At 65.7% G+C, this 57,671-nt stretch carries 45 protein-coding genes and 1 pseudogene (1 of these 46 running past the window's edge); 33 read left to right on the forward strand and 13 right to left on the reverse strand.

The genetic code is table 11. From position 1 onward, the window contains the following. Positions 1 to 83: 83 nt before the first annotated feature. The 12 genes from AC1RWI_RS21630 to AC1RWI_RS21685 all read left to right on the forward strand — a co-directional run bounded on the left by AC1RWI_RS21630 (position 84) and on the right by AC1RWI_RS21685 (position 19,835). The gene (locus tag AC1RWI_RS21630) at positions 84 to 5,813 is read left to right on the forward strand and encodes a hypothetical protein (protein ID WP_492868644.1); all 5,730 of its coding nucleotides are present in this window, start codon (positions 84 to 86) and stop codon (positions 5,811 to 5,813) included. Between the two features lie 64 nt (positions 5,814 to 5,877). Next, complete coding sequence (locus tag AC1RWI_RS21635; protein WP_052495148.1) at positions 5,878 to 7,398, forward strand: TolC family protein; 1,521 nt, start codon at positions 5,878 to 5,880, stop codon at positions 7,396 to 7,398. Between the two features lie 21 nt (positions 7,399 to 7,419). After that, positions 7,420 to 8,253: an efflux RND transporter periplasmic adaptor subunit gene (locus tag AC1RWI_RS21640; RefSeq protein WP_492868646.1), complete on the forward strand. Its 834-nt coding sequence runs from the start codon at positions 7,420 to 7,422 to the stop codon at positions 8,251 to 8,253. Continuing rightward, on the forward strand, positions 8,250 to 9,593 hold the full coding sequence (locus AC1RWI_RS21645; RefSeq protein ID WP_052495147.1) for an efflux RND transporter periplasmic adaptor subunit: 1,344 nt from the start codon (positions 8,250 to 8,252) through the stop codon (positions 9,591 to 9,593). Before AC1RWI_RS21640 ends, AC1RWI_RS21645 begins: the two co-directional genes overlap by 4 nt. A gap of 1 nt (position 9,594) precedes the next feature. Next, entirely contained in the window at positions 9,595 to 11,694 is a 2,100-nt protein-coding gene (locus AC1RWI_RS21650; protein WP_492868648.1) for a peptidase M50, read from the forward strand. A 38-nt stretch (positions 11,695 to 11,732) separates the two neighbouring features. Then, entirely contained in the window at positions 11,733 to 12,326 is a 594-nt protein-coding gene (gene cysC / locus AC1RWI_RS21655) for an adenylyl-sulfate kinase (protein WP_492868650.1), read from the forward strand. A 526-nt stretch (positions 12,327 to 12,852) separates the two neighbouring features. After that, positions 12,853 to 13,509, forward strand: a complete 657-nt coding sequence (locus AC1RWI_RS21660) for a hypothetical protein (RefSeq protein WP_052495146.1) — start codon at positions 12,853 to 12,855, stop codon at positions 13,507 to 13,509. A gap of 91 nt (positions 13,510 to 13,600) precedes the next feature. Next, a complete protein-coding gene (locus AC1RWI_RS21665) occupies positions 13,601 to 14,104 on the forward strand; it encodes a hypothetical protein (protein WP_492868652.1) in 504 nt (167 codons plus the stop codon). A gap of 542 nt (positions 14,105 to 14,646) precedes the next feature. Beyond that, on the forward strand, positions 14,647 to 15,069 hold the full coding sequence (locus tag AC1RWI_RS21670; RefSeq protein ID WP_043356320.1) for a hypothetical protein: 423 nt from the start codon (positions 14,647 to 14,649) through the stop codon (positions 15,067 to 15,069). Between the two features lie 295 nt (positions 15,070 to 15,364). Beyond that, entirely contained in the window at positions 15,365 to 17,839 is a 2,475-nt protein-coding gene (locus AC1RWI_RS21675; RefSeq protein WP_492868655.1) for an ankyrin repeat domain-containing protein, read from the forward strand. Between the two features lie 273 nt (positions 17,840 to 18,112). After that, a complete protein-coding gene (locus tag AC1RWI_RS21680) occupies positions 18,113 to 18,442 on the forward strand; it encodes a hypothetical protein (protein WP_492868657.1) in 330 nt (109 codons plus the stop codon). A 118-nt stretch (positions 18,443 to 18,560) separates the two neighbouring features. Continuing rightward, complete coding sequence (locus tag AC1RWI_RS21685; protein ID WP_043356316.1) at positions 18,561 to 19,835, forward strand: MFS transporter; 1,275 nt, start codon at positions 18,561 to 18,563, stop codon at positions 19,833 to 19,835. A gap of 41 nt (positions 19,836 to 19,876) precedes the next feature. Here AC1RWI_RS21685 and AC1RWI_RS21690 read toward each other — a convergent pair whose 3' ends face one another. Next, a complete protein-coding gene (locus AC1RWI_RS21690) occupies positions 19,877 to 20,443 on the reverse strand; it encodes a DJ-1/PfpI family protein (RefSeq protein WP_492868659.1) in 567 nt (188 codons plus the stop codon). A gap of 125 nt (positions 20,444 to 20,568) precedes the next feature. On the opposite strand from AC1RWI_RS21690, the gene AC1RWI_RS21695 reads away from it, so the two are divergent. Continuing rightward, the gene (locus tag AC1RWI_RS21695; protein WP_492868661.1) at positions 20,569 to 21,987 is read left to right on the forward strand and encodes an aminotransferase-like domain-containing protein; all 1,419 of its coding nucleotides are present in this window, start codon (positions 20,569 to 20,571) and stop codon (positions 21,985 to 21,987) included. A 59-nt stretch (positions 21,988 to 22,046) separates the two neighbouring features. On the opposite strand, the gene AC1RWI_RS21700 is transcribed toward AC1RWI_RS21695, so the two are convergent. After that, the gene (locus tag AC1RWI_RS21700; protein ID WP_043356314.1) at positions 22,047 to 22,520 is read right to left on the reverse strand and encodes an Lrp/AsnC family transcriptional regulator; all 474 of its coding nucleotides are present in this window, start codon (positions 22,518 to 22,520) and stop codon (positions 22,047 to 22,049) included. Positions 22,521 to 22,755: 235 nt separating this feature from the next. Between AC1RWI_RS21700 and hppD the strand changes: the two genes are divergently transcribed. From hppD to AC1RWI_RS21735, 7 genes are all read left to right on the forward strand, one after another. Then, positions 22,756 to 23,829 carry a 4-hydroxyphenylpyruvate dioxygenase gene (gene hppD / locus AC1RWI_RS21705; protein ID WP_492868664.1) on the forward strand — a complete coding sequence of 358 codons (1,074 nt, stop codon included), beginning with the start codon at positions 22,756 to 22,758 and terminating at the stop codon, positions 23,827 to 23,829. A 143-nt stretch (positions 23,830 to 23,972) separates the two neighbouring features. Further along, positions 23,973 to 25,370 (forward strand): amino acid permease, encoded by a 1,398-nt coding sequence (locus tag AC1RWI_RS21710; RefSeq protein ID WP_492868666.1) that lies wholly within the window; start codon positions 23,973 to 23,975, stop codon positions 25,368 to 25,370. A gap of 65 nt (positions 25,371 to 25,435) precedes the next feature. Beyond that, on the forward strand, positions 25,436 to 26,638 hold the full coding sequence (locus tag AC1RWI_RS21715) for an amino acid aminotransferase (protein ID WP_492868668.1): 1,203 nt from the start codon (positions 25,436 to 25,438) through the stop codon (positions 26,636 to 26,638). Between the two features lie 544 nt (positions 26,639 to 27,182). Further along, positions 27,183 to 28,298 (forward strand): porin, encoded by a 1,116-nt coding sequence (locus AC1RWI_RS21720; RefSeq protein WP_492868716.1) that lies wholly within the window; start codon positions 27,183 to 27,185, stop codon positions 28,296 to 28,298. 34 nt (positions 28,299 to 28,332) lie between these two features. Further along, on the forward strand, positions 28,333 to 29,436 hold the full coding sequence (locus AC1RWI_RS21725; RefSeq protein ID WP_492868670.1) for a nucleoside hydrolase: 1,104 nt from the start codon (positions 28,333 to 28,335) through the stop codon (positions 29,434 to 29,436). Positions 29,437 to 29,493: 57 nt separating this feature from the next. Then, on the forward strand, positions 29,494 to 30,498 hold the full coding sequence (locus AC1RWI_RS21730; RefSeq protein WP_492868672.1) for a Bug family tripartite tricarboxylate transporter substrate binding protein: 1,005 nt from the start codon (positions 29,494 to 29,496) through the stop codon (positions 30,496 to 30,498). Between the two features lie 206 nt (positions 30,499 to 30,704). Continuing rightward, positions 30,705 to 31,613: a LysR family transcriptional regulator gene (locus AC1RWI_RS21735; RefSeq protein ID WP_492868674.1), complete on the forward strand. Its 909-nt coding sequence runs from the start codon at positions 30,705 to 30,707 to the stop codon at positions 31,611 to 31,613. A gap of 62 nt (positions 31,614 to 31,675) precedes the next feature. Here AC1RWI_RS21735 and add read toward each other — a convergent pair whose 3' ends face one another. Next, a complete protein-coding gene (add, locus tag AC1RWI_RS21740) occupies positions 31,676 to 32,731 on the reverse strand; it encodes an adenosine deaminase (protein ID WP_492868676.1) in 1,056 nt (351 codons plus the stop codon). 353 nt (positions 32,732 to 33,084) lie between these two features. On the opposite strand from add, the pseudogene AC1RWI_RS21745 reads away from it, so the two are divergent. After that, a pseudogene (locus tag AC1RWI_RS21745) lies at positions 33,085 to 33,332 on the forward strand (transposase); the annotation flags it as partial. Positions 33,333 to 33,680: 348 nt separating this feature from the next. On the opposite strand, the gene AC1RWI_RS21750 reads toward AC1RWI_RS21745, so the two are convergent. Next, positions 33,681 to 34,115 carry a YkgJ family cysteine cluster protein gene (locus AC1RWI_RS21750; RefSeq protein ID WP_236702107.1) on the reverse strand — a complete coding sequence of 145 codons (435 nt, stop codon included), beginning with the start codon at positions 34,113 to 34,115 and terminating at the stop codon, positions 33,681 to 33,683. Between the two features lie 14 nt (positions 34,116 to 34,129). Then, entirely contained in the window at positions 34,130 to 34,945 is an 816-nt protein-coding gene (locus tag AC1RWI_RS21755; protein ID WP_043356306.1) for a fused MFS/spermidine synthase, read from the reverse strand. Positions 34,946 to 35,279: 334 nt separating this feature from the next. On the opposite strand from AC1RWI_RS21755, the gene AC1RWI_RS21760 reads away from it, so the two are divergent. The 4 genes from AC1RWI_RS21760 (at position 35,280) to AC1RWI_RS21775 (ending at position 37,432) form a co-directional block, all read left to right on the forward strand. Beyond that, positions 35,280 to 35,483 carry a ribbon-helix-helix protein, CopG family gene (locus tag AC1RWI_RS21760; RefSeq protein ID WP_043356304.1) on the forward strand — a complete coding sequence of 68 codons (204 nt, stop codon included), beginning with the start codon at positions 35,280 to 35,282 and terminating at the stop codon, positions 35,481 to 35,483. A gap of 78 nt (positions 35,484 to 35,561) precedes the next feature. Beyond that, a complete protein-coding gene (locus AC1RWI_RS21765) occupies positions 35,562 to 35,891 on the forward strand; it encodes a hypothetical protein (RefSeq protein WP_492868679.1) in 330 nt (109 codons plus the stop codon). A gap of 75 nt (positions 35,892 to 35,966) precedes the next feature. Continuing rightward, complete coding sequence (locus AC1RWI_RS21770; protein ID WP_492868681.1) at positions 35,967 to 36,350, forward strand: ArsR/SmtB family transcription factor; 384 nt, start codon at positions 35,967 to 35,969, stop codon at positions 36,348 to 36,350. Beyond that, positions 36,347 to 37,432: an SRPBCC domain-containing protein gene (locus AC1RWI_RS21775; RefSeq protein ID WP_492868683.1), complete on the forward strand. Its 1,086-nt coding sequence runs from the start codon at positions 36,347 to 36,349 to the stop codon at positions 37,430 to 37,432. Before AC1RWI_RS21770 ends, AC1RWI_RS21775 begins: the two co-directional genes overlap by 4 nt. A 14-nt stretch (positions 37,433 to 37,446) precedes the next feature. Here AC1RWI_RS21775 and AC1RWI_RS21780 read toward each other — a convergent pair whose 3' ends face one another. Genes AC1RWI_RS21780 through AC1RWI_RS21790 form a run of 3 tightly spaced genes read right to left on the reverse strand, consistent with a single transcriptional unit; the run spans position 37,447 to position 39,745 of the window. Next, a complete protein-coding gene (locus tag AC1RWI_RS21780) occupies positions 37,447 to 37,878 on the reverse strand; it encodes a RidA family protein (protein WP_492868685.1) in 432 nt (143 codons plus the stop codon). After that, positions 37,868 to 39,022, reverse strand: coding sequence for a DSD1 family PLP-dependent enzyme (locus tag AC1RWI_RS21785; protein WP_492868687.1), 1,155 nt, complete (start codon positions 39,020 to 39,022; stop codon positions 37,868 to 37,870). Before AC1RWI_RS21785 ends, AC1RWI_RS21780 begins: the two co-directional genes overlap by 11 nt. A 21-nt stretch (positions 39,023 to 39,043) precedes the next feature. After that, positions 39,044 to 39,745, reverse strand: a complete 702-nt coding sequence (locus tag AC1RWI_RS21790) for an HAD family hydrolase (protein ID WP_052495144.1) — start codon at positions 39,743 to 39,745, stop codon at positions 39,044 to 39,046. A 133-nt stretch (positions 39,746 to 39,878) separates the two neighbouring features. Here AC1RWI_RS21790 and AC1RWI_RS21795 point away from each other — a divergent pair, with 133 nt between their 5' ends. Continuing rightward, a complete protein-coding gene (locus AC1RWI_RS21795) occupies positions 39,879 to 40,808 on the forward strand; it encodes a LysR family transcriptional regulator (protein ID WP_043356295.1) in 930 nt (309 codons plus the stop codon). A 34-nt stretch (positions 40,809 to 40,842) separates the two neighbouring features. Here the strand turns inward: AC1RWI_RS21795 and AC1RWI_RS21800 are convergent, their stop codons facing one another. Continuing rightward, positions 40,843 to 42,819 carry an alkyl/aryl-sulfatase gene (locus AC1RWI_RS21800; protein ID WP_492868690.1) on the reverse strand — a complete coding sequence of 659 codons (1,977 nt, stop codon included), beginning with the start codon at positions 42,817 to 42,819 and terminating at the stop codon, positions 40,843 to 40,845. 100 nt (positions 42,820 to 42,919) lie between these two features. On the opposite strand from AC1RWI_RS21800, the gene AC1RWI_RS21805 reads away from it, so the two are divergent. From AC1RWI_RS21805 to AC1RWI_RS21830, 6 genes are all read left to right on the forward strand, one after another. Beyond that, the gene (locus AC1RWI_RS21805) at positions 42,920 to 43,810 is read left to right on the forward strand and encodes a LysR family transcriptional regulator (protein WP_492868692.1); all 891 of its coding nucleotides are present in this window, start codon (positions 42,920 to 42,922) and stop codon (positions 43,808 to 43,810) included. 411 nt (positions 43,811 to 44,221) lie between these two features. Continuing rightward, on the forward strand, positions 44,222 to 44,701 hold the full coding sequence (locus AC1RWI_RS21810; RefSeq protein WP_492868694.1) for a cobalt-zinc-cadmium resistance protein: 480 nt from the start codon (positions 44,222 to 44,224) through the stop codon (positions 44,699 to 44,701). A gap of 202 nt (positions 44,702 to 44,903) precedes the next feature. Beyond that, positions 44,904 to 46,166: a TolC family protein gene (locus AC1RWI_RS21815; RefSeq protein ID WP_492868718.1), complete on the forward strand. Its 1,263-nt coding sequence runs from the start codon at positions 44,904 to 44,906 to the stop codon at positions 46,164 to 46,166. Between the two features lie 2 nt (positions 46,167 to 46,168). Continuing rightward, on the forward strand, positions 46,169 to 47,329 hold the full coding sequence (locus AC1RWI_RS21820) for an efflux RND transporter periplasmic adaptor subunit (RefSeq protein ID WP_492868696.1): 1,161 nt from the start codon (positions 46,169 to 46,171) through the stop codon (positions 47,327 to 47,329). A gap of 6 nt (positions 47,330 to 47,335) precedes the next feature. Continuing rightward, positions 47,336 to 50,473, forward strand: a complete 3,138-nt coding sequence (locus tag AC1RWI_RS21825; RefSeq protein WP_492868698.1) for an efflux RND transporter permease subunit — start codon at positions 47,336 to 47,338, stop codon at positions 50,471 to 50,473. A gap of 239 nt (positions 50,474 to 50,712) precedes the next feature. Next, positions 50,713 to 51,816, forward strand: coding sequence for a helix-turn-helix domain-containing protein (locus AC1RWI_RS21830; protein WP_043356283.1), 1,104 nt, complete (start codon positions 50,713 to 50,715; stop codon positions 51,814 to 51,816). Positions 51,817 to 51,963: 147 nt separating this feature from the next. Here the strand turns inward: AC1RWI_RS21830 and AC1RWI_RS21835 are convergent, their stop codons facing one another. Together AC1RWI_RS21835 and AC1RWI_RS21840 are read right to left on the reverse strand one after the other, a co-directional pair. After that, positions 51,964 to 52,464: a hypothetical protein gene (locus tag AC1RWI_RS21835; protein WP_492868700.1), complete on the reverse strand. Its 501-nt coding sequence runs from the start codon at positions 52,462 to 52,464 to the stop codon at positions 51,964 to 51,966. A 19-nt stretch (positions 52,465 to 52,483) separates the two neighbouring features. Next, entirely contained in the window at positions 52,484 to 54,142 is a 1,659-nt protein-coding gene (locus AC1RWI_RS21840; protein ID WP_492868702.1) for a S8 family serine peptidase, read from the reverse strand. A gap of 641 nt (positions 54,143 to 54,783) precedes the next feature. On the opposite strand from AC1RWI_RS21840, the gene AC1RWI_RS21845 reads away from it, so the two are divergent. Then, the gene (locus AC1RWI_RS21845) at positions 54,784 to 55,113 is read left to right on the forward strand and encodes an alpha/beta fold hydrolase (RefSeq protein WP_492868704.1); all 330 of its coding nucleotides are present in this window, start codon (positions 54,784 to 54,786) and stop codon (positions 55,111 to 55,113) included. Positions 55,114 to 55,179: 66 nt separating this feature from the next. Here AC1RWI_RS21845 and AC1RWI_RS21850 read toward each other — a convergent pair whose 3' ends face one another. Further along, a complete protein-coding gene (locus AC1RWI_RS21850) occupies positions 55,180 to 56,901 on the reverse strand; it encodes a dipeptidase (RefSeq protein ID WP_492868706.1) in 1,722 nt (573 codons plus the stop codon). 155 nt (positions 56,902 to 57,056) lie between these two features. Next, on the reverse strand, positions 57,057 to 57,671 hold the 3' portion of the coding sequence (locus tag AC1RWI_RS21855) for an XpsR family transcriptional regulator (RefSeq protein ID WP_492868708.1). The gene runs 120 nt beyond the window's last position; 615 of the gene's 735 nt are visible here — the last part of the coding sequence; its start codon lies beyond the right edge, outside the window; the stop codon is at positions 57,057 to 57,059.

Raw genomic sequence — 57,671 nt, forward strand, 5'->3', positions numbered from 1 at the left:
GTGGTGGTGGGGGCTCGGGCGGGAGCGCCTCAAACGGCGGTGCCGGTGGCCTGGGCGTGGGTGCCATATGGAACCAGGGCACTGTGCATATCACGGCTTCGGCCTATGCGGCGATAGCCGGCAACGCAGGCGCAAGCGGGGCCGGCGGCCCGGCACTCGGCGGAGGGGCTACCGGTATCAGCCCCACAGCCACGGACAAGATCTACAACGACACCGGCGGTGTCCTCGACAAGACCTACGTCCCGAACGCCGCCCCCGTTGCCACCACGAGCGGCGGCACGACCGCGTTCACCGAAGGCAACAACGTTGCCAGCACGCCGGTGGTGGTCGATAGCGGCATCACGTTCAGCGATGCTGACAACACCACGTTCGCCAGCGGCAAGGTGGCGATTACCGGCAATTTCCACAGCGGCGAAGACGTGCTGGCCTTTACCAGCAACCCCGCCACCATGGGCAATATCTCGGCGAGCTACAACGGCGCGACCGGGGTGATGACGCTGACCTCGGCCGGCGCGACCGCCACCACGGCGCAGTGGCAGGCAGCGCTGCGCTCGGTCACGTACACCGATAGCTCGGACACGCCGAACACCAGCAGCCGCACCATCAGTTTCACCGTCAATGACGGCACGTCCGATAGCAATGCCGCGGCCAAGACGGTCAGCGTTGCCGCGGTCGACGACTCGCCCATTGCAACGGCCAGCGGCGGCACCACCGCGTTCACCGAAGGCAACAACGTCACCAGCACGCCGGTTGCCATCGATGGCGGCTTCACGGTCAGCGATGCGGACAACACCACGCTGGCCCGCGCCACCGTTGCCATTACCGGCAACTTCCACGGCGGTGAAGACATGCTGGCCTTCACCAACAACCCCGCCACCATGGGCAATATCGCGGCGAGCTACGACAGCGCGACCGGGGTGATGACCCTGACCTCGGCCGGCGCGATCGCCACGACGGCGCAGTGGCAAGCGGCGCTGCGCTCGGTCACCTATACCGATAGCTCGGACACGCCGGACACCAGCAACCGCACCATCAGCTTCACCGTCAATGACGGCACGGTCGATAGCAATACGGTCACCAAGACGGTCAGCGTGACGGCGGTCGATGACACGCCGGTGGCTACCACCAGCGGTGGCACCACCGCGTTCACCGAGGGCAACAACGTCGCGAGCACGCCGGTTGCCATCGATGGCGGCTTCACGGTCAGCGACCTGGACAACACCACGCTCGCCAGCGCCACCGTTGCCGTTACCGGCAATTTCCACAGCGCCGAGGATGTGCTGGCGTGTACCAACGACGGCGCCACCATGGGCAATATCTCGGCAAGCTACAACAGCGCGACCGGGGTGATGACGCTGACCTCGTCCGGCGCGAGCGCCACGACGGCGCAGTGGCAAGCGGCGCTGCGATCCGTCACGTACACGGATACGTCGGACCTGCCGAACACCAGCAACCGCACCATCAGCTTTACCGTCAATGACGGCACGGCCAATGGCAATACGGCGACCAAGGTCGTTACCGTCGCGGCCGTCGATGACTCGCCCGTTGCCACCGGTTCCGGCGGCACCACCGCGTTTACCGAAGGCAACAACGTTGCCAGCACGCCGGTTGTCATCGATAGCGGCATCACGCTGAGCGATGCGGACAACACCACGCTCGCCAGCGGCAGGGTGGCGATTACCGGCAACTTCCACAGCGGCGAAGATGTACTGGCGTTTATCAATACCAGCGCGAGTACCTACGGCAATATCACGGCGAGCTACAACAGCGCGACCGGGGTGATGACGCTGACCTCGTCCGGCGCGACCGCCACGACGGCGCAGTGGCAAGCAGCGCTGCGCTCGGTCACGTACACCGATGCCTCGGACACGCCGAACACCAGCAGCCGCACCATCAGTTTCACCGTCAATGACGGCGCGGTTGACAGCAATACGACCACCAAGACGGTCAGCGTGACCGCGGTCGACGACACGCCCATTGCAACGGCCAGCGGCGGCACCACCGCGTTCACCGAAGGCAACAACGTCACCAGCACGCCGGTTGCCATTGATGGCGGCTTCACGGTCAGTGATGCGGACAACACCACGCTCGCCAGCGCCACCGTTGCCATCACCGGCAACTTCCACGGCGGTGAAGACGTGCTGGCCTTCACCAACAACCCGGCCACGATGGGTAACATCTCGGCGAGCTACAACAGCGCGACCGGGGTGATGACCCTGACCTCGGCCGGCGCGAGCGCCACGACGGCGCAGTGGCAAGCGGCGCTGCGCTCGGTCACCTACACCGATAGCTCGGACACGCCGAACACCAGCAACCGCACCATCAGCTTTACCGTCAACGACGGCACGGCCGATAGCAATACGGTCACCAAGACGGTCAGCGTTGCCGCGGTCGATGACACGCCCATTGCAACGGCTAGCGGTGGCACCACCGCGTTCACCGAGGGCAACAACGTCGTCAGCACGCCGGTTGTCATCGACAGCGGATTGACGGTCAGCGACCTGGACAACACCACGCTCGCCAGCGCCACCGTGTCGATCACCGGCAATTTCCACGGCGCCGAGGACGTGCTGGCGTTTACCAACGACGGCGCCACCATGGGCAATATCTCGGCAAGTTACAGCATCGGGACCGGGGTGATGACGCTGACCTCGGCAGGTGCGACCGCCACGACGGCCCAGTGGCAGGCGGCGCTGCGATCCGTCACGTATACGAATACGTCGGACCTGCCGAATACCAGCAGCCGCACCATCAGCTTCACGCTCAACGATGGCACGGCCGACAGTGCCGCTGCCACCAAGCTTGTCAGCGTGGATTCCGTCAATGACAGCCCGCTCAACGCCGTTCCAGTGGCCCAGAGTGTCGATCAGAACAGCGCGCTGACATTCAGCGTCGGCAACGGCAGCCTGATCTCGGTCAGCGATGCCGATTCCGCCGGCGGCGTCGAACAAGTGACGCTGACGGCAACCAACGGCGTGATCACGCTCTCCGGCACGTCGAGCCTGACCTTTCTGACCGGCACCGGTGCGGGTGACGCCACCATGACATTCACGGGGACGCTGGCGAACATCAACGCCGCGCTCAATGGCCTTGTCTATACGCCTACGCCCGGCTATCACGGCGCAGGCAGCATCCAGATCACCACGAACGACCTGGGGCTGACGGGGTCCGGCGGCGCCAAGACGGCTACCGATACGATCGCGATCACCGTCAACAGCATCAATCCCGTCGTCACCAACGTCGATGCCCTTACCGCCAATGGCACTTACAAGGTTGGCGATACGGTCAGCGTGGTGGTGACGTTCGACCAGGCGGTAACCGTCGACACCACGGGCGGCACGCCGACCCTGCTGCTGGAAACCGGCGCGGTGGACCGCAATGCCACCTACGTCTCGGGCTCCGGCACCAATACGCTCACGTTCCGCTATACCGTGCAGGCGGGCGACAGCAGCGCCGATCTCGATGTGGCGTCGTCAGCCGCGCTGGCATTGAACGGCGGCGTGATCACCAACGCCAGCAGCGATGCCGCGGTACTGACCCTGCCCGCCGTGGGCGGTGCCCATTCGATGGGTGGCCAGCATGACATCGTGGTCGATGGCATTGCGCCGACGGTGGCCACCGTCAGCGTGCCGGCCAACGGTACCTACATCGCAGGCCAGAACCTCGATTTCACCGTCAACTACAGCGAGGCCGTGGTGGTCGACACCACCGGGGGCACGCCGCGCATCGCCGTGACGCTGGACACCGGCGGCACGGTCTACGCCAGCTACGTGTCCGGCTCCGGCACCAGTGCCCTGACATTCCGCCTGACAGTGGCGAGCGGCCAGCTCGACAGCAATGGCGTGGCCGTTGGCTCCGCGCTGGATCTCCACGGCGGCACGGTGCGCGATGTCGCGGGCAACGATGCGGTGACCGCGCTGAACAGTGTGGCATCCACCACCGGGGTACTGGTCGATGCCGTGGCGCCGTCAGCGGTAGCGGTCATCGCCACGGACCCCACGCCGAGCGCAGGCAGCGCCGTGCACTTCACGGTGACCTTCAGCGAGAACGTCACCGGTGTGGACGTGAGCGATTTCGTCTTGTCTGGCACCGGTACGGCCGCTGGCCAGATTGCCTCGGTGACGCAGGTCGATGGGCATACCTATAGCGTGGTGGTGAACAACGTGACCGGCGACGGCCAACTGGGCCTGGACCTGAAGGCCAGCGGCACCGGCATAGCCGATGTGGCGGGCAATGCCATTGCCGGCGGCCTGGCTGGCCAGCGCTACGTGGTCGACCACACCGCCCCGGTCGTGCTTGGCGTGAGCGCGCCGGCCGGTGGCGACTACAACGCTGGCAAGGTGCTTGATTTCACGGTGAGCCTGTCCGAGAACACGGTGATCGATGCCACCCGAGGCACGCCGCGCCTGGCGCTCGATGTCGGTGGCCAGACCGTGTACGCGGATTACGTGTCCGGGAGCGGGACCACCGCGCTGACCTTCCGCTACATCGTTGCGGCTGGCCAGAACGACACCGACGGCATCACCGTGACCGCCTTGCAGGCCAACGGTGGCACGATGCGCGACAGCGCCGGCAATGCGATCGATGTGTCCCTGCACGGCGTGGCGGATACGCGGGCCGTGACGGTGGACACCACGCCGCCCACGGCCGTGGGCATTGCGCGCGTGGATGCGTCGCCCACCTCGGGCCGCGCGGTGAGCTACACCGTGACGTTCGCCGAAGGCGTCACCGGCGTGGATGCGGCCGACTTCGCGCTGACCCGGACCGGCTCTGCAACGGGTACGATCAGCAGCGTCACCCAGGTCGATGCGCGGACCTATACCGTGCTTGTCACCGGTCTCGGCGGCTCCGGGCAGATTGGCCTGACGCTCAATGCAAGCGGCACGGGCATTGCCGACCGCGCGGGCAACACGCTCGTTGCGGGCGCGAGCGGCGATCCGTACGAGGTGCGCTCGACTGTCCATCTGACGACGCAGCCCGCGCCAGCCCCGGTGCCCGTGCCGGGGCCGGCACCACTGGCGCCAGTCCCGTCGGCGCCGCTGATCACGCTGACCGCGCTCGACTCGGCGCCTGGCATCGACGCGCCGACGCTCAACCCGGCCGGCAACGGCACCGGCTTCAGCGCCGACGCCGTTGGCAGGAACCCGTTCAATGCGGATCCGCTTTCGGCCGGCAGCCTGAGCTATGCACTGCAGGCGCCGGAAGGGCGCATGAATCTGGTCGACTTTGGCGGCGCCGGCAGCGTCGGCCTGCAGGCCATGCCGGAGATCGGCAGTTTCTCGGCGCAGGCGGGCGAGGCGGTCAGCATCGCGCTGCCGGCTTCCCTGTTCCGTACGAGCGACCGCGAAGCCACGGTGACGGTGGAGGTGCGCCTGGCCAACGGCCGCCCGCTGCCGCCGTGGCTCAAGTTCGATCCGGTGACCGGCACGCTGGCCGGCAAGCCGCCGCAAGGCATGAACCAGCAATTCCAGATCGAAGTCACCGCAAGGGACAGCAAGGGCAATCGCGCCAGCAGCCATCTGGACCTGAACGTGAAAGCGCCGGCTGGCTCGCGTGCGGGCCTGGAGCACGCCGACACGCTCGCGCAGGGCGACGCCAGCCATGCCGATCCGTTGGCCAGCCTGCTGCAAGCCGCCACGGCGCAGCCGGCCGGCAAGCCGGCGCTGGCGGTGCAGTTCGATCAGTTTGGCCGGCCCGCGCAACAGGCCGCCAATGCGGCGTTGCTGCGCCACCTGCAAATGAGCCGGCAGCCGCAAGCGCCAGCACAAGCACAAGCGCCAGCACAAGCACAAGCACAACCGGAGCAGGCCTAGGCCGATAGCGAATCACGCCATGAATCAATATAAAACGCAGCATCCCCGGAAAGAGGAAAATCCGTTGTCGAACGCTATCTCTCGCCTTGTCCAACCCGGACCCAAACGGCTGGTTTCCGTGCTGGCCGCCACCGCGATGCTGGGCGGCTGTGCCATCCAGCCCGTCGCCACCACCCTGGCCGAGCGCCAGGCCGAGCTGCCTGACCAACGCCAGGCGATGTTCCAGAACCAGGAGGCGCTGGCCGGCCCGGTTACGCTCGAGGAGGCCATGGCGCGCGCGCTGAAGTACAACCTCGACGGCCGGCTCAAACTGATGGAAGAAGCCATGGCGCAGCGCCAGCTCGACCTGTCGCGCTGGGACATGCTGCCGCGCCTGACGGCCGACGCCGGTTACGCCTGGCGCAGCAACGAACTCGCCTCGTCCTCCAGGGACGTGGTCACCGGGCAGCAGTCCCTGGTGCCGTCGACCTCGTCCGAGCGCTCGCACTATAACGGCGACCTGAACCTGTCGTGGAACGTGCTGGACTTCGGCGTCAGCTACTACACCGCGCGCCAGCAGGCCGACCGCGTGCTGGTGATGAGCGAGCGCCGCCGCAAGGTGGTTCACCTGATGATGCAGCAGGTCAGGCAAGCCTACTGGCAAGCCGTGGGCGCGCAGCAGCTCGAAGCCAAGGTCGAACCCATCCTCAAGCTGACGCAAGCGGCGCTGGACGACTCCCAGCGCATCGAGAAGGAGAGGCTGCAGTCGCCGCTGGAAACGCTGAACTACCAGCGCCAGCTGCTGGACATCCTGCGCCAGCTCGAAGCCGTGCGCGACGAGCTGGCGCAAGCCAAGCCGCGCCTGGCCTCGATCATGAACGTGCCGCCGGGCGATGACTACACGCTGGCCGCGCCAACGGGCTTCAGCCTGCCCAAGCTACCGGTGGCCGCCGACAAGATGGAAGAAACCGCCCTGGTCAACCGGCCCGAACTGGTCGAGGCGGGCTACAACGAGCGCATTGGCCTGGATGAAACCAAGAAGGCCCTAGCCAAGCTGCTGCCGGGCGTGACCTTCCAGCTGGGCGCGAACTTCGACACCGACAACTTCCTGGTGAACAATGCCTGGAACAACATCGGCCTGCGCATGAGCTGGAACCTGCTCAACCTGCTCAACGCCGGCAACATCCGTGCCGCCGCCGATGCGCAGTATGAAGTCGCCAAGCAGCAGCGCCTGGCGCTGAACATGGCGGTGCTGACGCAGGTGCACGTGGCATATCGTGGTTACATCGGCTACAAGCGTGCCTTCGAGTTGTCCGGCAAGATGAACGACGTCGATCAGCGCATCCTGACGCATACGCAGAATGCCACCCGTTCCGATGCAACCGGCAAGCTGGCCGAGATTCGGGCAGGCGCCAGCGCGGTGATGTCCGAGCTGCGGCTGTATCAAGCCTATGGCGCGCTGCAGAATGCCTCTGGCCAGATGATGGCAACCCTGGGCCTGGACCCGTTGCCGACCGCGGTTGGCGGCTATGACCTGCCGACCTTGCGCGCGGCCATCGCCGAGCACGAGAAGACCTTGGTCGAGCCGCCCAAGCAGGCTCAGTAATCAAGCAGCCAGGCAATCGAATTGAGCAACCAAGCAATCGAGCAAGCCAGTCATCCCGTAATCCAGTCTTACCGTTACTCCGTAATGAAACGCTTTGCATTAAACGCCACTGCTTTGCTGCCGCTGCTGCTGGCGGCAGCAGCGGCTGGTGCCGCACCCGTGGCCGCGCCCACCACGTTTGCCGGCGCCGACAAGGATGGCCGAATCCGGACCCAGCTGGCAGCGCGCGAGTTCGCCACCATCTCCAGCGAGATCAACGCCAAGATCGACCGCCTGCCGTTGCGTGACGGCGACAGCTTCCGCGCCGGCCAGACGCTGGTCTCGTTCGACTGCGCGCTGTTCAGCGCGCAGCTGCGCAAGGCCGACGCGTCGGCCGAGGCCGCGCAGCAGGTGCTTGCCGTCAACAAGCGCCTGGCGGAACTGAACTCGGTCGGCAAGCTGGAGATCGAGCAGGCGCAAGCCAAGGCCAAGGAATCGGCCGCGGAGGCCGCCTATATGCGCTCCACCGTCAGCAAGTGCAGCATCGCGGCGCCGTTCTCGGGCCGCGTGACAAAGCGCCTGGCGATGGCGCACGAGTTTGTCACGCCGGGTAAGCCGCTGCTTGAGATTGTCGATTCCAGCGATCTTGAGCTGCAGATGATCGTGCCGTCCAGGTGGCTGGCGCGCATCAAGCCCGGCACGCCGTTCACGGTCCTGGTCGATGAGCTCAACCAGTCGTTCCCGGCCAAGGTCAGCCGCATCGGCGCCAGGATCGACCCGGTGAGCCAGGCGATTTCCATCACCGGCAAGATCGACGGCAGCCAGGCTTCCTTGCTGCCGGGCATGAGCGGCTGGGCGAGTTTCGCGGACAAATGACGCAAGGCGCCGATGCACCAACGGCGGTTGCCCCGCTGCTCGCGCTGCTGCAGCTGGAGCGCCGCGCGCGCGAAGCGCAAAGCGTGGAGGCGCTCGGGTTTGTGATGGCCAACGAGACGCTCAGCCTCGTGCCGTACCGGCAGGCGGCGGTCTGGCTGGAGAGCGGCCTGGGCCAGGTCTCGGCCGTATCCGGCCTGCCGCAGGTCGACCCCAACGCGCCTTATCTGCAATGGCTGACCCAGCTCTGCCGTGGGCTGGCTCATGCCCACGCCGATACCACGCCCGTCGATGCGGGTGCCGCGCCCGCTAAAACCAGCGCCGACTGGGCAGACTGGCTGCCCGCGCACGCCCTGTGGCTGCCGCTCAAAGACCAGCTCGGCCGGCGCGACGGCGCGCTGCTGCTCGCGCGCGAAGCGCCGTTTACCGAGCACGAGCTGGCGGTGCTGGCCGAAGTCACGCATGCCTACGGCCACGCCCTGGCGGCGTTCCGGCCCGCGCAGCCGCTGGGCCAGCGGCTCAAGGCCATGCTGCGGCCGGGGCGAACCCGCCGCCGGGTCCTGCTCGGCCTGCTGGTGGTCTGCCTCATTCCCATGCGGCTCACGGTGCTGGCCCCGGCCGAGGTGTCTGCGCGGGATCCGTTCCTGGTGCGCGCGCCGCTCGATGGCGTGATCGAACGCGTGTACGTCCAGCCGAACCAGCCGGTGCCGCAAGGCGCGCCGCTGTTCAGCCTGGACACGGTGGCGCTGCAGACCCGCCGCGCCGTGGCCGAGCGCGCTTACGATACGGCGCAGGAGACGTACCGCCAGTCCGCGCAGATGGCGGTGACCGACGACGAGAGCCGCCTCAAGATGGCCCAGACCCGCGGGGAACTGGACCAGAAGGCGCTGGAACTCGACTACACCGCCAGGCAGCTGGCGCGCGTGCAGGTCAAGGCCGAGCGCGAGGGCGTGGCCGTTTTCGGCGATGTGAACGACTGGCAGGGCAAGGCCGTCACCATTGGCGAGAAGGTCTTGCTGCTGGCCGACCCGGCCAAGGTGGAACTCACCGCGCAGATGCCGGTGGCCGAGCAGGTCAGCATCCAGGCCGGCGACACGATCACTTTTTACCCGGACGCCAACCCGACCCAGGCATTCGATGCCCGCATCATCAGCGTATCCTACGCTGCGGCCGAAACCGATGGCGGCGTGCTGGCCTACCGCGTGCGCGCCAGCTTTGCCGCCAAGGACCTGCCGCGGCTTGGCCTGCGCGGCACCGCGCGGCTGTCGGCCGGCTGGGTTCCTTTTCTCTATCATGCGCTGCGCCGTCCGTTGACGGTCGCGCGCCAGTGGATAGGCATTTAACGTGTTGCCCCCATTACGCCAGGACCTCACGCTGCACCCCGGTCCGGCCGAGCCCAGCGGCGCACCCACCTGGACCTTGCACGATCCGGCCGCCAACAAGTTCTATCAACTATCCTGGCCGGCATTCGAGATCCTCTCGCGCTGGCCGCTTGGCGAAGCGCGCGCGCTGCTCGATGCGGTGAACCGCGAGACCACGCTGACCGTGGGCGAGGACGAACTCGAAGCGGTGGTGCAGCTGCTCCACCGGCACAACCTGCTGCTTGCGTGGCGGGCGCAGGACAGCGCGCGTCTGGGCCGCATCGCGGGCGCGCACCGCGTGAGCAAGGCCATGTGGCTGCTCAAGCATTACTTGTTCTTCCGCGTGCCGCTGGTGCGGCCCATGCCCATGCTGCAGCGCTGCGCGCCGTGGGTCGAATGGGCGTTCAAGCCGCGCTTCTGGTGGGGCGTGGGGCTGGTGGCCCTGCTTGGCCTATACCTGGTCTCGCGCCGCTGGGATGAATTTACCCATACCTTTGCCTCCTATGCGGGCCTGCAGGGATTGCTGGGCATCGGGCTGGCGCTGTCGCTGGCCAAGGTGCTGCATGAACTGGGCCACGCCGCTACCGCCTACCGTTACGGCTGCCGCGTACCCACCATGGGGGTCGCCTTCCTGGTGATGTGGCCGGTACTCTATACGGACACCAACGAAGCCTGGAAGCTGATGCGGCGCGAGGACCGCCTCAAGATCGGCGCCGCCGGCATGCTCTCGGAACTGGCGCTGGCCGCCTTTGCCACGGTGGCGTGGAGCTTCCTGCCGGACGGGCCGCTGCGTGCGGGCGCGTTCATGCTGGCAACCAGCACGTGGCTGCTGACCCTCGCCATCAATGCCAGCCCGTTCATGCGCTTCGACGGCTACTTCCTGCTGGCGGACTGGCTCAATATGCCCAACCTGCACGACCGGGCATTCGCGATGGCGCGCTGGTGGCTGCGGGAGCGGCTGTTCGGCTTCGCGGATCCGGCGCCCGAATCCTTTTCCGCCTCGCGGCGCCGCTTCCTCATTGTCTTCGCCATCCTGACCTGGCTTTACCGGCTCGGCTTGTTCTTTGGCATCGCGCTGACCGTCTATCACCTGTTTTTCAAGACGCTGGGGCTGGCCCTGCTGGCCATCGAGCTTGGCGTGTTCATCGTCATGCCCGTCGTTCGCGAAGTGCTGGCGTGGCGCCACCGCCGTGCGGATATCCACTGGAACGCGCAGACCCGGCGCGCCGTGGTCTTGCTCGGCGTGCTGCTGGCCGTGGTCGTGATCCCCTGGGGCGGCACCATTCGCGCACCGGCCGTGCTCAGCGCCAGCCAGAGCCAGTCGCTCTATGCGGCCCAGCCCGGCTATGTGAGCGGCGGCGCGGTGCAAGCCGGGCAGACTGTCGCCGCAGGCCAGTTGCTGGCGCAGCTGGTCTCGCCGGAACTGGACTTCCGCCTGGCCGCCGCGCAGGCGCAGGCGCAGCAACTGCGCTGGCAAATGGAGCAGCAGCCGTTTGCCACCAAACTGCGCGAGGAGGGCGATGTGCTGCGCCGCCGCTGGGCCGCCGCCCAGGCGGAGGTGGCGGGCCTTGCCGAAGAGCGCAAGCGCATGGAAGTGCGCGCACCGTTCGCCGGGCGCGTGGTGGATGCCAACCTGTTCCTCGCCGATGGCGCATGGCTGGCGCGCGGCGAACCGCTTTACCATATCGTCGGCCAGGGTAGCGAGCTCAAGGCGGAGGCCTTCATCGGCGAGCAAGACCATGCCGCGCTCACCGCCGGCAGCAGCGGCGTCTTTGTCGCCAACCTCCCGGAATTCGGCTCGGTGCGCTGCGCCGCCGCGCAGACGGACCAGGTCAATGTAGCCGGCCTGGAGCAGCGCACGCTGGCCAGCCTCTATGGCGGCCCCATCGCGGTCACGCGCAGCCAGCACAACGGGCTGGCGCCCACCACGGCCATCTTCCGCGTGCGCTTGTCGCATTGCGATTCGCGCCCTCTTTCTCGCGAACTGCCCGGTACCGTGCTGCTGGCGCGCCAGCGCCATAGCCTGGCGGGCGATGCCTGGACCGCGCTGCTGGGTCTGATGCAGCGCGAGCGCGGCCTTTGATCGCGCAGCCCGACGCCAAATACCGGATCACGCACAGCATGCACCTCACGCACCTCACGCACCTCACGCCAGATGCAACGCACGACACCGGGCGCCGGCCGGGAACGATCTGGATCACCGGGCTATCAGGGGCGGGCAAGACCACGCTCAGCCACGCCCTGCGCAAGCGGATGCTGGCCGCCGGCCATCCGGTGCTGCTGCTCGATGGCGATGAAATGCGCGCTGGCCTCAACCGCGATCTGGGCTTTTCGGACGCGGACCGCACGGAGAACATCCGCCGCGCCGCTGAAGTGGCCAGGCTCGCCAATCGCAGCGGCCTGTGGGTGGTGGCGGCATTTATCTCGCCGCTGCGCAGCCAGCGCCAGCAGGCGCGCGAGATCATCGGCGGGGATGCGTTCGTAGAAGTGTTTCTCAGCGCCAGCTTCGCGGCTTGCGCGCGGCGCGATGCCAAGGGGCTCTATGCCAGGGCGTCGGCCGGGCAGATCAGCCAGTTCACCGGCCTGAGCGCTCCGTACGAAGCTCCCCTTGCGCCTGACCTGGCGATCGATACCGAAGTCGTCGCGCCGGAGCAGGCGGCGGATTTGATCTGCGAGATGCTGGCGGCGCGGGCGTCGCGGACAGCGCCGGCATGAAACAAAAGCGCCCGCCTGAACGCCTGATCCATTGGCTGGCGCATTGCATTGGGCCACGCGCTGTCGACATTGGCCGCGCACTGTAACGCATCGAACACGCATCCATGTCCTATCGAATCAAGCTCGGTAAGCCGACAGTTTCCGCTTTATCGCTGATGATCTTCCTCGGTGCGTTCGGTGCGAAGCCCGGCGCGGAAAACGGAGCCAGGCAATGGCCGATGCTGCCTGGCGATCCCCGGGGCCGCGTTGGCCGAAATCGCGGCGACCGGTGCGGGACTTGGCTGCACTAGCTTGAAGGCAATCGGCGCATCCGTCAGATTCCCAGTACTGACGTTGATGCGATCATTTCGTTCGTCTGTGCGCGGCACCCTGTTTGCTACGCGCCCCCTCCCTCGGTAGGGTCTATCTCCGCTTTACCTGTCCGTTACTATGAATGCCGCCACTTTGTGGTAGCTATCCTTTGGCTGGCGGGCATCTCGGTCACCCGTAGCCTGACGGATAAAACCCAATAAACAGAAGAAGAGTCATGCAATACAAGAACAGAAATCATTCGGGTAATTCGGGTAATTCAGGTAATTCGGGTCGTTCTTTCATTCGTCAGCTCTCGCTAGCCTTGTTGGTCAGCGGCGCCGCGCTGCTGACCGGATGTGCCAGCACCTATGTGGATACCGCGACCAAGGAGGTCCCCGTAGCCAGCATGAAAAAGCCGGATCAGCCAAAGCAAGTGCAACTCGTGTTCGAGTTCCAGACAAAGGGCGCGCCCAATGCACGGGTCACGAGTTTCTTGAAGGAAGATGTGGCCAAGCAGGTTAAGGAGAGCGGCCTGTTTTCCACTGTTGCAACAGAGCCGGTGCCGGGTGCTTCCCTGCTCAGCGTGACACTCAATAATGTTCCCTTGACCACGGACGCGGCGAGCAAGGGCTTCGTGACGGGACTCACCTTTGGCCTGGCGGGCAGTGCCGTTACGGATGGCTATATCTGTACCGTCAGCTATCTTCCGGCCGGGCAATCCACCCCCATCGTGAAGACGGCGCGCCACGCCATCCATACGACGCTGGGCAATGCCAGCCCCCCTGCCGGTGCCGTGAAGTCCGAGAGCATGGCAGTAGCGGCTCAGAAGATGACGCGCGATGTGCTGAGCAATGCCTTGAAGGACCTGTCCGATGACGCATCCTTCCATTGATGCTGGCGTTCGCGGGCGTGCCTGCCGCTTGGCAGCCCTGCTGATTTGCATGGCAGGGCTGCTGCAGCTGGCGGGTTGCGCGGAGATGCGCATGGGTCAGCCGAAGGCGACGATCGAGAACGCGGCAAAGCTCCGTGGGGCCGGCCTGGCGCCCGTGGAGGTCGGCCGTTTTACACCAGACCCGGCAAAGGGTGCGGGGCTGGACCAGGGCGTCAGCATCCGGAGCAATAAGCTGCGTTCGCCTGTCGAGGATTCCTTTGCGCAGTATTTACGGCAAACGTTGCGGGTGGAACTGGCTTCTGCCGGCTTGCTGGATCCTGGCGCGGATGCCGTAGTGACCGGTGTTTTATCGGACAGCCAGGTAGATGCGCCAATTGGCCAGGGAACAGCATCGCTCGGAGCCCGTTTTGTCGTGACCCGCGCCGGCAACGTGTGCTACGACAAGCAGCTCGATGTCAATGCCACGTGGGACTCGCCCTTCGTCGGCGCGGTTGCCATCCCGCAGGCAGCCGGGCAGTACGAGGCGCTCTACCGCAAGCTGGTGGGCGTCTTGCTGGTGGATCCTGCCTTCCAGTCCGCACTCGCAAAGCCATAACATAGCCAGGCTGCGGTGCTTCAATCAGGCCGCGACCGCGGCCTGTATCCATTGTGTGAACGATCGCCGGAGGATATTGGTTGGCGGGAGCGTCTCGCGCTGCCAGCGGTTGAGCTTGGCAGCGGTGCTAACGATTCAGGGGTCGTGCCGGGCGCGCCAGCGCCCTGCGCTATCACGAGGCATTCGACGCCACGGCGTGATCGCAGGGCGTTGCGGAATCCGGATTGATGCATTGCGCCAGTAGAAACGCAGGCGCCTCGTCCAGTGCTGGCGCGGGCCCGGCGGCATTGTCTGGCGTGCGGGAAAGTGTATCGGTCTATCTCAGGGTTTCCCCTAATCCCCGGACAGGAGTAAATTCATGCCTCGCCATGCCGCACTGGATGTCGGCGAGAACCCCGGGCGCGGCGTTAACCCGAGGGTGTCCAGTGATCATGTCGCGCTCTGCCAGCGGCAAGCAGGATTTCATGCCGTTGGCGGGGCCTCGTGCCCGGGCGCACCCCCGGTGCGCCTTCACCCAAGTCAGCAGGAAAGGAAGTGAACCCATGAGTTCCACGATCGAAGCACTGTTCCCGAAGCAACAAGGCGCCGCCGACAGCGTCGTTACCGCGCTCAACCACCAGGAGATCGTCGTCGCCTTGTCGGCGCTGGTAGCCGACCAGCGCGTGGCCGTGCTGCACATGCTGTACCCGCGCACCGACGCGCGCACGCACCAAAGCCTCGACACGCTGGTCAGCACGCTGCACGGCCACGGCCTGCACGAGGTGGCCACGCTGGTCTCGCAGGAAGCGCACTACCTGGTCTTCAAGGACCCCGCCAAGGCATGGAAAGCGTTCCAGGAAATCCGCCACGACTCGCTGGCGATCGGGGTGCACCTGTACTACAAGGGACTCTCGGGGGACGATGCGGAAAAGTCGCTCGACGCGGACGCGCACCAGAAGGCGGATACACCTGTGCGCCATTACTGAGCGGCCTCGTTGCCGGCGCTGCCGCCGCTGACCGGGCGGGGCGCTGGCTGCTGGCGGCCTGCCTGCCGATACGGAATACTGCATCAAAAGTGGATGAAAAGCGGATGAAAAGTGGATTAATCGTGGCATTGACGGGTGACCGGAGTATCATCGGGCCGCCCGTCACTCTTCCCGGTCCCGGATGTTGCGCATTCCTGCCACGGCTCAATCTCAAGCTCTCCACGTTTCCTTCGTTCCCCGCTTCCCTCGCTTCCCTCGCTTCCCTCGCTTCCCTCGCTTCCCCCGCATCTTCCGCTTGCTCGGCGCCGCGGCGCTGGCACTAGCCTGCCTCGCCGGCACGCCGCGCCACGCGCTGGCCTACGATATCGGCGCGGTGATCGACGCCATGCGCCTTAGCCGCTATGCCCTGAACGCGCCTGAGCGGCGCGTGTGGGGCACAGAGAACGCGCGCGATGCGCTGCTGGTCGGCCAGGTCGAAAACCGCTTGTTCTTCTACCGCTACGTGCGCGAAGGCAGCACGTCCAGGCTGGCGTTTCGCTCTGCGCCGCTGGTGATCGACCCCGGCACCTGGCGGCCGGCGCACGAGGAAAACGTGTCCGTCACCACGCCCAGGGGCGACGAGACCTTTTACTGGGTGGCCTATACCTACAACGATGTCGACGGCAAGCAGGTCAACGGCTACCTGGTGGACACAGCCGGCGAAGCCATCACGGTGCGCGCCGACGCCGGCACCGCGACGGTGACCAGCACGCGGCCCTGGGACGCGGCGCGCCAGGCACAGGCCATGGCCACGCTGCGCAAAGCCTTGGTGAGCTATCCCGGCCGCCTGACGGCCATGCCGGCCGACTTGCGCTTCGTGCAGCGCCCGCCGGTCGACACACTGGCTGCCTTCCGGGCGCTGCACCAGGCAGCGCGCGCCATCCCCCGGTTGAAGGCCGCGGAATTCGCCCGCGCGCTGGCGCAGTTGCGCACCTTCGTTTTGGAGCAGGATTATCGCGAGATCGATCCCAAGGGCGAATACCCCGACACGCTGGTCGCACTGAACGACTACGGATTCTGGCTGGCCGAGGCCGGCGATGCCGCCCAGGCCGACCTGATCCTGGGCGAGGTGCTGCGCCGGGACCCGTCGCGCATCGCCGCCTACCTGAACCGCGCGGACGCGCGCTGGCAGCAGCGCGAGCGCGAGCGCAACCCGGAAAAGCGCGACTATTACCTGGCGCTGGCGCGCGAGGACTACCGCCAGTACTGCAGCCTGCGGCTGGTGTCCAACAACGCCATCCCGTCCAATGTGGCGGCCCGCATCAGCACCGCGCTGGACGAGACGCAACTGAGCGCGGCCACCTGCCGGCCGCGCCTGGAGATCTTCCCGGCGATCAAGGCCGGCGACCTGCAGGCGGTGCGCCTGCAACTGGCGCGCGGCCAGGATCCGAACGGGGTCAACGAGCATGGCGTATCCGCGCTGAGCGTGGCGGTGTACTACCAGCAGGAAGCGATCGTGCGCGCCTTGCTGGCCGGCGGCGTCAAGGTGAACGGGCCGAACCGGGGCCCGGCCTTGATGGCTTCGGCCATGCCGGACGGACGCGACCAGCGGCCCCTGACGCAGCGCTACGCCATCGCGGACATCCTGCTGGCGGCGGGCGCCTCGCTGGAGGCGCCCGACATCAACGGCACGCCTTTGCTGATCACGCGCACGTCCTACTATGGGGACGATCGCGCCACGCTGGAATACCTGCTGTCCCACGGCGCGGATCCGAACACGCATGACAAGAAAGGCCGCACCGTGCTGCACGCCGCCATCAGCAACTTGCGCACGCGCTGGTTTGCGGATCAGCTGCTGGCCAAGGGTGCCGACATCAACGCGGCCTACATCCGCATGTACTACGGCAACAGCCCCATGTGGGAAACGCCCTTGCTGGAAGCGCTGCGCGAGTCGGACGGCGAGTTGAAGCCCGGCGCAGCCCTCGCCATCCCGGAGCGCGTGGCCTTTGTGCTCGATCGTGGCGCGGACGCTTCGGTGGGCGGCTATGGCGGCAAGGACGCCGTGGCGCGCAACGGCCTGGACGAGGCGCTGCGCCTCTCGGCCTCCTATTTGCAGCCCGCGCTGGTAGACCGGCTGGTGCAGGCCTCGCGCAAGCCGGCGGCGCCGCTGACCAGCGAGCCCCTGTCGGCCCTGCTGCGCGCGTGGAGCTACCTGGAGGCACGTGCGCAAGCCAGCAAGGACAGCCCCGCGTGGGACGGCCTGCGCGCCAGCGCGCGTGCCACGGCCGAGCGGATGGTTGCGGCCGGCGTCAGCCTCAGATACCAGAACAGCGCGCAGGGCATGAAGGACAACGCGATCGCGCCGCTGAGCGCGCCATGGCTGCCGGACGACCTGTACCTGGCGTGGCTGAAGGCAGGGGCCGACCAGACCGACCGCAGCGACGGCGGCATGCGCATCAACGGCGTGGACCAGAACGACGCGCTGCCGCTGGTGATCATGATGCAGCTAGGCCAGCAAGCCAAGGTGAAGATGCTGCTGGAGCACGACGCCGCGCTATACCGCGACCCGCAACGCTGCGGCATGGCCGTGGCGGATGTGCTGTCATGGCAGCTGGGCAATGCCGGCAAGGCCATCAGCCCGGAAATGGCGGCTGCGGTCAGCCATGTCATGCAAGGCGCCGCCAAGGCCGGCAATTGCGACATGAGCATGAAGGCGCGCGCCAGGCCGTATAGCGGCGTGAGCGCCGATGCGTTGGCGCGCTACATCGAAACAGGCGTCGCCGCGCGCTGAAAGCTAGCTTGCGCTGGCCGCTGCCGATGCCGGGGTTTTGGCGCGGGGTGCCGCGTCCTTGCAATCCTCCGCATTGCCCCATTGCCGCGAGGCTTCGAAGGCGGAAGTCGAGTTCCAGGGCGTTGTGACCAGCCCCGGTCCGACATAACGAGGAGACGGCCGGCGATTCTCGTTTGTGATTTATCCGTCGCATGGATATAATTCGTCGTCAATGCCCCGGATCCGGGGCATTCGTCTTTTTATCCGCTTGATATCCATACCCGGGAGTCTTCCATGTTTCTGATCTGGCAAGGTTTAGGTTTTCTCGTTGTCATCTTGCCCCTTGCCGTCCTGCTCGTCATGAGCCTGCTAGGCGCGCTGGCGAATCTTTCCAACATGGCGACCATCGTGCTATCGCTGATCCTGTCGGCCGTGGCTGTCTTCTATCTTGGCAAACGCCTCAATTCGCGTCCTGGGCGCATCCTGGTCGATCCCAACACGCAGGAATCCGTGGAATTGCGCAAGCGCCATACGCTGTTCTGGATTCCCATGCAGTATTGGGCGTTCCCCATCCTTCTGATCGCGATCATCGCCGCATTCGCGCTGTTTACCACCGGGGCATAGGGCGGGGAGCAGGCCAGCGGGAGCGGGCGTAGAATACCGGTCCTGCATCCCGAATGCTCCGGCAAGTTGCGGGACAAGCCTGGTAAAAGGCAGCCTTACCACGAGAAGAGACATCAAGTTGAACAATCCGGCCAGCGCTGCGCATCATCGCGAGCTCACCTCGGCGGCTGACGCTGAGACTCTGGCGCGGCGCGCGCGCCGGGGCATCGTCCTGCTGACCTTCGCGTTCGCGCTGAGCCAGTTCTATCGCAGCTGCCTGGCGGTGATGGCGCCGGAGCTCCAGCACGACTTCGGCCTGTCGGCGGCGGGCTTCGGCACCTTGTCTTCCTCCTTCTTCCTGGCATTCGCGGTTGCGCAGATTCCCGTGGGGATTGCGTTCGACCGCTATGGCGTGGGCAAGCCGACGTCCTTGCTGCTGGCCATCGGCGCGGTGTCCGCCGTGGTGTTCTCGCTGGCGCCGAACGGTACCGTCGCCATGCTGGCGCAGGCCGGGCTGGGGCTGGCTTGCGCGCCGGTCTTCATGGGGCTGCTGCATTTTGCTTCCGAGCAGCTGTCCGAGAAAAACTACACGCGGGTTGTCAGCCAGTCCAATGCCACCGGCATGATCGGCGCGCTGTGCGCCACGGCGCCGCTCGGATGGGCCATGCATCTGCTCGGCTGGCGCGTGGCGATGTCCGTCGCGGCGCTGTGCATGGTGGTGGCCTGCTACGGTGTCTGGCGCTTCGTGCGCGATGATGGCCATGCCGAGGCGCGCGGTGTGCCGCTGGGCTCCATGCTCTCGCAAAGCGCCAAGCTGCTGGCCATCGTCCCCTTGTGGACCCTGATCCCGATGTGCGTCGCCATGGCGGCAGGCACGGCGTTCCGCAACGCATGGAGCGGCCCTTACCTGGCCAGCGTGTACGGCTTGAATTCCGGCTCGCGGGGCATCGCGCTGACGCTGCTGAGCGTGAGCGGGTTCCTGACGGCGTTCTTCCTGCCCGTGCTGGTCCGGCGCAGCTCGCTCAAGACCACCATCGCGGGATGGTCCTGCTTTGCGATGTCGGGCGCCATTGCGCTGAGCCTCTGGCCCACGCATGGCATCGTCAGCGGTGTGGCGCTGATGGCCTTGCTGTCGACCATCGGCATGCTGCATCCGCTGGTCATGGCGCAGGGGCGCGGGCTGGTGCCGCCGTCTTCGCGCGGGCGCGGGCTTGGCGTGCTCAACACCTTTGTGTTCCTGGGCTCGGCGCTGGCGTCGTGGGGATTCGGCATGATCGCCAGCATGGGCGACGCCCGGCACTGGCCGGTGGCGAAGACCTATTCGACGATCTTTCTCACGGCTGCCGTGGTCGTGGCGCTTGCCGTGGCGCCGTATTTCTTCAGCCCATCCAGCCCGTCCGTGATCAAGCGCTGAACCGGCGCGAAGCTAGCGCTGAGCCCTGCGGTCTCGGTTCGTCACTCGACCTTGGCGATCATCCCCAACATGCTGTCAGCGATATCCTGGCCAAGCAGCCGCGAGACCATCCAGCCCGCCAGATCCTGCGTCGCCAGGCATCCACCCGCCGTGGCGATCTGGCCGTGCATCACGAGCGGACGATGCTCGGTCTTCACGCCCATGGCCTCGAGCTCTTCGAACACGCCCGGGTAGGTGGTCGCGCTCAGGCCATCGAGCAGCCCCAGGCGGGCGAGAAACAGCACACCCGAGTCGATCGCGCCAATTACCTGCCTGGCCGGATCCAGCTTGAGCTGTCCCATGAAGCCTGGATCGTTGAGCTTGGCCCGCGACCCGGGGCCGCTGACAATGAACACAGCATCGGCCTCGGCAAGCTCGCTCAAGCCGCCATGCGGCGTAATGGTGATGCCGGTGTTGGAGGTCACCTGCGGCGTGTCCGCGCAGATTCGCACCGACCAGGGCTTGGCGTAGCCGACATAAGCCGGGTCCTGGACCCGGTTGAACAAGTCCCAGGGCAGGAACAGATCGACGTCGGTGAAGCCATCGTAGGCCAGCATGGCAATGTTCATCAGGTTCTCCTATTGGATCAATGAAGGGAATGTCCGCTTCGGAGAGGGGATTCTCGCCGCGCTCGCGACTTGCCTGTATAGTCAATCAATCAATTTTTATAGCTATACAGATAGCAGATAGAGAGATGGCGGACAGCCCCCCGACCTACCAGGCGATCGCCAGCCGGCTGCGCGCGGCCATCCGCCGTGGCAACCTGGCGCCCGGCGCCAAAATGCCGTCGGTGCGCCGGCTGGCCGAGATCGAGCAGGTCAGCGCGCCAACGGCGGAACACGCGCTGCGGGTGCTGGAGGCGGGCGGCCTTGTGGTAGCCAGGCCAAGGTCAGGCTTCTACGTTTGCGCGGACATGCCCGCCGAGCCGCTGGCCCCGCTACCCGGGGCCACGGCCCGGCCGGTCACGCTGACCGCCAATGTGCATGCGCTATTCGCCCAGGTGCGCGCGCCCGGCCTGGTTGCGCTGGGGGCCGCATCGCCGTGCGCGGCATGGCTGCCGGACAAGGCGCTGGCGCGCAGCATGCTGGGGGCGACCCGCAGGCTCGGGGCGTCTGGCCTGGCCTACAGCGTGCCACCGGGGCGCCTCGACCTGCGCAGCCAGATCGCGCGCCGCGCGGCGCGCTGGGGCCTGCACATCTCGCCCGATCAACTGGTGCTCACGCAAGGGCAGAGCCAGGCCATGCGGCTTGCCTTGCAGGTGACCTGCGAAGTGGGCGATGTGGTCGCGGTCGAGTCGCCTTGCTACTTCGGGACGTTGATGCTGCTGCGCAGCCTCGGGCTGCGCGCCATCGAGGTGCCCACCCATCCGCGTACCGGGATGGACCTGGCGGCGCTGGCGCAGATCCTGCGGCGGCATCGGGTCAGCGCCGTGGTGTCGGTGCCCACCGCCAATAACCCGCTGGGCTTCACGATGACCATCGGCGATAAGCGCGCGCTGGTACAACTGCTTGACGATGCCGGGGTGCCGCTGATCGAGGATGACGTGTACGGCGATCTCTCGGTCGGCAAGCCGCGGGCGCCGGCGTGCAAGGCGTTCGATGAGTCCGGCAATGTGCTGTATTGCACGTCGGTGTCGAAGACGCTGGCGCCGGGATGGCGCATCGGCTGGATCGCGCCGGGCCACCGCCTCGAGGCGGTGCTGGAGGCGCGGGTCGAGGCGAGCCTGGCCGGATCGCCGTTGTTCGAGGCGGCGCTGGCCGACATGTTCTCGAGCGGCGACTACGACCGGCATCTGCGGCGCTACGGCCAGCGGATCAAGGACTCGGTGCGCACGTTCTCATCCCGCATCGCGGCCGTCTGGCCAGCGGGGACGAAGCTGCGCGCGCCCGACGATGGCTTCTTGCTGTGGGTGGAACTGCCCGCCCATGTCAACGCGCTATCGCTGTGCGAGGCGGCGGCCAGGGAGGGCATCAGCATTGGTCCGGGTGCCATGTTCTGCCCGGACGGCAGCCGGTACGCGCATCATGTCCGGATCAATTGCGCCCAGCCGGCTACGCCAAAGTTGCTCGCAGCGCTCGACCGCATCGGTGCGCTCGCGGCAGTGCAAGCGTGATCGTGCGCTGGCTGTGACTGCCCGCGGCCTCGGCAAGCCAGCAGTCAGAGGGTCCGGGCTCAAGGCTCCAGCGGCATGGCGCTGGTGCACTTGATCTCGTCCAGGCAGACGCTGGATTTCACGCCGCTCACGCCCGGGATACGCATCAGGGTGTCGAGCAGGAAGTCCGACAGCGACTTCAGATCGCGCGCCACCACCTTGAGCACATAGTCGATGTCGCCGGTCACGGAGAAGCACTCCTGGATCTGCGCCAGCTCGGCGACCAACCCCTTGAAGTTCGACAGGTCCCGGATATGGCCGCGCTCCATCGTGACATGGATAAAGGCCACCACGCCGAAGCCCAGGCTGGCGGAGTCCAGCCGGGCCTCGTAGCGCTTGATCACGCCAAGCTCTTCCAGGCGCCGGTGGCGGCGCAGCGTCTGGGCTGGCGACAGGCGGATGGCGTCGGCCAGTTCCAGGTTGGATGCGCGCCCATTTTCCTGCAACGCCCCCAGCAGGCGCCGGTCGATGCGGTCTAGCTCATCTTTGTGCACTTTCGTTTCCTACCCACCATGAATCATGAAATTTTATCTCATGATCTAGGGTTTGCCTGCGTGGATTACGAAATCCTATTTTGCGGCCCGGAATATACACTGAACGCCAGATTAGCAGTGCGCACGGGTAAATGAGAGCCTGTTCCGCACGTGCCTGGCACTGCGCATCGATGCGCTGGCGCGCAGGAGCCGCAATATTATTTCTCTCGTCCCCCAACTTTTCGTTGAACACACCATGGCCGATCTGTTTGAAAACCCGATGCAGTTGATGGGCTTCGAATTCGTGGAATTCGCCTCGCCCACTCCCAACCTACTGGAACCGATCTTCGAGCAGATGGGCTTCACGCTGGTGGCGCGCCACCGCTCCAAGGACGTGGTGCTGTACCGGCAGGGCGACATCAATTTCATCGTCAACCGCGAGCCGCACAGCCCGGCTGCCTACTTTGCCGCCGAGCATGGCCCCAGCGCCTGCGGCATGGCGTTCCGCGTCAAGGATTCGCACAAGGCCTATGCCCGCGCGCTGGAACTCGGCGCGCAGCCGGTGGAAATCGCCACCGGCCCGATGGAGCTGCGCCTGCCGGCGATCAAGGGCATCGGCGGCGCGCCGCTGTACCTGATCGACCGCTTTGAAGAAGGCAAGTCCATCTACGACATCGACTTCGAATTCATCGACGGCGTGGACCGTCATCCGGTGGGCCTCGGCCTGCGCCTGATCGACCACCTGACGCACAACGTCTACCGTGGACGCATGGCTTACTGGGCTAATTTCTACGAAAAGCTCTTCAACTTCCGCGAAATCCGCTATTTCGATATCCAGGGCGAATACACCGGCCTGACCTCGAAGGCCATGACCGCGCCGGATGGCAAGATCCGCATCCCGCTGAACGAAGAATCGTCCAAGGGCAGCGGCCAGATCGAGGAATTCCTGATGGCCTTCAATGGCGAAGGCATCCAGCACATCGCCTTCCTGACGGACAACCTGATCGAAGTCATCGACAGCCTGCAGATGGCTGGCGTGCCCCTGATGACGGCGCCCAACGACTATTATTACGACGGCCTGGAAGCGCGCCTGCCCGGCCACGGCCAGCCCGTGGATCAGCTCAAGGCGCGCGGCATCCTGGTCGACGGCACCACCGACGGCGGCAAGCCCCGCCTGCTGCTGCAGATCTTCTCCAAGGCTTCGCTCGGCCCGGTGTTTTTCGAGTTCATCCAGCGCAAGGGCGACGAAGGCTTTGGCGAAGGCAACTTCAAGGCGCTGTTCGAATCGCTCGAGCGCGACCAGATTGAGCGCGGCACGCTCAAGGTCTGAGGCCCACAAGGCAAGCTGACCATATCAACACCGCCGGCGCAGCAGCATGACTGCGGGCCGGCGGTGCCTGGCCGAAGCCGAAGCGCCCGCGACACGCGAGAGGCGCAGGCCGACATTCCAAAAGAGTGGGTAGAGAGACAAAGATGGTTCCCAACGCTTCCGACAATACAGACGCGACGCTCAAGCGTGGCTTGAAAAACCGGCACATCCAGCTGATTGCGCTAGGTGGCGCGATCGGCACCGGGCTGTTCCTGGGCATTGCCCAGACCATCAAGATGGCGGGGCCCTCGGTCCTGCTCGGCTACGCGGTGGCCGGCATCGTCGCGTTCTTCATCATGCGCCAGCTCGGCGAAATGGTGGTCGACGAACCCGTGGCAGGCTCCTTCAGCCATTTCGCCAACAAATACTGCGGCAGCTTCGCGGGCTTCATGTCGGGCTGGAACTACTGGGTGCTGTATATCCTGGTCAGCATGGCGGAGCTCTCGGCGGTGGGCATCTATGTCCAGTACTGGTGGCCGCATATCCCCACCTGGGCTTCCGCGCTGGGGTTCTTCCTGCTGATCAACGCCATCAACCTGACCAGCGTCAAGTCCTTCGGCGAAATGGAGTTCTGGTTCTCCATCGTCAAGGTGCTGGCCATCGTCGGCATGATCGTGTTCGGCGGCTACCTGCTGGCGTCCGGCACGGCCGGCCCGCAGGCCAGCGTGTCCAACCTGTGGCAGCACGGCGGCTTTTTCCCGAACGGGATCTCCGGCCTGGTCATGGCCATGGCGGTGATCATGTTCTCGTTCGGCGGGCTGGAGCTGGTGGGCATTACCGCGGCAGAAGCGGATGAGCCGGAAAAGACCATTCCCAAAGCCACCAACCAGGTCATCTACCGCATCCTGATCTTCTACGTTGGCGCGCTCGGCGTGTTGCTCTCGCTGTACCCGTGGGAGAAGGTCGTCACCGGCGGCAGCCCGTTCGTGCTGATCTTCCACGCGATGAACAGCGACATCGTTGCCACGGTGCTGAACGCCGTGGTGCTGACCGCCGCGCTGTCGGTCTACAACAGCGGCGTGTATTGCAACAGCCGCATGCTGTTCGGCCTGGCCAAGCAGGGCAATGCGCCCAAGGCGCTGTTGAAGGTCAACAAGCGCGGGATCCCGCTGGCCGCACTGGGTGTTTCCGCGCTGGCCACCGCGGCTTGCGTGGTGATCAACTATTTCATGCCCGGCGAGGCCTTTGAGCTGCTGATGGGGCTGGTGGTCTCGGCACTGATCATCAACTGGGCGATGATCAGCATCATTCACCTCAAGTTCCGCCGCGACAAGCGCGCAGCCGGCCAGGAAACGCGCTTCAAGAGCCTGGGCTACCCGCTGACAAACTATGTGTGCCTGGCCTTCCTGGCAGGTATCCTTTACGTGATGTACCTCACGCCAGGCCTGCGCATCTCGGTGTACCTGATTCCGGCATGGCTGGCCGTACTGGGCCTGAGCTACCGTCTCAGGCAAAAGCAGAAGCGCGCCGAACCGGCGCTGCCCGAGCGCGTATCGGCATAATGATGACCCTGGCGGCCACCGGCCGCCGGCTCCGACCCATCCCAGCACTCCAGCCAGAGTATCCAATGTTCGAACACATCGATGCCTATCCGGGCGACCCGATCCTCTCCCTCAACGAGAGCTTTCAACTCGATCCCAGGACCGATAAGGTCAACCTGAGCATCGGCATCTACTTCGACGACGAAGGCCGCTTGCCGGTGATGCAGGCCGTGCGCGAAGCCGAGGCCGCGCTGATGGCCGACATGGGCCCGCGCCCCTACCTGCCGATGGCTGGGTTTGCGGCATATCGCGACGCGGTGCAGGCGCTGGTTTTTGGCCAGCCGTGCCAGGCGCGCGCCGAAGGGCGCATCGCGACGGTGCAGACGCTGGGCGGCTCCGGCGCGCTGCGCGTGGGCGCGGATTTCCTCAAGCGTTATTTCCCTGACGCCCAGGTCTGGATCAGCGACCCGAGCTGGGAGAACCACCGCGTGATCTTCGAGCGCACGGGCTTCACCGTCAACACGTACCCGTACTACGACGACGCCACCGGCGGCCTGAAGTTCGACGCCATGCTGGACGCGCTGCGGCTGATCCCCAAGCGCAGCATCGTGCTGCTGCACGCCTGCTGCCACAACCCCACCGGCGTGGACCTGAACCATGACCAATGGCGCCAGCTCATCACGCTGCTCAAGCAGCATGAGCTGCTGCCTTTCGTCGACATGGCCTACCAGGGCTTTGGCGCCGGCCTGGACGACGACGCCTTCGCGGTACGCGAGCTGGTGGCCCAGGGCGTGCCGTGCCTGGTGGCGAACTCGTTCTCGAAGAACTTCTCGCTGTACGGCGAGCGTTGCGGCGGCCTGAGCGTGGTTTGCGACAGCGCCGAAGAAACCGGCCGGGTGCTCGGCCAGCTGACGGGCGCGGTGCGCGCCAACTACAGCAACCCGCCCACGCACGGCGCCCGGGTGGTAGCCCGGGTGTTGACCACGCCGGCGCTGCGTACGATCTGGGAGCGCGAGCTGGCGGGCAAGTGCGAGCGCATCGCCAAGATGCGCGCGGCCATCCACAAGGGCCTGGCCGCCCACGTGAGCGGCGAGGCGCTGTCGCGCTACCTCACGCAGCGTGGCATGTTCACCTACACCGGGCTGACGGCCGACCAGGTGGACCGCCTGCGCACGGAGCACGGCGTGTACCTGCTGCGTTCGGGGCGCATGTGCGTGGCCGGGCTGAACGAGCGCAACGTGACCCAGGTGGCGCAAGCGATTGCCAGCGTGCTGGTGCCCGCGGCCTGACGGGCGGCTGAACCACGTCCCGCGCGGCAGTTGGTCTTTCCGCCCGCGCGGGGCGGCGAACTCGTTTTTCCACATCCTGAAGCGGCGGCGGCATATTCATCGGGCTTCCGTCAGCCAGAGGCTCGGCCTCGTTCCCGCATTTGCCGCGGTGGTTCTTCCGCGCGATCCAGCACTTCAGCGACGCACGCGATCCGCGCATCGTGCTCGTCCCGCCACACCCTCCAGTAAACAGCCCATATGCTTGCAGTGCCCATATCGGCCTGTTGCACCCGCGCTGCATTTCTGCCTCCCGATCCAACGGATCTGTCCCCGCGTTAGGGAAAGCATGCCCATCGACTGTGCGCGGGCGCTATTTCCGCACCACGTTGGCGCTAAATAAAGCGGTGTTATGCCCGTATAAATAAACACAATTTTCTCGGCACGGTTCGGGGTCTTATATTTCGTCACTGAGTCGCGGCAACCAAGCGCGGCCAAGCGAGCCGGCCTGCTGGAGGAGGGGCACGGAACGAGCCATAATTACTGCCCCGGAACAAAAATGAGCCAAATGAAAGTTGCCCGCCTCGGCCTGTGCGCCGGGCTATGCGCGGGTATTGCAGCCGGTGCACAGGCGCAAAGCAGCGTGACCATGTATGGTCTGCTTTCGGCAGGCCTCGGGTACGCGACCAACCAGTCGGGCAGTCACACCCTGCAGGCGCTGAGCGGCACCAACCAGAATCCACGCTGGGGAATGCGTGGTAGCGAAGACCTTGGCGGTGGCAACAGTGCGATCTTCACCCTGGAAGCCGGCTTCAGCGTCATGACGGGCAAGGCGGCGCAGAACGGCCGCGCATTCGGGCGGCAATCCTTTGTCGGACTGGCCAGCCGAGACTACGGCACATTGACGCTAGGCCGCCAGTACGATGCGATCCACGATTACATCGGTCCCGTGGTGATCGCCAGCAATGGCGTGAACGTCGGGGACAACGACAACGGCTACAACGATATCCGGGTCCAGCACGCCATCAAGTATGTGACCCCCGACTTCGGCGGCCTCAGCGCCACCGCCCTCTACGGTTTCAGCAACGCTGCCGGCGCGCCCGGCAACAACAATGCATACAGCCTTGGCGTGCGTTATGCGCGCGGGCCGATGGAGTGGAGCGTGGTGTATGCGCAATACAATACGCCTTACAGCACGTCCAACCAGGACGGTGCGATCGGTAATGACTACGCCAGCCCCGTGCTTATCTTCAGTAAGAGCGCCGTGCATCCGAGTGTCTACGCAGGCCGCCAGAAGATTGCCGGAACCGGCGGCTTCTACGAGGTCGGCAAGGCCAGGTGGGGCGCCATGTTCACGGACGTTCGCTTCGATTACCTCGACAACAGCCACCTGCGCATGCAGAACTTCGACCTGACGCTGAACTATCAGGCGATGCCGGCGTTGGTGCTGGGCGCCGCTTACGCCTACACGCAGGGGCGGTATGACGTGATCGGAACCCGCCCCAAATGGCACCAGGTCAACCTTCAGGCCGATTATTTCCTCTCCAAGCGCACCGACGTGATCTTGACCGCCATCGTGCAGCGCGCGGCTGGCGATGCCACCAATGCCCAGGTGTTCGGCTATGACGCGTCAACCAGCCGCCAGCAGGCGGTGGTTACGCTGGGCCTGAGACACAAATTCTGATCCCAGATCGCAGTCCCGCACCAGGCCGCCTCCCATGCCCATGCCACCCACTTCCGCGCGCCGGCGCTTTCTTGATCGGTCGCTGCGTTATTCAACCCTCTTTGCCGCGGCCGCGCTGATGACGCCGGCCCGATTCTCACTGGCTCAGTCCGGCAACGCGCCCGCGCAGTTGCAACCGTCGCCTGCCAGCGACAATCGCCGCAGCGTCATCATCGACTGCGATCCGGGTCAGGATGACGCTATTGCCATCCTGTTTGCCTTAGGTGCAGCCAACCGGATTGATGTCAAGGCATTGACGGTGGTTGCCGGCAACGTGCCGCTGGCGCTGACCGAGCGCAATGCGCGCATAGTGCGTGACTGGGCTGGCCGCACTGACGCGTTTCCGGTTTATGCCGGTTGCGCGCAGCCACTCGCGCGAGAACTGGTGACGGCTGCCAACGTGCACGGCCGTACCGGCCTGGACGGGGTGGAACTGCATGAGCCGCGCGCGGCATTGGCGTCCCGGCATGCGGTGGAGTACCTGGTCGACACGCTGCGCAACGCGGCACCGCGTAGCGTCACCTTGTGCGCCCTCGGACCGCTGACCAATCTTGCCGCCGCGCTGGTGCAGGCGCCGGATGTGGCGCTCGCCGTGGAGCAGATCGTGTTGATGGGTGGCGCCTTCTTTGAGCGCGGGAATATCACGCCCGCCGCTGAGTTCAATATCTATGTCGACCCCGAAGCCGCGCGCGCGGTGTTTGGCAGCGGTATTCCCATCGTGGTGCTGCCGCGCGACGTGGGGGTGAAAGCGCCAATTACCCCTGCCCGGGTGGCGCAGGTGCGCGCGGGCGGGACGCGCTGCGCACGGCTCGCGGCCGATATCATGGAAGCCGAGATCGCCTACAACGCCAGGCGCAGGGGCATAGCGGAAGCGCCCATGTATGATCCGTGCGCCGTCGCTTACCTGATCGACCCGAGCCTGTTCCAGGGACGCCACGTCAACGTGATGGTAGAAACGGCGGGCGAGTGGACCGTGGGCGAAACGGTGGTGGACTGGAACGGCCGTAGTACCCGCAAGCCCAATGCCAACTGGATTACCGAAGTGAATGCCGACGGCTTCTACCTGGAGTTAGTCTCGCGGCTTGGCGCGCTGCCCTGATCAGCGATGCGGATTGCCCATCTTTTACTACTAGCCTGACACGCCCGGAGTCTTACGATGTCTGCCTATTTTTTCCGTTCGCGGTTTAGCCGCTTCCTCATGATTGCGCTGCCGGCGGCATTGGCCATCCCGAGCGCAACCATGGCCGAGGTCCAGCCGTGGCCTGCCGCCAAGCCTGTCACTCTCGTCGTGCCCTATAGCGCTGGAGGCAGCACCGACGTGATCGCCCGCGTGGTGGCGCAGAAGCTGGGAGAGCGGTTGCGTCAGTCGGTAGTGGTGGACAACACCACAGGCGCCGGCGGCGTCATCGGCGTGCGGCGAGTGGTGCAAGCGCCAGCCGATGGCTACACGCTGGTGATGGGTGCCGACAGTTCGATCGCAATTGCTCGTCTGGTCAATCCTGCCGCGGTCAAGTACGACGCCATCAAGGACCTGCAGCCAGTGGGGCTGGTGAATACGGCAGCCATGGTGCTGGTGGCGCGTCCCGGCCTGCCGGTCGAGTCGCTGGATGACGTGTTGCGGCTTGCCCGTTCAAAGCCGGGCAGTCTGACTTACGCCACCTCGGGCATAGGCACGGTACTTCACGTGACGATGGAAATGCTCAAGGCCCAGGCCAAGGTGGACATCACCCACGTGCCGTACCGTGGTGCCGCACAGCAGATCACCGACCTGATCGGCCAGCAGGTGGATCTGGCGATGCTGATCAGCGCATCGGCCATTCCGAATGTGTCTGCAGGCAAGATCAAGGGCATTGCCGTGACCTCGTCGCGCCGCCTGGCAGCCTTGCCCAAGGTACCATCCATGGCGGAGACACCCACCTTCAAGGGCTTCGAACTCAGTAGCTGGACCGGTTTGTTCGCACCGGCCAAGACACCACCGGCAATCGTGGAGCGACTCAATCGCGAGCTGAATGCGGTGCTGTCCTCGCCCGAGGTGGTCAAGACCATGAGGGAGCAGGGCGTCACGCCGGGCCGCGGCGATGTTGCCAGTTTTGCCGGCTTCATCCAGCAGGAGCAGGGGCGGTACGCGCGTATCGTCGAGAGCGCCGGCATTCACGAGTAGGCAGCATCGCGCGTATCCCATGCGGATGGGCTTGGAAGTGCCAGCGGCACAGCTTTCAGAAAGATCGCCTGCGGATGTGCTATAGATTAGCCCTCATGCTCTGGACGAGGTGCTAGACAGCCTCTCCGGGGCGGCGTTTCTATTGCTCTCGCGCCGGCCTGGTACGGCCCCCACAAGCCGGCCGAGAATGCTCAGCCCTCCGCACCATGCCTGACTATCCCGCCCTGCTGCCTGCGCTGACCCTCCGGCAAATCCAGTACTTCGTTGTGCTCGCGCACAGCCAGAGCTTCACCCAGGCAGCGCAGGCGTTATCCGTCACACAGCCGGCACTGACCACGGCCATCCGCCAGATCGAATTCCTGTTGGGGGGCCGCCTGTTTGAGCGATCGTCGCAGCGGCTGACGCTGACGGTTGCCGGCGCGACGGTGCTACCCCTGGCAGAGCACCTGCTCAACACGGCGCACGGCACGTTCGATGACATGTTGCGCACCTTCGCGGAGAAGATGCAGACCATCCGCATTGGACTCATTCCGTCGGTCGCCGGCAGGCTTTTCCCGGCCCTGGCCGCACTGCGCGCACAGCAGCCCGGACTGCGGTTCGATATGACCGACATGCCCAACAGCGTGCTGATGGAGGCCGTGCGCAACGGCAGCCTGGACTTCGGCATCGGCGTGCGGGACGAGGATGCCGAGGCGCAGGGCATGGTTTGCCAGGACTTGTTCGAAGACGAGATCGTGGTGGTGGTCCGCCGCGAAGATCCGCTCACGCAGGCCGCCCCGGTAACCTGGGCACATCTGGCCGAGCGGGAGCTGGCGGTGTTCGTGCGCGGCAACGTGAGCGATATCCTGCTGCGCACCGGCGGCGAGCGCAGCCTGCGCCTGCAGCCCAGCTACCGCATGGAGTATACGGAGCCGCTCTACGCGCTGGTCCGCAGCGGGATTGCCAGCGCGGTAATGCCCAAGCTCTACACGCTGCACCTGCACGATCCGGCGTTGGTAGCATTGCCGATCGACGCGCCACATGTGACGCGCTCGATAGCGCTGATTGCGCTTGATGCCCCGGAGCGGAGCCCGCACGTGGTCCTGGCACGGGACTGGGTCGCCAAAAACATCTGAGTCGTTGATGCGCAGGCGGTGCAGGCAACAGGCCGGGGCTGCCCCAGAGCGCCGGGGCCGAACTAGGCCGCGAGCAGGGTTGCGCGCAGCGTGTCGAACTCCTTGCCCCAATGGGCCCGCCATTCCCGGCGGGTGGCATCGTCGATCCAGGCGCCATCCAGGCCATTGAGCATGAATTCACGCAGATCGTTCAGGCCAAAGCCGAAATCCCGAATCATCATGCCCCAGGCCTTGCTGGCGGTGACGTGATGCAGCACCGGGTCATCGGTGTTCGGGTGAATGCGAATGCCGAGGCCTGGCATATGGCGGATGGGATGATCGGTTGCCCAGCGGTCCTTGGGTAGGGTGCGGAGATAGTAAGAATTGGTCGGCACCACGGTGAAGATGATGCCGCGGGCCGCGCAGCGGCGCGCCAGCTCCGGATTGTCGATCACGGTGTAGCCGTGGTCGATGCGATCTACCTGCAGCAAGTCGAGCGCCGTAGCCACATTGGTCCAGGGTGTGCCGAACTCCCCCGCATGTGCCGTTGTTTTCAGGCCTGCGGCGCGGGCCTTCCGATAGGCATTGTGGAAGAGCTCGGGCGGACGATCCGACTCCCGATAGTCAATGCCGATTCCAACCACCTCCTCGCGACGGTTTGCGATGACCCAGTCGACCATGACCTCGGCCTCGGCGGGATCCGCCTCCCGATCGATCGACGGCACCAGCCGTCCCAGGATCCCGAAGTCCGTTTGCGCATCGCGGATCGCCCTCACGATGGCTTCCATGGCTGCACGGTACGGAATCTGTGATTGCCGGGCCGTGCCGGTCGGATTCCAGAAGAACTCGCTGTAGCGAATGCCCTGCGCCGCGGCGTCCTGCAGGTATTCGAAGGTCAAGCGGTATAGATCGTCGGGCAGCTTGATCAATTGGCTGTCCAGCGCGCGCAACACGCGCAGCACGCCAACGGGTTTCTCCCCGCGCGTGTAGAACGCCTCGATTTCCCCGAGAGAAAACGGCATGCCTTGGCGTTGCACCAGTTCGGTGAACGTGGCACGGCGCACGCAACCGAAGAGATGGCAATGCAGTTCCACCTTGGGCATTGCCGTCAGGAAGGTATCAAGTGCGAATTCGGACATGGTTGGATACGCCTCGAAAGAGAGGTGGGCTATGCACGGGCTCCTATTCTAGGTGGCACGCTAGGGCAAACATAATTAATTAAGTCTATTCCCCGATAAGTTCGGCTTATTAACACTTGATGCGCAAAATGGATGTGCATGGTGGCGCTACCGGTGCCGTTCAACGCCCAGTGTGTTGCCGGTATGTCTGAGGGGGGGCGTACCCAATCCACCCAAGTTACGCGTCAGCAAGCCTTGTAGGCGGCATGTCGATGAATGGAATGAACGCCTCACACTCCCGGTAGTGGTGTGCCAGACAGAGGAGGCTGAAACCTCACGGGCTGACGGGGCAACAAAGGCCCAAGATGGGAGATCGGGCGATTACCGAGATTCCCGGCGTCGGCATACTGACGGCGACAGCGGCGACAGCGGCGACAGCGGCGACAGCGGCGATTGCCACGATGGGCGATGCAAAGTCATTCAAATCAGGCCGCGAGTCTGCAGCCTGGATCGGGCTCGTTCCCACGCAAACGGGCTCAGGTGGCAAGGTGACGTTGCTGGGTTTCGGCGCGGCGACACTTACTTGCGCACGCTGCTGATTCACGGCGCGCGCAGCGTGCTCACTCGCGTCATGGCTGCAGCCCATCCTGTCCGTCAGAGCGCACGAAAATCCTTCGCAGACGGGAGGTGTTCATATAGCAAGTTGCCAAGCATGGAGGCGATCAGTGTCGGTAGGGTGAGTTTGCGCTGATGGGTGAAAGCGGCGGGACGTCCGGGATGGCGGGCAAGATCGTGAAAGACCTTGGTATGCAGGTATTGGGAGAGCGTAGCGAACAATTCGGGCAGGGTGGCGGCTTCTCAAATCTCCTTGCCTGTCAATACCTTGCGCCGATCAATCGCGGCTTTTTTTGGGGGCGGCTTAACTTGGGTGGATTGGGGGCATACCGCGCTGTGGTCTTTGGATCCTGCTTCAAACCAGCACGTGACGTGTTTCAACGAAGAAGCGTTGAATCTGGCGATCTATCTCCGGATCGACCATCTCCTCGGGCCGGTTCCCGTTCGGGCAGGGCAGCCGCGGCGTCGTGCCGAACAAGCGGCAGATCAGCGGGCGCTCGGCATAGACCTGGCAACCCTGGCTGCCAAGATGCGGGCAACTGAGATCTGTCAGCGCGGCTTCGTGCTCGGCATCGCTTTTGACCGGAAGCCTCGACATCTCGTGCGTCGAGGTCATCACCGGCCCGCAGCAGTCGTGGCAGCCCGGGGTGCACGCGAATGCGGGAATCCGTGAGCGGAAGAACCTGATTTTCTGGCTGATCATTTGGCGTCCCTCTTCATTGGCCCGGTGGCCGGTTTCGTATGCCCAGGCACCGGGTGCGGAACCGTCACGGCTCGCTGCGATTGCCATCCAGGCCGAGTCCTTCAGCCCGCGAGTTTTTGCCAGAATGTGTGATCCGACGCGAGCCGTTTGCCCTGCTTCAGGCGACGCGCGGCCGCCCGCAGATTCAGCGGGTGCGTGGCTTCCAGGGCGCGAGCCCGCGTCAGCAGCTCGTCCTGGGAGGGAAGCGCCCGCGCCCCCTTCCACGCGAACAGCGTGTAGTTGCAACTGTCCTCGGACAGGGCGATGGAAAATGATTCCCCGAACACCGAACGGATCTCTTCCAGGTAGAACGGGATATCTGCATCGCTGTCGAGGTAGTTGGCCACCAGGACCCCATCGTCGGCGAGCCGCGCATGGCACGCTGCGTAGAAGGCGGCGTTCCCCAATTGTGCCGGCATGCCATGGGCGAGAAAGCCATCCACCAGGATGACCTCCGGCCGCGCGTCCTGACTCTTGACATACTCGGCGCCATCCGCGCAGACCACTTCGAGCCGCTCGTCGTCGGGCGGGATGTGGAAGGTATCGCGCAAGGCGATCACTGCCGGATCGATTTCAATGGCAACAACCTTTGCCTGCGGAAGATGCCGATAGCAATACTTGAGCAATGATCCCCCGCCCAGGCCAATCATCGAGATCCTGGCGGGTGCCGGCTGCAGCAGCAAAAAAGCCATCATCGTCCGCGTGTAGCCGAGCACAAGCTTGTCGGGGTCATGCCGCGACATGATGCTTTGGGTCGCGAGCGCGTCGAAATGCAGTGAAAGTGCAAGCGGGGTTTCCAGCACGGTCGGGGTGCCGTCGTCCGGGGCTTCGGAGAGGAACTTCAAGTAGGCTTCAAAGGAGGTACGGCTGGGATCCATCTGCGGGCTCGATCAGGCTTGTTATTCGATTTGTCACTCGGTCAACAGCGCGGCGATGACTTCTCGGCAGCAATTTCGTCCGTGCCGGTGGCCCGGATACGCGCCTGGGCTCCCGCCCGCGGCGAGAGTCGCTCAGCTTTCAGCCTCAGGCCGAAAAAGCGTCGTCGGATTGGCCCTGAGGGACATAAAAGATATTTAAAGATCGCATTGCGTGGTTCTGGCATGCCTTCAAGGCCTTCAAGACCTTCCGGCGAAGGCGGTTGCCAGGCCGCACTTGGCTGATCAGTTGTATATAATGATAATGCTATTATCATACAATACTACTCTGAAGCGTATGGAATCCAAGACTGCCCGTTTCACCGTGTTGATCGACCCCGTGAAGAAGAAAGCCTTTGAGGCACTGTGCGCGGCGCAGGATCAAACGCCATCACAGGTCGTGCGTCAGTTGATTCGCGACTATCTGGAGCAGCATGGGGTGGCCTATGCAACCCGGTCCCAGGTTGGCGCCACGGTTCTGGCCAAGAAGGACGGCGAGTGACCGTTGTCCGCATCGCGGATTTCAATACTGCTGTCACTGCGTGACAAGACTGGAGCAGGCTCTTGCAACGATCGGAAGATGTCCATGCGTGAGGCGGTGACTTATCGCGTCACGCCGCGCGCAAAGGCGCTCGTCGACGGTAGCTACCAACCCAAAGTCCTGGTGGCTATCTACCGAGGCGATACGCTGGTCAGGGATGTTGCGCTGTATGCGCGATGCGACGCTTGTCCGCTGCGCGTGACGGCTGCCAGGCTTGCCGAAGCACTGGCCTTGCGGATTCGGGCGGTGCTCAAGGATGTGCACGAAACGGATGACGTTGCCACCGCTGCCATTCAGACCCTCTTGCGGCGCGTCGGGCTTAGGACAACCCCACGATCCGTTGCCGTAGCTGGTGCTGGCGTCAGCTAGTCGGGTGCGGCAACACGCCGACGGCACGCCATCTGCTTTCTTGACTTTCATTTAACCTGTTGGTTAAATGAATCCATGCCATCCTCCACCGATCCGCTGACCCCCATCTTTGCCGCACTGGCTGATCCCACTCGCCGCGCCATCCTTGCGCGCCTGGCCGAAGGGGAGGCGCCGGTGAGCGAGCTGGCGCGGCCGTTCGACATGTCGGCCCCGGCCATCTCCAAGCACCTGCGCGTGCTGGCGGACGCCGGGCTGATCGAGCGGGAAGTCAGCGCCCGCTGGCGCATCTGCCATCTGCGCGCGGATGCGCTGCGCGACGCGCATGACTGGCTGGGCGCCTACCGGCGCCATTGGGAGGGCAATCTCGATCGCCTTGTCGAGTTCGTCGAACGTACCCATGCGGCGGGCTCGACCGAAGGCACCGGCAACGCAGGCAACGCCCGAGGGAAAAAACCATGACCCAAGCTGCTACCTTCCATCTGGAAATGGACCGCTTCATCCGCGCCCCGCGCGAGAAGGTGTTCGACGCATTCACCAGCCAGGCCGCACTGTCCGAGTGGCATTGCCCGCGCGGCATGCACGTGCTGGAGGCCAGCGCGGACGCGCGTGTGGGCGGCAGGTACCGCATCGTCATGGGTGGGCGTGATGGTGTCAGGCACATCGTGGGCGGCGAGTACCAGGCGATCGACCGGGCTGATTTCCTTGCCTATACCTGGTTCTGGGAAACCGGCCCGATGCCGCCGCAGATCAAGACGCTGATTGAAGTCACGCTGACCGCCAAGGATGGCGGCACGCACCTGCATATGCGCCACAGTGGCTTTCCCGAGGCGGGTCAGCGCGATTCGCACATGGGCGGCTGGCAATCGGTGTTCAATCGCCTCAGCGATTTCCTGGACCCGGAGGGCAGCGCCGGCTCCGTCACCGTGATCGGGGACCCGCGCAGCAGCTATTGCCGCACGGTGCGCATGGCGCTGGCCGAGAAGGGCGTGGCCTACAAGCTGCAGCCCGTGCCGCCGCACTCGCCGGAGGTGCTTGCGCATAGCCCGTTCGGCCGCATTCCGGTATTGAGCGATGGCCCGCTTTCCTTCTATGAGACCCGCGCCATCCTGGCCTATATCGAGGAAGCCTTCGAGGGCCCGAGCCTGCTTGCGCGACAAGCAGGCGCCATTGGCCATGCGCGCTGCGAGCAATGGATCAGCCTGATCAATTGCCACGCCTACGACGCCATGGTGCGCCGTTACGTATTGCAGTACATCTTCCCCAAAGGCGAAAACGGCCAGCCCGAGCGCGCGGTGATCGATGCCGCGCTGCCGGAGATGGCCACGCAGCTAGGCGCGTTCGACGAAGCCTACGGCAATCGCGATTACCTGGTCGGCACGGCGATGTCGATGGCGGACCTGTTTCTCGCGCCAATCCTGGCGTACGTCGGCATGTTTCCCGAGGGCGCCGCCTTGCTGGAGAAGTACCCCAACGTGCGGCGCGCGCAGGCAGTGATGCGCGAGCGGCCAAGCTTTGCCGCGACGCAGCCGCAGATGGGCTGACGCCACCGCTTAGGCTACGCGGCGGGCAGGAGCACCGCCACCGCTTCCACCTCCACGTTCAGGCCAAAGTGCAGCGCGCCGGTCGGCACCACGGCGCGTGCCGGGCACGCGCTGCCTGCCCACGCCGCGTAGATGGCATTGAATGCCGGCCAGTGTTCAATGGCGTCCACATAGACCCGCACCTGCGCCAGGCCGCCGATGCCGCTGCCGGCTGCGATCAGCGCCGCTTCCACGTTGGCCAGCACCTGGCGCGCTTGATCTTCGAAGGGCGCGCCGACGAGCTTTTCGCCGGCGGGCGTGATGGGCAACTGCCCGGAGACGAACACGAAGCCATTGGCCACGGTGGCATGGCTGTAGTGCCCGCCCGGCGCGGATAGCCCGGCGGGGTTGACCGTCTTGACCGTATTGACCACCTTGACCGTGGCACTTGCCTGATCACCAACCATGGAACCGGCTCCAGGCAGCGAGCGTGCCGTCTTGCGCAAGGGCGTGATATTCGGGGAACTGCGCGCCAGTCGCACAGGCGTGGTTGGGCAAGATGCGCAGCACCGTGCCAATGGGCAAGCGCGCCGCGATGTCCGGCTCGGGCGCGCTTTCCCCGCCTTCGCGCGACACGATGCCATGTTCCTGATTGGCGCCGCTGAGCACATAGTCCGGGAGCACGGTGCCGTCGATGCCGCAGACCTGCCCGTAGCCGAAATCGCACTTCTGCTTTTGCGTGCCACGGTCGCGGCTCATGGCCATCCAGCCGGCGTCGACGATGGCCCAGCCCTTGTCCACCTGGTGCCCGATCACGGTGGTCAGCACGCTCAGCGCCACGTCCTGCGTTGCGCACACGCCAACGTTGCGCATCACCAGGTCGAAGAACACGTAGACGCCCGCGCGCACCTCGGTGACGCCTTCCAGGCGCGTTGCGGATAGCGCCGTGGGGGTCGAGCCGACGCTGACCACCGCGCATGGCAGCCCGGCCGCGCGCAGCCGCTCGGCCGCCATGACGCAGCCGGCCCGCTCCTGCTCCGCCATCGCCGCCAGGGCTTCAGGCGTATCCAGGTGGTAGCTGGAGCCGGCGTGCGTCATCACGCCGCCCAGGCGGGCGCCGCCTTCATGCAGCACGCGGGCCACGTCGATCAGCGCGGCTTCGTCCGGGCGGATGCCAGAGCGGTGGCCATCGGTGTCGATCTCGATCCAGACCTCGAACGACTCGCCATGCGCGGCGCCGAACGCGACGATGGCCTCGGCGGACGTCACGCTATCGGTGACGATCTTCAGGTCGCAGCCCTGGCGGCGCAGCGCCAGGGCCTGGGGCAGTTTGGTCGAGACCATGCCGACGCCGTAGAGAATGTCCGTGATGCCATCGGCAAAGAAATGCGCGGCTTCCTTCAGGGTGGAAACGGTGATGCCGCGCGCGCCGGCATCGATCTGGGCTTGCACGACCGCCGAGCATTTGCTGGTCTTGGCATGTGGGCGGAACCGCACGCCAAGCGCGTCCATGCGCGCCTGCATGCGCTGGATGTTGTGTTGCATGCGGGGCAGGTCGATCACCGCTGCCGGTGTTTCCAGGATCGCGAGTGTGTGGTTGGCAGTGTTCATAGTCTTCTTGAGCGTGATCGGTCAGTCCAGCAACTGGACGTTGGCCTGCAGCCGGGTTGGGGTAGCCGCATGAAAGGACCGCAGCCAGGGCAGCGCGGGCTCCAGCGTGGCGGACTCCGCATCGGGCACTGGCGCGCCGGCGGGCAGCGCCAGGCCGACCCGGTTATGCCAGTAGGTGCGCAGCCCCACGGCCGAGGTGCCGAACATGTCGTAGCCCGAGCCCGCGACAAACGCTGCATCCGTTGCCTGCACGCCCAGTTGCTCCAGCGCGAGCTGGTAGGGGCGCGGATCCGGCTTGTAGAAGCCCGCTTGCTCGGAGGTGACCACGACATCCCAGTCGATCTCCAGCAAGTCCGCGGCGCGCCGCCCCAGCCGCTCGGAGCAGTTCGTGACCACCGCCAGGCGGCAATGCGGGCGCAGGGCGCGCAGCAGCTCCCGTGCACCGTCCCACGCGGGGAGCTTGTCCCAGCCTGCGTCGAGCGCCTGCGGCGCGCTGGCGGGCAGGCCCACGTGGCTGGCCGCCTCGCGCACCAGTTGCTCGTAGGGAACGTAGGCGCCGCAGCCGTAGGTGCGCTTCAGGTACTCCGCGCGCCAGGCCCGGCCTTGCGCCTGCGAACCGGCGGCGGCGTTCCATACGGTCCAGGAATCCAGCAGCGCGGTGAGCAGGTCGAACAGCACGGCGCGTGGCCAGGCAGGGGCAGGCGATTGGTCGATGATTTCCATACATTCCTTTTTTGTGTGGGCGGGACAGCAGAGCGGCGGGCCAGCAGAGCTGTGGAACAACAGGCCCTCAGTGTAGGAAGTAGTACGTGGTCCATGGTTAAATGCCGGAACATCAATCGTTAAGCTGAAGTGAATGATCCAGATCGAAGACCTGCGGCTGGTCGAGGCGCTGGCGCAGGCCCCGTCCCTGAGCGCAGCCGCCCGCGCGCTCAATGTGACGCCGCCAGCGCTGTCCATGCGCCTGCGCAAGCTGGAGGCCACGCTGGGCCTGGCGCTGGCCACCCGCACCGCCCGGCGCCTGAGCCTCACGCCCGAGGGCGAGCGCTTTGCGCAGGAAGGCGCGGCGCTGCTGGCGCAGCTCGAGGCGCTGCCCGAGTCGTTCCGCCGGGAAGACAGCCGCCTGACGGGCACGCTGCGCGTCGCCGCCCCCTTCGGCTATGGCCGGCACCACGTGGCGCCGGTGCTCGCGCGCTTTGCGCAGTGCCATCCCGGTTTGCGCCTGCAGCTGGATCTGCGCGAGGTGCCCTGGCCGGACAAGCATGACTCGGACGCGGTGGTGCATATCGGCGCCGTGCGGGACTCATCCTGGATTGCCCGCACGCTCGCCCCCAATGCACGCTGGCTGTGCGCAAGCCCGGCTTACCTGCGCGCCCACGGCACGCCGCAAGAGCCGCGCGACTTGCTGGGGCACGCGTGCATCTGCATTCGCGAGAACGACGAGGACGTGACGCTGTGGCGTTTTCGCCGGGCGGGTTCCGGCACCGCGCGGCGGCCATCGGCCCGCGAGACGCTGCGCGTTGTCCCGGCCTTTACGACCAACGACGGCAGCGTGGCGCGCCAGTGGGCGGAACAGGGGCTTGGCCTGGTGCTGCGCTCGGAGTGGGATACGGCGGATGCGGTGGCGCGCGGCACGCTGGTCCGGGTGTTGGCCGGCTGGGAGTTCGACAGCGCGCCGGTGACCCTGCTGGTACCCACGCGGAGGGGCCGCACGGCGCGGGTACAGGCACTGATGCAGTTTTTCGAGGCGGCCCTGGGCAAGCCAGGGCCGCCCCCGCCGCGCTGAAAGCCCTCGCCGGTGACGTGCCGCCCGTCCCCCCTCAGGGTGCGGCTTGTGGCGTCACAATGCTGAAGTACCCGTCAAACGTATCCAGCATGCCGAACAGCGACACCACCGCTTGCGGGCTGCCGTCAATGTGGATGCTGCCATCGCGGATCGCGTCCGGCAGCGTCAGTTGCTTCAGGCTGATGCGGTCGAGCGTGGCCTTGTCCAGCGTGATGGTTGCCGTGGCCTGCGCGGCTTGCGCGTCGGCCAGGTAGGTCAGGGCGCTGTTGCGCAGCGTCATGGCGTAGCGCTCCTGCAGGTCGGTGAAGTTCCAGTTCAGCGTCATGGCCTTGCCGGCGGCCTTGTCCGCATTCAGGCGCACCGCCAGGTAGTCGAAGAAGTGCGGCACGGTCAGCGCGCGCACCAGGTCGGGCGACGTCGTGCCGCCGGGCGCGCCCCGCCTGATGCCGTTGCGCAGTTCCTGCGCGCCGGTCAGGTAGGCATTGCGCCAGGTCGCGTTTTCGGCCTGGTAGCCAAGCTGCTCCAGCGCATCGGCCTGTAGCGTGCGGGCCGCGGTGTTGTCCGGCTCGGCAAAGACCAGCTCGTTGCCGATCTGCGCCACCCAGCGGTACTCGCCGCGGGCGTAGGCTTCGCGCGCCTTGGCCAGGACAGCGTCCGCGCCGCCCATCCATTCGATCGTCTTCTTCGCGCTCTGCACCGGCGGCAATGGGTTCAGGTGGGCAGGGTTGCCATCGTAGAACCCGAGGTAGCGCTGGTACACGGCGCGCACGTTGTGGCTGACCGAGCCGTAGTAGTCGCGTGCATACCATTTGCTGGCCAGCGGCTCGGGCAGCTTGCGCAGCGTGTCGGCAATATCCGTGGGCGTGAGGCCATGGTTCATCAGGCGCAGCGTCTGGTCGTTCAGGTAGGCGTACATGTCGCGCTGGTCCGACAGGAACTCGTTGATGCGCGCCTTGCCCCAGGTGGGCCAGTGGTGCTGGGCGATCAGGATGTCGCTGCGCTCGCCGTAGCGGGCCAGCGCCTGGCCGATATAGAACGACCAGGCCTTGGCATCGCGCACCTGCGCGCCGCGGATGGTCAGGATGTTGTGCTGGGTGCGGGCAGCGTTCTCCGCGATGCACAGCGTGCGCAGCTGCGGGAAGTAGAGGTTCATCTCGGCCGGCGCCTCGGTGCCGGGCGTGAGCTGGAACTCGATGTCGATGCCATCGATGCGGCGGGTGTCGATGGTCTTGTCGATGAGATCGGTGGGCGCCAGCAGCGTGACCGTGCCGCGCGAGGTGGCCTTGCCCAGGCCCGCGTCGACTTGCCCGGTCGCGCTGCGGGGCAGGGTGGTGCCGTACATATATTGCGCGCGCCGGCTCATGGCGTTGCCCGCCAGCACGTTCTCGCTGATGGCCTCTTCCATGAAGCCCGCCGGCGCGATCACCGCCACCTTGCCGGCCTTCACGTCGGCTTCGTCGACGATGCCCTTGGCGCCGCCGAAATGGTCGACGTGGCTGTGCGTGTAGATCACGGCGACCACCGGCTTGCGCGGCCGGTGCGCATAGTACAGCGCCAGCGCCGCGCGCGCGGTCTCGGCGGTGATCAGCGGGTCCATCACGATGATGCCGGTGTCGCCTTCGATGATGTTCATGTTCGACAGGTCGGCCCCGCGCACCTGATAGAGGCGGTCGGTGACCTTGAACAGGCCGGCTTCATTGTTCAACTGCGCGAGCCGCCACAGGCTCGGGTTTACCGTGGCCGGCGCGGCATCGGCGTGCTCGAAGGCGTAGGCGTTGAAGTCCCATGCCACGCGGCCGTCCGCGCCGCGGATGGTGCCTTCGGGGAAGCGGGCCACCAGGCCGCGGTGCGCATCCTCGAAATCCTGCCGGTCGCCAAAGGGCAGTGCCTGCAGCCACGCCGCATTGGCTTGCACGGTGACGGGCGAGGCAGGCGCGCTGGCCGTCTGGGCGGTGGCGCACTGGAAGGCAACAAGCGCCAGGATGGCGGGGAGGGTACGGCGAAGGGGCATGGCAAGGCTCGGTGACACGAAGAGGACGTCTATTGGAGTCCACCGCCACCTATAATTCAATTGCAAGTTTTTTATCTCAGCGATGCAAGGAGCGCATGTCTTGAACCTGAAACGGCTGGAGCACCTGATCGCGGTGGCCGAAGAGGGCTCGCTGGCGGGGGCCGCCCGCCGCGTGCACCTGAGCCAGCCCGCGCTGACCCGCAGCATCCAGGCGCTGGAGGCCGAGGCCGGCATGCCGCTGTTCGATCGCGGCCCGCGCGGCGTGGCGCTGACCGCGGCCGGGCGCATGGTGGCGGAGCGGGCACGGCGGATCCTGTTCGAGACGCGTTGCCTGGCGCGCGATCTCGCGCTGGTGCAGCAGCATGAGATCGGCAGCGTGCAGATGGGGATGGGGCCGTTTCCCGCCGCTATCCTGCTGCCCGGCGTGCTGTGCGCCCTCAACCGGGACTGGCCGAAGCTGCGGGTGAAGGCCGAGGTCAACAGCGCCCCGGCGCTGCTCGCCGCCCTGCACGCGGAGACGCTGGATTTTCTGGTTGCCGAGCGCCGTACCATGCCAGCGGCGGCAGAGCTGGAAGTCCGGCGCCTGCGGCCCGAGCCATCGGGCTGGTTTGCGCGCCCGGGCCATCCCCTTGCGGGCGAGCGTGTCACGCCGGCGCAATTGCGCGAGGCTACCCTGGTGTCCGTGCCGTTGCCGGATCATGGCCATGACCAGTTGCGCAGGCTGCTTGGCTGCCGGCCGGGCGAGAGCCTGCCGTTTCAGGTGCAGAGCAATGATCTTCATGCGCTCAAGCATCTGGCGTGCCAATCCGATGTGGTGCTGCTGGCGCCCGCGCGGGCGCTCAGGGCGGAGCTGGAGAGCGGCGCGCTGGTGCCGCTGGCGCTGGCAAGCACGGTCTCCATGGCCATGGACTTTGTCGTCGTGCACCTGGCGCAGCGCACGCTGTCGCCGGCGGCGCAAAGGGCGGTGGCAGCCGTGCTGGCCGCCGCTTGATGGGCGCGCCAGCGCCAATCGAAAGCCAACTAAACGCAGCTTTATTTGCGTAAATATTATTTTTTTTAACATTTCCGGCGGCTGCGAGGCGCAGCCAGACGGGAAACCCACATAGCCGCCACCGCCATCCCTTGCGGCAGTCCCCGCCGGGATGCGGATGGGCTTCAGCCCGGTGAAGCCGGCCAGGGCGCCGCCCCCCTTGGCGCCGTCGCAGCCCAGCCCGCGCGCAAGCAACTTTTGTCAGGCTCGGCCGGAACGCACCGGCCCTTTGGCGGTCTATGACTTACATCCGCGTTACAATGCTGTGGTGCACCATCGGCGGCGGGTGGCTGATTTATCACCCTCCGCGCTGGTTTGGCCCTTGTTGCTCTACCCCGATTTTCGCTACCCTGATTCGCGCTATCCCGGTTCATGCGATCCCTGCTGCTCCTGATCACCGTTTTGTGCTTGTCTGCGCTGTCCTTCGGGGCAGCGGCGAACACGCACGCCGGTATATTGGGGTCTGCGGGGTCTGCGGGGTCTGCGGGGCCTGCATCTGATCCCGTTCGCGCCGAACGCCTGATTGCCGAAGCGGCGTTCTCCCGCACCCTCGACGAACTGGACGGCGGTGCCGGCCTGGAGCGCGTCGTGGCGCCGGGCGACGATGGCCTGGCGGGTGAAGCGATGGCGGCAGCGGCGGTGGAGGGCGACCCTCCCGGCTACTGCGAGATCTGGTCCGCCGACTTGCTCGACCCTCTCGACATGCTCGACGAGATTGAAGAATCCAGCGCGCTCTTCGCGCTGCCCACCGTGCGTGTTTCGTTGCCCCCCAACGAGATCGCGCAACCGCTGCCCGCACGCCCGGATCCATTGCCCGCGGCGTTCTTCAAGCCCCCCATCTCCCTGATCTGACAGTCCTGGCAACCCGGGCGCGCACCTTGCGCGCCGGGGCTGCGTTCCTATTGCCTGGGCGCCTTGGCCCGATCGCGTCCGCGATCGCTGGCTGACCGTTGGCGCGCGCTTTTCGCGTGCGCCGGCGGCGGGCGCGCAGCCGTTTCGCCTGCCCCCATTCGTCATGCAGATCAAACAGATCAAACAAATCACCATGTTTTCCATGGTGGCGTTGCTGTCGCTCGGAGCCTTGCCGGCTCTCGCGGCGGAAACGTTCACCTTGCCGCAACTGCTGTCCCTTTCGCAGTCCACCAACAAAGGCGTGGAGGCGGCGCAGGCCGGCGTGGATGCCGCCAGCGCCGCCGTGACCAGCGCGCGCGCCTATCCCAACCCGCAGGTCGAGGTGATGTACGGCCGTCTGTCGCCGCGCACTTCCGGTGTGACCGGTGGCGCCGCGCCGACCATGGCCATCACCCAGAAGCTGGACTATCCGCAGCAGCGCAAGCTGCGCGCCGAGATCGCCGGGCGCAGCCTGGAGGCCACCGAAGCCGGCCGCCAGGCATTCCGCGCGGACCTGGCGGCGCGGGTCAAGACGTCGTACTTCGACGTGCTACGGCGCGAGATGGAGCTGGCCGCCGCCAAGGAAGACCTGGCCATGATGCGGCAGATCCAGGACCGCGCCCGGCTGCGGGTGGAGGTGGGCGAAGCCCCGCGCTATGAGCTGATCAAGGCCGAGACCGAGTTGCTGAGCGCGCAGAAGACGCTGCAAAGTGCCCAGCTGCGCGTCAACCAGGCCAAGGCGGCGCTGCGCCAGCAAGTGGGCGGCGCCATGCCGGCGGCCTATTCGCTGTCCGGCAGCCTGAGCCAGCCCCCCGCGCTGCCGGCCCTGCCGGTGCTGCGCGACACCTTGGCCGGCGCCAACGCCGAGCTGACCCAGCGCCGCCTGGAAGCGGACCGGGCCAGCCTGGCCGTGGACTACCAGCGCTCGCTGCACCTGCCCGAGCTGGCGGTGCGCGCCAGCGCCGAGCGCCAGCCGGACAACACGGTCTCGCAGGTTGGCCTGGTCCTCACCATCCCGTTGTGGGACCGCCGCAGCGGCCCGGTGGGCGAGGCGGCCGCGCAGGCGATCCAGGCCCGCACGGCGCTGGAGGCCCGCGAGTTCGAGCTCACGCAGGAGCTGGAATCGGCTTACCGCCAGTACGAGATCACGCAGTCGCAGGTAAGCGCGCTGGAAGGCGGCATCGTGCGCCAGGCCGAATCCGCGCTGGCGGTGGCCGAGTCGGCGTATCGCTTCGGCGAGCGCGGCATCCTGGACTACCTCGATGCCCAGCGCGTGCTGCGCGGCGCGCGCAGCGATCTGATTGCCGCGCAGTTCGAGCTGCAGGCCGCCACCATCCAGATCGAGAAGCTGCTGTCCAGCGTGCCCGGGCAGACCGCGGCGCCCACGGCACCCTCGGCCCCCACGGCAACTACGGAAACCAAATAAGCATGCGCCCCCATTTTCTACTTACCCTGACGGCAACCGCAGCCCTGCTGTTTTCCCTCGCTGGCTGCTCCGATGAACCCGCACCGGCCGCCGAGCCGCCCAGGCAGCCGCCCGGCGTGGTCAAGCCGGAACAGACGCTGCAAAAAACCCTGAAGGTGGCCGCGGTGGCTGCCAGCCCGTTCAGCGAAGTGCTGCGCGTGTCCGGACGCATCGATTTCGACGAGCAGCGCGTGGCGCGCATTGGCGCCAGCGTGACTGGCCGCGTGACGGATCTCTACGGCATCCTGGGCCAGGAGGTCAAGGCGGGCCAGGTGCTCGCCCGCCTGCATAGCAGCGAGCTGGGCGCGGCCCAGATGGCCTTCCTCAAGGCCGAGGCGCAGACCGAGCTGCAGGCCCGCAACGCCGAGCGCGCGCGCCAGTTGTTCGCCGCCGACGTGATCGGCCGCGGCGAGCTGCAACGCCGCGAGAGCGAGCTGGCCATTTCCTCGGCCGAGATGCGCGCCTATCGCGACCAGCTGCGCGTGCTTGGCATGTCGGCCGCCGCGGTGGCGCAACTGGCCAAGAGCGGCAGCATCGATTCCTACTCGCCGGTGTTCTCCAGCATCAGCGGCACCGTGGTGGAGCGCAACGTCGCGCAAGGCCAGGTGGTGCAGCCGGCCGATGCGCTCTACACCGTGGCCGACCTGTCGCGTGTGTGGGTGGTGGCGGAAGTGCCCGAGCAGCAGGCCGCGCTGGTGGCCGAGGGCCAGAGCGTGGACATCGAGGTGCCGTCCCTCGGCAACGGCGCGGGCCAGAAGCAGATCACCGGCAAGCTCATCTACGTGGGCCGCACCGTGAATCCGCAAACGCGCACCGTGCTGGTCCGCACCGAGCTGGATAACCGCGAAGGGCGCCTGAAGCCGGCCATGCTGGCCAGCATGCTGATTGCCAGCGCCGCGTCCGAGCAACTGGTGATCCCGGAGTCCGCCATCGTGCGCGACGGCAACGACGAGCTGGTCTACGTGGAGCAGCCCGGCGGCCTGTACCGCCAGGTCAAGGTCAAGCTGGGCGCCGAGAGCGACGGCATGCGCGTGGTGCAAAGCGGGGTGAAAGCGGGCGAGCGCATCGTGGTGGATGGCGCCTTCCACCTCGATAACGAGCGCAAGCGCCTGGAACAGGGGTAATCGATCATGCTGAAATCCCTTGTGGAAGCCGCCATCAAGCAGCGGCTGGTGGTTTGCGTGCTGGCGGTGGTGCTGTTCTTCTTTGGCCTGCGCGCGGCAACCAAACTGTCGGTGGATGCCTTCCCCGACGTCACCAACGTACAGGTGCAGATCGCCACCGAAGCCACCGGCCGCTCGCCGGAGGAAGTGGAGCGCTTTGTCACCGTGCCGGTGGAAATGGCCATGACCGGGCTGCCCGGCCTGGAAGAAATGCGTTCGCTCAACAAGGCGGGCCTGTCGCTGATCACGCTGGTGTTTACCGATGCGACGGACGTCTACTTTGCGCGGCAACTGGTGATGGAGCGCCTGATCGAGGTGGCCGGCCGCATGCCCGAGGGCGTGACGCCGGTGCTCGGCCCGGTCTCCACCGGCCTGGGCGAGGTCTACCAGTACACGCTGGACCGCGCCGACGACGGCAACCGCGCGCTCACGGCCGAGGAACTCTCCGAGCGCCGCATCGCGCAGGACTGGGTGGTGCGCCCGCTGTTGCGCTCGATCCCGGGCGTAGCGGAAATCAACTCGCAGGGCGGCTTCGTGCGGCAATACCAGGTGCTGGTCAACCCGGACCGCATGCGGCACTACCAGGTCACGCTGCAGCAGGTCTACCAGTCGCTCGCGCGCAATAACGCCAACTCTGGCGGTGGCGTGCTGCCGCACTACGCCGAGCAGTACCTGATCCGCGGCGTGGGCCTGGCCCGGGGCGTGGAGGATATCGGCAGCATCGTGCTCAAGGAGGTCGCGGGCACGCCGGTCTATGTGCGGGATGTGGCCAACGTGACCATCGGCCATGAAGTACGGCAGGGCGCGCTGGTCAAGAACGGCCAGACCGAGTCGGTCGGCGGCATCGTGATGATGATGCGCGGCGGCAACGCCAAGGAAGTGGTGAGCCGCGTCAAGGCCCGCGTGGCCGAGATCAACGAGCGCGGCATGCTGCCGGGCAAGCTGCAGATCGTGCCGTACTACGACCGCAGCGAGCTGGTGGACTCCGCGCTGTGGACGGTCACCAAGGTGCTGCTCGAAGGCGTGGTGCTGGTGGTGATCGTGCTGTTCCTGTTCCTGGGGGATGTGCGCTCGTCCGTCATCGTGCTGGCCACGCTGGTGCTGACACCGCTGATGACCTTCATGGTGATGAACCAGGTGGGCTTGTCGGCCAACCTGATGTCGCTGGGGGGGCTGGCCATCGCCATCGGCTTGATGGTGGATGGCTCGGTGGTGGTGGTGGAGAACGCGTTCGAGCGGCTCGGCCATCGCGACAAGAGCGGCATGAGCGGCATGAGCGGCATGAGCAAGACCGAGATCCTGGTCAAGGCGGTGCAGGAAGTGGCCACGCCCGTGATCGTCGGCGTGGGCATCATCATCCTGGTGTTCCTGCCGCTGATGACGCTGACCGGCATGGAAGGCAAGATGTTCGCGCCGCTGGCGTTCACCATCTCGATCGCGCTGGCGATCTCGCTGTTCCTGTCGCTCACGCTCTCGCCGGTGTTGTCGTCCTACCTGCTCAAGGGCGGCGCGGAGCACGATACCTGGCTGATCGCCTTCATGAAGCGCCATTACCTGCGCATGCTGCACTGGGCGCTGAACCATAGCCGCAAGACCGTGATTGGCGCGGTGGTGGCGTTCATGGCCACCGTGGCCATCGTGCCGCTGCTGGGCACCTCCTTTATCCCCGAGATGAAGGAAGGCTCGATCGTGCCGGCGCTGGACCGCGTGCCCAACATCTCGCTGGAGGAGTCGGTCAAGCTCGAGATGGAAGCCAACAAGCTGGTGCTGTCGGTGCCCGGCGTGAAGTCGGTGGTGTCCGGCGTGGGCCGCGGCGAAAGCCCGGCCGACCCGCAGGGCCAGAACGAATCGACGCCGATTGCCAGCCTGAAGGACCGCGACGAGTGGCCCGACGGCTGGACCCAGGACGATATCGCCAACGCCATCCGCGAGAAGCTCAAGGCCATTCCCGGTGTGCAGATCGTGATGGCACAGCCGATTTCCGACCGCGTCGACGAGATGGTCAGCGGCGTGCGCTCGGACGTGGCGGTGAAGGTGTTCGGCGACGACCTCGACAAGCTGCGCGACCTGGCCGGCGAGATCGCGCGGGTTGCCGGCGGCATCCCGGGCTCGCAGGACATCCGCATCGAGCGGATCTCCGGGCAGCAATACCTGTCGATCGAGATCGATCGCCAGGCCATCGCGCGTTACGGGCTCAATGCCTCCGACATCCACGACATCATCGAGATCGCCATCGGCGGCAAGCGCGCCACGGACATCTTCGAAGGCGAGCGCCGCTTTGCCGCAGCGGTGCGCCTGCCCGAGGCGTTCCGCGACAACGTGCAGGCCATCCGCCAGTTGCTGGTGGCCACGCCCAACGGCGCCCAGGTGCCGCTGCAAAGCGTGGCCAGGATCGAGGTCACCGACGGCCCCGCGCAAATCAGCCGCGAAATGGCCAAGCGCCGCGTGGTGGTCATGATCAACGTAAAGGACCGCGACCTCGGCGGCTTCGTCGCCGAGCTGCAGCAGGCCGCGCAAGCCAAGGTCAAGCTGCCGGAAGGCTACTACCTGGAGTGGGGCGGCCAGTTCCAGAACATGGAACGCGCCATGGGCCACCTGAAGATCATCGTGCCGGTGACCATTGCCGCGATCTTCTTCCTGCTGTTCCTGCTGTTCAACTCCGTGCGCTTTGCCACGCTGATCATCACCGTGCTGCCGTTTGCCTCCATCGGCGGCATCATCGGCCTGTTCGTCACCGGCGAGTACCTGTCGGTGCCGGCCTCGGTGGGCTTTATCGCCCTGTGGGGCATGGCCGTGCTCAACGGCGTGGTGCTGGTGTCGTACATCCGCACGCTGCGCGACTCCGGCTTGTCGCTGGACCAGGCCGTGATCCAGGGCGCGACCCAGCGATTCCGCCCGGTGATGATGACAGCCACCATTGCCATGCTCGGGCTGGTGCCTTTCCTGTTCTCCACCGGCCCGGGCTCCGAAGTGCAGCGCCCGCTGGCGGTGGTGGTGATCGGCGGGCTGATCACCTCGACCCTGCTGACACTGGTGATGGTGCCGACGTTGTATCGCTGGTTCGATAACCGCAAGCCGGACCCGATGAAGGACGTGCCGGTGTAACGCCCGGACATCGCCCAGTCAGGCAACGCCCCACGCGGTCCCGGTGGGGAGTTTTTCTTTGGGGCAAGCCGCCGCGCTAACGCATGGCCTCATCGATTCGATATCATGTCCCTCTCCCGCCATGCGGGAGAGGGGAGCTACGGCAGCGCTGGATCTGGCCCAGCGATGCATCGACCCACACGAAAGTCGGATGAATCAAAAAAGAAGGAAATCGCGTGGCAGGCCCAGCATCAGCACAGATGGCGGCAGAACCCGAAACCGGGGCGCAGGCAGACGGCGCGGCAGCGGCGCCGCCGCAAGTGCATGTCCGGCTTGATGGGCAGGCACTTCCCGACGCCGGCGAACTCTGGCGCGCAGCGCTATCGCCGCTCTTTGACGTCGAGATTGGCGCCGCACCTGACGCTTTCTCGGCCGAGTTGACGGGTGTCCATCTGGGCGACAGCCTGATCGCCCGTGTCGGGGGCTCGGTGGCGCATCGCTTCAAGCGGGGCAGCGTCGAGATCCGGCGCAGCAATATCGACCACATCCTGATCCAGCTTTACGTCACGGGCGGCGTTCGGGGCGAGTATGGCAACCGGCCGTTCCATGCGAGCGAGGGATCGATCAGCCTGCTCGACCTGGGGCGGACGTTGGATAGCCGTACGCCGGCGTTTTCGAACATCACCCTCACCGTGCCGCGCGACCGCCTTCCCGCCGCGCTGAGGAGCTGCAACCTGCACGGCACCGTGCTGGATGCCGGCCAGGGTTCCACACGCTTGCTGGCGTCTCACCTGTCGCAACTCATGCTGGCCGGCGCCAGCCTGACAGCGCAGGAGATGGCCGCATCGGTCACTGCGGCGCTGATCATGCTGGAGGGCAGCGGCGCCAGGCTGCGCGATAGCGAGCCCGACGTGCAAACGGCGGCGCGCCGCAGCATGCGCAAGCTGGTACGGCGCCATATCGAACAACATCTGGCCACGGAAGCGCTCTCGCCGGAGCAGGTTGCCAGCGTCTTCCGCCTGTCGCGAGCCAGCCTCTACCGGCTGTTCGAGAGCGACGGCGGCGTGAACGCCTACATCCAGGGCAGGCGGCTGGATCGCTGCTTCGATGAACTCGCCCGATCCAAGGGCAGCGGGCTCAGTATCGCCGAGCTGGCATATCGTTACGGCTATTCCAACGAGAGCACGTTCAGCCGCGCCTTTCGCCGCCGTTTCAGCCTGAGTCCGCGGGCGGTGCGCGCGCTCGCGGAGCGTCCCCGCAACAACTGGCCAGCGGCGTCGGCCAACAGCAGCGAAGCCGCCACCATCAACGAATGGCTGGAGAGCCTCCGTAGCGAATTCACGGCCATCGGTGCCGGCGCCTGACTGCAAGGCTTCAGCCCTCGATGTCGATTACCTGCCCGCCGCACTGCATGTAGCACGCCAGGCAAGCACCGTGACAACGGCAGGGCCCAGGCCAGCCGGGGTCTTCAAACGCGGCAAGAAGGGATGGCTCCGGCCGCGAAGGCCGGCTCAGCGCACCTTGGGCTTGCCATACCGGATCGGGACATCGACCGCTGCCCCCGGCGCAAGCAGCGTCTTGAGCTGCTCCCTGGCGCTGACCGCATCCTGGAACGAAGCGAACGTCAACTGGCTGATGCGCATGTGGTCGAAGTACTGGACCCCGATCGCGGCGTGGCTTAGCTTGCCGACCATCTGCTGGACTTCCTGGGTCGATACTTGCGAAACAACCACCTCGTTGCGGCTTTCGCCCACAACACCGCGATCGTTGACGACCAGCGTCACGGCACTGCCCGCGGCTCCCGCGTTCTTCGCCGTGGCCGAGGCAGAGGCCGGCAGCGTCTGGAGCGACTGGCTGCCAAGGCGAACGACCGTGGTGCCCGCAAGGCTCTTCCATTGCGCGGGCGACAGCTGTTGCCCAGCCTCATAAGTCGATGCGCCTGCGTAGCACAGCGTGGTGGCCAGCGCCGCGACGCCGCACAGCAAGACCCTGAAGGACAAATTCATTTTCATCATCATTCTCCTCGCCCCGTTATTTCGCGGCAATCACACGGTATTCAACAGCCAAGGGCTTGCTGAGCTTGACGCTGACGCCATCGGCTTGCGGCTGGAAACTGCTGCACGTGCCCGGCGCAGCGGTGGCCGGCATCGCGCTGACCGCATACACCTCCCAATTCCCGGCGGCGTTCTCGCCGTGGAATGCATAGCTGCCTAGCCCGTAGCTTTTCACTTCCGGAACGCCCGTGCTGTAGTAGCTGTTGTATGGAACAGCGAGAGCGGAAATGGTCCCGGAGGGCGATTTGACAAAGACGCCAACGCTGCCGACGCAGATGGAGCCGCTCAGTCTCAGTTGCAGGGCATCCACCTTGTCATTGCCGCCGACCGTGAACTGCCCCAGTTTCTGGACCGAGCCGTACTTGAGCTGAGCGCTATCGGCGAACGCCTTGGTGAAGTCGCCAATGGCCAGGGTTGCCGGCTTGTAGGCACTATATGCCTTCGCCAGCCTGACTGCGGCCGCGGCGTCCGCCAGGCCGAATCCGTACCAGTTCGAGTAATAGTTGCCCGCGGCATTCTTTTGCCAGCCCAGGTCCAGCCGTGCCGTTTGGCTGCCATCGACGAGGCTGGCATCTTCGCTGGCGGTGAATGTCCCCTGCTTCAGGTCAAGCCGGAGATTCCGGTTGTTGCGCGAGCCATAGTCCGGATCGATTCTCCTGGCGGTGACGCGAAGAATCTCGCGCACGTCCCGCCACGTCAGGTTTGGATTTGCCGCCAGCATCAGTGAAACCACCCCTGAAATGGTCGGGGTGGCGGCCGAGGTGCCATTCATGCTGGCATAGTCGCAGTGCGGGTTATCTTTCTTGTTGGTTGCGCTTCCGCCAATGCTGAATGCGTTGGTGAGTTCCAGGAAGTTGCGGCTATAGCCTCTCGCGCAAGAGGTCAGGTCGGTCGAGAAGATCATCGGGCCGGAGCCGAGCTCCCCGTATTGCCCCCCGTTTCCGAATTCACCGCCAAGCCCGGTGATCCAGTTGACCGCCCCGGCGTTGGAGTAGCTTGACTTGATGCCCTTGGCGTTGGCCGCGCCGACCAGGATGACGCCCGGCTCCAGCGCCTCTGTGTCGTTCGCGGGATTCTCGCAACTGATGACGCCGCTTATCCCATCGATACTGGGGCAGAACCTGGGATTGTCGCCGCCGGTGTCGTTGTACTCATTGCCTGAGGCCTTCACCATGACCAGGCCCCTGCCGCTTCTCAGGTTCGGAAAGGCCCTGATGACGGAACTGCTCCCGGATTCGGTGTCGTACTCGTCCGGCACCTCGGGATTGCCTCCGTACGATGCATTGATGATGTGGGCATTCCTGGACCAGTCGGCGCCGCCGTAGGCCTGCAAGATACTAGCATTCGCGGTGCCGATGAAACGCGCGCCGCCCAGGGTGGCGCGCGGCGCAATGCCAATCACACCTTTCCCGTTCTGCGCCGCGCTGATGATGCCGGCGACATGGGTGCCATGGGCCTGCGCGATGTTGTTGGGAATATCGGCCGGCGTGGGGTTGTTGGTGCCGTCGTCAAAGTTGTAAGTCATTGACGTGTTCACATTGGCGGCCAGGTCCTCATTGTGGATATCGACGCCGTCGTCGAGCACCAGGACATTGACGCCCTGGCCTTTGATGCCCGCGGCATGCACGTCTTCCACATTGAGATCGGTGACGCCATCCGCGATCCCGGAGAAAGACTTGAAGTAGCTGGCGGCTTGCCTGAGCGCCCATTGGTAGATGTAGAGCGGCTCCGTGGCCCCGGTCTGGCAGGCGAACTTCGCATCCACGCCGGTTTCGGCGCAGGTGGACGCGAGGGGCGCCGGCGTGGGCGTGGGCGCGGCGGGCGTCTGAGCGTTCGCGGCCGTGTTCTCTGGATTGTCGCCCCCGCATGCCGAGAGCGCTGCGGCGGCCAGGAGTGTCAGCGATATGAATGTCGTCCTACTTTTCAGCATGAGATTTCCCGCCTTCAATATTGTGTTTTCAGTACGTCGCCATGGCACGAACCGGGCGCATCCCGCAGGAACTGCCTGGTGTCGGCAAGCTGCGCTGCCGGGCTGCTATCGAGAACCTTTGGGGCGGCCTGGTCGTGCGGCCAGGTGCCGGCAAGCGAGTCGTGCTTGCCATCGAAGGCCGCGTGCCACTCCGGCCCGGGGCCGCGCTCTTGCTGGAGGGGTGGCGCGTACCACGAACCGGCGCCAATTTTTGCAGAGTTATCGCTTCGCCACTTGACGCTGCGTCTCACAAAAACTGACGTTCTGTCTCACGCGGACGTTCCTGTCCCGGAGCGCGTGGCAGGGATTTGGCTGAGGAACTGCAACCCGGACATGCATCCGGATCCGGCTGGCGTACTTGCGGGGCGGCGCTGTTCGCCCGCCAGTCGGACGCCACCCTGACACGACGGGATCATTGGGGCACGCTTGCGTCGGTGGAGGTCCCGGCGCGATGGATCTGGGGGGCGGCGGATACAATCGTGCCGGCTGAAGTCGGCCGGCGAATCGCCGGTGTCTTGCCTGATGCCCGGTATGAAGTGCTTCCCGGTTGCGGGCACTTCCCGTCCATGGAGCATCCCGAGGCGACTACGGCGATCGCTCGGGAATGGCTATTGGACAGGTTTCGCGGCCGCAATTAACGCAACGCAACGCAACGCAACGCAACGCAACGCAACGCAACGCAACGCAACGCGGCCGCCACAGCCTCACTGCATCGTCTTCAGGTCCCCGATGCGGATCAGCATTTCCGTGAACATCTGCATGTCCAGGTCCAGGTCGGCGACTTCCTTGTACTCCTTGGCGTTGTGCGCGGTGTACTTCTTGCCCGGCATGGCGGGGCCGAAGTTGATGGCATTCGGCATCAGCTTGGCGGTGGTGCTGCCGGCGGTGGGCACGGGCTTGGCTTCGAGTCCCGTGGTGTCGCCGAAGATGTTGAGCAGCGTGGACAGCCACGCGCCTTTGGGGTCGCGTGCCATCCAGTCGCCCTGGTCGTGGCTGATGGTCACCGTTGCGTGGTTGGCGGCAGCCCAGGCGTCGATCTTGTCGGCCACGGCCTTGGACAGTGCTTGCGGCGTGTTGCCGCGCGGCATGCGCACGTTGGTGGTGACTTCCAGCCGGCCATCTTTTTCCTGGACGAGGTTGGGCGACAGGGTGAGCGGGCCCATGAAGTCGTCCTTGTAGGCCACGCCCATCTTCTCGCCGAGGTAGCCGGTGCCATACAGGTCGTCGAGGTACTTTGCTGCGCGGGCGTAGTGGTTGTCGGCCAGCGCGATGCCGGATTCGCGCAGGAATAGCGTCAGGCGCGGCAGGGGATTCACGCCTTCCTCGGGCCGGGAGCCGTGGGCCGAACTGCCGGTGACCTTGACCTCCAGGCTGTCGGCGCGCTGGGTGATATCGATGGCGAACTTGCCCTGCGGCGCGTACTTCTCGATAAAGGCGGCGCGTGCGGCTTCAAGCCGGGCGCGGGCCGCGTTCAGGTCGCCGCCCTTGAGTTGCGCGCTCGCGGTCTGCGGCACGGCGTTGGCCGAGGCCGCGCCGCTCATGCCGACGATGGCGGTGGCGTCGCCGTCGGTGGCCTGCACGGGGAAGAACACCTTCAGGCTGCCGGAGCCTTTCTCGGCCACCACGGCGGGGTATTTGCTGTCGAGCACGATGTTGTACTCGGGCAGCTTGGTGTGCTGCCGGTAGTACTTCATGCCGTCGCCGCCCGTTTCCTCGGTGGTCTCGATCATCAGCCGGATGGTGCGGTTGAGCTTCAGCCCGCTTTCCTTCACGGTTTTCATCGCGTACAGCACGGTGGCAATCGAGCCTTTGTCGTCGATGGTGCCGCGGCCGTACAGAAAATCGCCCACGCGCGTGACCTTGAACGGATCGAGCCTGGTGCCGTCGTCCAACACCCATTCATCCGCCACGGCAGGGACCACGTCGGCGTGGGTGAGCAAGCCGAATTCTTCCTTGCCGGTGCCCGGCAGCGTGACTTCGAACACGCGATTGTCCACGTTGCGGAAAGTCAGGCCGAAGTCCTTGGCCATGCCCTCCACCAGGTTGCCGAAGGCGATGATGGCGGGGTTCTCGTGCTGCGGGATCTTGTCGTCGCGCACGGTGCGCAAAGCCACCATGCGCTCGATGGCGCCGATCACCGCCTGGTGGTTGTGAATGCGGTTATAGAGGCCCAGCAGGCGCCCGATATTGGTCAGGTCGTCGCCGCGCAGCGAGGCGTGCTTTTGATAGGCGGCGACACTGCCTGCCAGCGAGGGATCGGCCTTGGCCGCGGCACGCAGGAAGGCGTTGAAATCGGCTGGCGGGCTGGCCTGCGCGGCGGCGGCTAGCGCGTCGAGGCCAGGCTTCTTCAGCGTGTCCGCGACGGCGGGCTGCCCCGCGGCCAGCGTGAGCAGGGCCAGCGAGGCGAGCAAGGTCGAGCGTTTCATGGGCAGGGCTCCCAAAAACGCAGGATGTTCGCATGAGTTGGCCGGCCGGTGCAAATCCCGCCGGGCATGCGATAGCCTCGGCGTGCTATTTCCTGTCGACCATGTACTTCACGCCGGCTCCTTGCGCCCGGCCGGCTGAACAGTGCCCCTGGCGGCTACGTCGCCTGGGGCACGCAATCGGCTAGGTGTTGTCGCGCTGGCCTTGGGTCAGGTTGATGATGCCGTTGGGCAGGATATCCGCCGCCAGGCAGTCCGCGGGATGCACTCTCGGCCAACAGCGCACTCAGGCTCTCCGGCAACCCGCCCCGACCGAGTGCCGCCGCGCAAGGGTGATCGAAGTCGCTCGGCGCCAGGCTGGCGCCGAGCAGCTTGCCGAACGCGTTGAGCTGCACGTCGGAGGTCAGCCCCGCGCTGCCCGCGAGTGCGGGGCAAATGATCCACGTGGTGCCATCTCGCTTGTAGATCTGCAGCAGCCTTACCTGGTCTGCAGGCTGCAGTTGCCGCTCTTCACATGTGACCTCTTCGAGCTCGAATGCGCGTGCGAAGTCGTCCGCCTGGCGATAGCCGATGCAGACGACCACCTTGGGCCGCCAGTGCGCGCAGAGCGAGCGCAGGAAGCGGAAGCGCCCGCCATGCCGGCACAGGTCGAGGTAACGCTCCTTGGGCACGAGTTCGGACTGGCCGCGGAACACCTTGGACCAGGGTGTCAGGCCATCGAGCATGAGAGGCAAGGGAAACAGGTTCAGCTTGAATTGCGCGCCGTCGGGTGC

It is taken from the genome of Cupriavidus sp. MPR-AND1C, assembly GCF_058809705.1.

Excerpts from the sequence above, each read along its gene's own strand:
- AC1RWI_RS21715 (WP_492868668.1), top strand. The coding sequence starts at position 25,436 with ATGTTCGAACACATCGATGCCTATCCGGGCGACCCGATCCTCTCCCTC.
- AC1RWI_RS21780 (WP_492868685.1), bottom strand. The coding sequence starts at position 37,878 with ATGGTTGGTGATCAGGCAAGTGCCACGGTCAAGGTGGTCAATACGGTC.
- hppD (WP_492868664.1), top strand. The coding sequence starts at position 22,756 with ATGGCCGATCTGTTTGAAAACCCGATGCAGTTGATGGGCTTCGAATTC.
- AC1RWI_RS21815 (WP_492868718.1), top strand. The coding sequence starts at position 44,904 with ATGGTGGCGTTGCTGTCGCTCGGAGCCTTGCCGGCTCTCGCGGCGGAA.
- AC1RWI_RS21695 (WP_492868661.1), top strand. The coding sequence starts at position 20,569 with ATGGCGGACAGCCCCCCGACCTACCAGGCGATCGCCAGCCGGCTGCGC.
- AC1RWI_RS21785 (WP_492868687.1), bottom strand. The coding sequence starts at position 39,022 with ATGAACACTGCCAACCACACACTCGCGATCCTGGAAACACCGGCAGCG.
- AC1RWI_RS21725 (WP_492868670.1), top strand. The coding sequence starts at position 28,333 with ATGCCCATGCCACCCACTTCCGCGCGCCGGCGCTTTCTTGATCGGTCG.
- AC1RWI_RS21645 (WP_052495147.1), top strand. The coding sequence starts at position 8,250 with ATGACGCAAGGCGCCGATGCACCAACGGCGGTTGCCCCGCTGCTCGCG.
- AC1RWI_RS21720 (WP_492868716.1), top strand. The coding sequence starts at position 27,183 with ATGAAAGTTGCCCGCCTCGGCCTGTGCGCCGGGCTATGCGCGGGTATT.
- AC1RWI_RS21680 (WP_492868657.1), top strand. The coding sequence starts at position 18,113 with ATGTTTCTGATCTGGCAAGGTTTAGGTTTTCTCGTTGTCATCTTGCCC.
- AC1RWI_RS21820 (WP_492868696.1), top strand. The coding sequence starts at position 46,169 with ATGCGCCCCCATTTTCTACTTACCCTGACGGCAACCGCAGCCCTGCTG.
- AC1RWI_RS21775 (WP_492868683.1), top strand. The coding sequence starts at position 36,347 with ATGACCCAAGCTGCTACCTTCCATCTGGAAATGGACCGCTTCATCCGC.
- AC1RWI_RS21770 (WP_492868681.1), top strand. The coding sequence starts at position 35,967 with ATGCCATCCTCCACCGATCCGCTGACCCCCATCTTTGCCGCACTGGCT.
- AC1RWI_RS21810 (WP_492868694.1), top strand. The coding sequence starts at position 44,222 with ATGCGATCCCTGCTGCTCCTGATCACCGTTTTGTGCTTGTCTGCGCTG.
- AC1RWI_RS21670 (WP_043356320.1), top strand. The coding sequence starts at position 14,647 with ATGAGTTCCACGATCGAAGCACTGTTCCCGAAGCAACAAGGCGCCGCC.
- AC1RWI_RS21760 (WP_043356304.1), top strand. The coding sequence starts at position 35,280 with ATGGAATCCAAGACTGCCCGTTTCACCGTGTTGATCGACCCCGTGAAG.
- AC1RWI_RS21795 (WP_043356295.1), top strand. The coding sequence starts at position 39,879 with ATGATCCAGATCGAAGACCTGCGGCTGGTCGAGGCGCTGGCGCAGGCC.
- AC1RWI_RS21850 (WP_492868706.1), bottom strand. The coding sequence starts at position 56,901 with ATGAAACGCTCGACCTTGCTCGCCTCGCTGGCCCTGCTCACGCTGGCC.
- AC1RWI_RS21660 (WP_052495146.1), top strand. The coding sequence starts at position 12,853 with ATGCAATACAAGAACAGAAATCATTCGGGTAATTCGGGTAATTCAGGT.
- AC1RWI_RS21665 (WP_492868652.1), top strand. The coding sequence starts at position 13,601 with ATGGGTCAGCCGAAGGCGACGATCGAGAACGCGGCAAAGCTCCGTGGG.
- cysC (WP_492868650.1), top strand. The coding sequence starts at position 11,733 with ATGCACCTCACGCACCTCACGCACCTCACGCCAGATGCAACGCACGAC.
- AC1RWI_RS21750 (WP_236702107.1), bottom strand. The coding sequence starts at position 34,115 with ATGGCAATCGCAGCGAGCCGTGACGGTTCCGCACCCGGTGCCTGGGCA.
- AC1RWI_RS21755 (WP_043356306.1), bottom strand. The coding sequence starts at position 34,945 with ATGGATCCCAGCCGTACCTCCTTTGAAGCCTACTTGAAGTTCCTCTCC.
- AC1RWI_RS21800 (WP_492868690.1), bottom strand. The coding sequence starts at position 42,819 with ATGCCCCTTCGCCGTACCCTCCCCGCCATCCTGGCGCTTGTTGCCTTC.
- AC1RWI_RS21765 (WP_492868679.1), top strand. The coding sequence starts at position 35,562 with ATGTCCATGCGTGAGGCGGTGACTTATCGCGTCACGCCGCGCGCAAAG.
- AC1RWI_RS21825 (WP_492868698.1), top strand. The coding sequence starts at position 47,336 with ATGCTGAAATCCCTTGTGGAAGCCGCCATCAAGCAGCGGCTGGTGGTT.
- AC1RWI_RS21730 (WP_492868672.1), top strand. The coding sequence starts at position 29,494 with ATGTCTGCCTATTTTTTCCGTTCGCGGTTTAGCCGCTTCCTCATGATT.
- AC1RWI_RS21710 (WP_492868666.1), top strand. The coding sequence starts at position 23,973 with ATGGTTCCCAACGCTTCCGACAATACAGACGCGACGCTCAAGCGTGGC.
- add (WP_492868676.1), bottom strand. The coding sequence starts at position 32,731 with ATGTCCGAATTCGCACTTGATACCTTCCTGACGGCAATGCCCAAGGTG.
- AC1RWI_RS21690 (WP_492868659.1), bottom strand. The coding sequence starts at position 20,443 with ATGAACATTGCCATGCTGGCCTACGATGGCTTCACCGACGTCGATCTG.
- AC1RWI_RS21830 (WP_043356283.1), top strand. The coding sequence starts at position 50,713 with ATGGCGGCAGAACCCGAAACCGGGGCGCAGGCAGACGGCGCGGCAGCG.
- AC1RWI_RS21835 (WP_492868700.1), bottom strand. The coding sequence starts at position 52,464 with ATGAAAATGAATTTGTCCTTCAGGGTCTTGCTGTGCGGCGTCGCGGCG.
- AC1RWI_RS21790 (WP_052495144.1), bottom strand. The coding sequence starts at position 39,745 with ATGGAAATCATCGACCAATCGCCTGCCCCTGCCTGGCCACGCGCCGTG.
- AC1RWI_RS21735 (WP_492868674.1), top strand. The coding sequence starts at position 30,705 with ATGCCTGACTATCCCGCCCTGCTGCCTGCGCTGACCCTCCGGCAAATC.